This is a genomic window from Streptomyces sp. bgisy130 (assembly GCF_057708345.1).
The window spans coordinates 226812-283528 of sequence record NZ_JBYISA010000001.1 but is presented as its reverse complement, the minus strand read 5'-3'; the positions used below and the strand labels follow the sequence as shown (position 1 = coordinate 283528).

The following is a 56717-nucleotide window of genomic DNA, read 5'->3' as shown; positions in this document are numbered from 1 at the left end:
AACCACCCGAACCGGTGAGCGTGACGGCATGCATGCCGGGTGACGGAAGTGACTGCCGCTCACTTCTCCACGTGGGCCGCGAGGTTGGCCAGCAGGGTGTCGTAGATCCGGCCGAGGCCCTTGGGGGCGAAGGTCCGCTCGAAGAAGCCGCCGATACCGCCGGCGCCCTGCCAGGTGGTGGTGACGACGACCTTGGCGCGCCGCTCACCGGCCGGGGTGACGACCCAGGTGGTCACCATCGAGGAGTTGCGGTCCTTCTCCACGAGCTGGCCGTCGGTCGGCTCGTCGATCTCCAGCAGACAGTCGCGCACCCGCTTGCTCGTGGCCTGGAGCTTCCAGTGGACCAGGGTGCCCTTGCCGTCGCCGCCCTCGCGGACCTCGTACTCGCTGAAGTGCTCGGGCAGCAGCTGCGGACGCGTGCCGGAGTAGTCGGCGAGCGCGTCGAACACGTCCTCCGGGTCCGCCGCGATCTCGCGCTGCGTGGTGGCCTCGACCTGCCCCATGTGTGTCTTCCTCCAGTACTCGGCTGCCGGTCCTGCGATGCGCCGCCAAGCCAACCACCCCTCGGCGACGCGCCCAAATTCAGGGCCGCCGAGCCGGAAGGGAACATGTGTTCTATTATGGCGAACGGGGGGCTCGGCAGGATCCAGAAGGAGGCCCGATGCGCTGGGACAATCTCGGCGAAAGCCCATCCGCGCTGTTCGGCGCGGATGTCGTCAGCCGGACGATCGACACCCCCGAGTTCCGCGGGATCACCTTCCACGAGGTGCGCGCCCGCTCGATCGTGAACCGTGTCCCGGGCGCCTCCCGGATGCCGTTCGAATGGACGGTGAACCCCTACCGGGGCTGTAGCCACGCCTGCGTCTACTGCTTCGCCCGCAAGACGCACAGCTACCTCGACCTGGACACCGGGCAGGGCTTCGACTCGCAGATCGTGGTGAAGGTCAACGCCCCCGAGCTGCTGCGCCGCGAGCTGGCCGGGCGCCGCTGGCGCGGTGACCACATAGCGATGGGCACCAACGTCGACTGCTATCAGCGCGCCGAGGGCCGCTACCGCCTGATGCCCGGCATCATCGAGGCCCTGCGCGATCACGCCAACCCGTTCTCGATCCTCACCAAGGGCACGCTCATCCTGCGCGATCTGCCGCTGCTCCGGCAGGCCGCCGAGGTCACCGACGTCGGCATCTCGGTCTCCGTCGGCTTCCTGGACCGCGAGCTGTGGCGCACGGTCGAGCCCGGCACCCCCGCCCCGGACCGCCGGCTGGACGTGGTGCGCACGCTCACCGCGCACGGCATCCCGTGCGGTGTGCTGATGGCGCCGGTGATCCCGTTCCTCGGGGACGCACCGGACCAGCTGCGGGCCACGGTCCGGGCCATCGCGGAGGCCGGCGCCGGGTCCGTGACCCCGCTGGTGCTGCATCTGCGGCCCGGCGCCCGCGAATGGTTCATGGCGTGGCTGGGGCAGCACCACCCGCATCTGGTGCGGCGCTACACCACCATGTACGCGGACGGCGCCTACGCCCCCAAGTGGTACCAGCGCCGGATCACCCGCCAGGTCCATGAACTCGCCGCGGAGTACGGCATCGGGCCCGCCCGGCCCGGCGAGGCCCGCCGGATCCCGCCGCAGGACACCGCTCCCGCACCGGCCGGAAGCCCCGGCGACGAGGCCCACCACCCCGCGGAACCCACCCAGTTGACCCTGATATGACCCCGCCGCAGCGCTCAGGCGGGGGCGACCGGCGCCGACTCCAGGGCCCGCGCCAGCCGGTCGCGGACCGCGGTCTGGGCGGCGATCCGCTCCTCGACGACGGCGAGCCGTGCACGGGCGATGCGCAGCCCCTCGGGTGACGGCGCGGCGGTGGTCATATCGCCGTCCAGACAGGGCGAGAAGCAGCGGACATCGGCGAGCGTGAGCCCGGCCGCCAGGAGGTGGAGGATATTGCGGACCCGTACGGCCGCGCGCTCGTCGTAGACGCGATAGCCGTTCGCCCTCCGCTCCGAGGCGATCAGCCCCTCGCGCTCGTAGTTGCGCAGCGCCCGCGGCGACGCCCCCGTGGTCTGCGCCAGCTCCCCGATCCGCACCGGCCCACCTCCCCGTCCGGCACCGTTTCTACCAGGGCGGGGCCGGGCCGCCCGGCCCACCCCGGACGCCACCTCGCCCGTCGGCCGACCGCCCCTCAGCCGACCACCGCTCCCCCGTCGACCGGCAGGACCACCCCGGTCACGAACGACGCCTCCGGCGCGGCGAGCCGGGTGACGGCCCAGGCCACCTCCTCCGGACTGCCCACCCGCCCCAGGGGCGTGTGCGCGATCTGCCACTCCCGTAGGGCCGCCCGCTGCTCCGGGGACCATCCCTGATGCCGCGCGATCGGGGTCTCGATCGCCCCGGGCGCGACCGCGACGACCCGTACGCCGCGCGGGGCCAGCTCCACCGCCCAACTACGGGTGAGGAGTTCGAGGCCGGTCTTCGTCGCGGCGTAGACCGCATTGCCCGGCCAGCCCCGCTGACCGACCGAGGTGCTGACGTTGACGACCACCCCGCCGGTCCGCTCCAGATGGGGAACGGCCGCCTGGCTCAGCAGTACCGGCGCGACAAGGTTCGTCGCCAGCAGCGGAGCCATCCCCTCCTTGGTGAAGCTGCCGAGCGCCCCGCTGCCCACCACCGCGGCATTGTTGACCAGCGCATCCAGCCGGCCGAACGTCTCGACGGCGTGACGGACGAGCTCCTCGGGCACCCCGTCCGCGGTGATGTCGGCCGCGTACGGCACGATCTCGCCGCCCCCGGAGTCGGCCCCGGAGCCGGCGCCCGCCGCCGTCTCCGCCAGCGGGCCGGGCCGGCGCCCCACCGCCAGCACCCGCGCACCTTCCGCCGCGAAGGCGTGGGCGGTGGCCCGCCCGATGCCGGTCCCCGCGCCGGTGACGATCACCGCCCTGCGGGGCGTTCCGGACCTGTGCGTTCCGGACCTCTGCGGCCCGGAGTTCGTTGCCTGTTCCATGCCGCGAGTCTCGAACCCTGACGCCTGGGACAAGGTCAAGCGGCTCCCCGCCTCCCGTCCGCGGAATTCCCCTTGAGAGCCCTCGGGGGCCAGGCCCTAACCTCTCCGGCATGGACCGGACCGAGAGGACTTCCGAACGCACCCCCACACAGCCGCCCCGCCCCGTACGGATACGGGAGATGACCGAAGCCGATATCGACGCGGTCTCCGCGGTGCGGGTCCACGGCTGGCAGACGGCCTACCGCGGGCTGATGCCGCAGGCTTATCTGGACGCGATGAGCGTGGCGGAGGATGCCGAGCGGCGGCGCTCGTGGTTCGCGCGCCGGTCGCCGGAGGTCTCGGACCTGGTGGCCGAGCGGAACGGCGAGGTCGTCGGCTGGGCGTGCGTCGGCCCGGCCCGCGACCCTGATATCGCCCCAGGAGCCGCGGAGTTGCCCGCCCCCCGCCCGGCCGCCGGCGAACTGCTTGCCCTCTACGTCACCCCCACCCTGATCGGCACCGGCATCGGCCGCACCTTGCTGACCGCCGGCATCACCCGCGCCCGGTCCCACGGCTTCCACACGCTGTACCTCTGGGTCGTCCGCGGCAACACCCGCGCCCAGCGCTTCTACGAACGGGCCGGTTTCACCCCGGACGGCGCCGAGGAGTCCTCCGACGTGGGCGGCAGCAGCGTCCCGGAACTGCGCTATCGGCGGTCGCTGGCGAACGGGGCAGCGAGCCGCCCTACGGGCGAACGACGGGACTCTGAAGACCTGCCCTAGTGCACGCAGAACTCGTTGCCCTCCGGGTCTGTCATGATCACCCACTCGCCGCCCGGTTCCTTGATGTGGCTCTCCACCCGGGCGCCGAGGGCGCGGAGGCGTTCGACCTCGGTGTCCCGCTCGCCCGTGGGGCCGTGGAGGTCGATATGGAGGCGATTCTTGGCCGCCTTCTTCTCCGCGCGCGGGACGCGGTTGAAGAGCAGCCGGCGCCCCAGGCCCGTGCCGCTCGCGTCGTCGTACGGGTCGTCGGGGTGGCGTACGGCCGCCGCGTCCCGCCAGGCGCGTCGGTCGTGGTGGTCGAGGAGGATCTCGGGCGGGATGGCGCCGAGGTCGAGGAGCTTGGCGATGAGCGCGCTGTGGTCCTCGACCTCGTAATGGAGGGCGGCCGCCCAGAAGTCGGCCTGGGCGTGCGGGTCGTGGGCATCGATGACGAGCTTCCAGTGCAGCGGAGTGGCAGTCATGGTCACCACTTATAGCCCCCGGCACTGACAATCAGCGGCCGCCGCACGCCTGCACGACCGCATCAGCTGCCCCCTTGACCCCCTAGGCCCCGCCCTCCTCCACCTCTCCCCCACCCGAGGCCGCTCCCTCGGACGCCGCCCCCTCCCCCGCCATCACGTCCTCATGCACCCCGAGCCGCGCCAGGGACGCCGCCGCGGCGGCCGCCAGGCGGGGGTGGGTGACGGCGGCGGTGAGGGCGGGGACGGCGCGGCGGTCGCCGAGGGCACCGAGGCCCTCCACACAGGCGAGGGCCACCCGCCAGTAGGGGTTGTGCGGGGTGAGCAGCCGCTCCAGGGTCGCGATCAGCGCGGGGACGGACTGCGGGGCGCGGAGCTCGGCGAGCAGCCGGACCGGGTGCAGGGCGTAGGCGGTGCGCAGCGGGTTGGTGGCGAGCGCGGCCGCGGCGCGGGCGGTGCGGGGGTCGCCGAGCCGGCCCAGCGCATGCGCGGCAGTGGCGCAGCGCACCGGTTCGCGGTAGTTCAGTAACAGCACGAGCGTCTCGAAGGCCCGCTTGTCGCCGACGCAGCCGAGGACGAAGGCGGCGATCTCCCGGGCCCACAGCGGACGTTCGACGGCGACCAGCATCCGGGCCAGTTCCTCGCGTCCGGCCGGGGTGTTCTTGCGGGCCAGCCCGAGCAACCGCTCGTAGGCGACCAGATCCTGTGGGGAGCGGAGTTCGGCCCGCACCCGGTCGGTCAACTCGTGGAATTCCTCTTCCATTTGCCGTTCCCCTCCCGCCGGGCCGCCCGGGTTCCCGCGACGTGGCCTGCGCCACAGCCTAGTGACCCCCGCTACCCCTGGCGCTCTGGTTACTCACCGGTTAACCTGCTGGAACGAGCAGCACCACTGCTCGGGCGGCCTGGTGACGCAGCCGCCACAGAGTGAAGTCGGTTCGGCACAGCACGACACAGTACGGAGCACACGGCAAGGCCCCGGGACAGGGCTCTCGCCGCGTCTCCCGCACCGCCGGCGCTGCCATGGCGCTGCGGCTCCTCGCGGCTCTTCGCCGCTGTTCTGCCGCGGTGATCACAGGCCCCGCGTCCGCGGATACCCCTCAGTCGTCACTTCTCCCCTGCCTTCAGGGGAACACCCTCAGGAGTCTCGCGATGGGCCCTCAGTCCACCCCTGATCTCTCAACTCAAGCCTCTTCGCCGTCCCTTTCCACCGTCGCCATCGTCGGTCTGGGCACCATGGGCACCGGTATCGCCGAGGTGCTGACCCGGGCCGGCCGCGAGGTCATCGGTATCGACACCGACGAAGCCGCGGCCCGCCGTGCCGTCTCCGCCCTCGAAGCCGCGACCGCCCGCGCCGTGCAGCGCGAGCGGCTCACGGAGCGCGAGCGCCAGGACGCCCTGGCCCGGTTCCGTACCTTCACCGATCTCCAGGCCGCCGCGGACGCCGACCTCGTCATCGAGGTCGTGCCCGAGGACTACGAGCTCAAGCGGCAGGTCTTCGCCGAGCTGGACGCGGTGGTCCGGCCGGACACCATCCTGGCCACCGGCACCAACGCGCTGTCCGTGACCCGGCTGGCCGCGGATTCGCAGCGCCCCGAGCGGGTGCTGGGTGTGCACTTCTTCAACCCCGCGCCGGCCATGAAGCTGGTCGAGGTGGTCTCCTCGGTGCTCACCGCGCCGACCGCGATCGCGGCCGTCACGGAGCTCGCCCGCGACCTGGGCAAGGACCCGATCGCGGTGGGTGACCGCCCCGGCTTCGTCGCGGACGGCCTGCTGTTCGGCTATCTGAACCAGGCCGCGGCGATGTACGAGTCCAAGTACGCCACCCGCGAGGACATCGACGCCGCGATGCGGCTCGGCTGCGGGCTGCCGATGGGCCCGCTGGCACTGCTCGACCTGATCGGCGTGGACACCGCGCGTACGGTCCTGGAGGCGATGTACGCCGAGTCCCAGGACCGGCTGCACGCGCCCGCGCCGATCCTCGGCCAGCTGGCCGAGGCGGGGCTGACCGGCCGCAAGGCGGGCCGCGGGTTCTACACCTACGACGCGCCGGGCTGGGGGCACCTCCCAGCGGTAGCTGGGGGAGCCACGGTCGTGCCGGACGCGGAGAGCCCGGCGGCCGCCGATGAGCTCGCCGGCGGGCGTCCGGTCTCCGGCGTCGGCGTGGCCGGTTCCGGGACGATGGCAAGCGGTATCGCCGAGGTCTTCGCCAAGGCGGGCTACAAGGTCGTGCTGGCCGCCCGCAGCCTGGAGAAGGCCGAGAAGGCCAAGGCCCGGATCGCCAAGTCGCTGGGCCGCTCGGTGGACAAGGGCCGGATGACCGCCGAGGCCCGGGATGCCGCGCTGGCGGCGATCACCCCGGCCGGGTCGCTGGACGCGTTCGCCGATGTGGACCTCGCGGTCGAGGCGGTGGCCGAGGATCTGGCGGTCAAGCAGGAGCTGTTCACGACGCTGGACAAGGTCTGCAAGCCGGGTGCCGTCCTGGCCACCACCACCTCGTCGCTGCCGGTCGTGGCCTGCGCCCGCGCCACCTCGCGCCCGCAGGACGTCATCGGGATGCACTTCTTCAACCCGGCGCCCGCCATGAAGCTGGTCGAGGTGGTCCGTACGGTCCTGACGGCCGACGATGTGCACGCCACTGTGCGGGCGGTCTGCGCCAAGGTCCGCAAGCACCCCGTGGACTGCGGCGACCGGGCCGGATTCATCGTGAACGCGCTGCTGTTCCCGTACTTGAACAACGCGATCAAGATGGTCGAGGAGCACTACGCGACCCTGGACGACATCGACGCCGCCATGAAGCTCGGCGGCGGCTACCCGATGGGCCCGTTCGAACTCCTCGACGTGGTCGGCCTGGACGTGTCCCTGGCCATCGAGAAGGTGCTGCACGCCGAGTTCCGCGACCCCGGGCTGGCCCCGGCGCCGCTGCTGGAGCACCTCGTCGCCGCGGGCTGCCTCGGCCGCAAGACCGGCCGCGGCTTCCGTGAGTACGCCGCCCGGCGCTGACGCGTGGCGGCACCCCCGCACGGCGGGGGGAGGGTGGGGTGGACTGCTGGAACCCGACGGCGGTCCACCCCCGCTCACCGGGGCGGAGGTGGCACCTCATGCCGCAGGTCGCGTAAATATGCAGTACCGTCCCCACATGTCCCAGCCCGCTCGTACGCAGCCCTCCGACCCCGACGCCGCCACTCCCGGAACCCGCCGAGCGGCCGCGCAACGGCTCAAGATGCGCCGTGAATTGTCGGCTGCGGCGATGGAGCTGTTCGCGACCAAGGGCTATGAGGCGACGACGGTCGACGAGATCGCGGCCGCTGCGGGCGTCGCCCGGCGCACCTTCTTCCGCCACTTCCGGTCCAAGGAAGAGGCGATCTTCCCCGACCACGACGACACCCTGGTCCGCGCGGAGGCCGTCCTGGACGCCGCCCCGCCGCACGAGAACCCGCTCGACACGGTCTGCCGCGGCATCAAGGAGGTCATGCGGATGTACGCGGCCTCCCCGGCCGTGTCGGTGGCCCGTTACCGCCTGACCCGTGAGGTCCCGACGCTGCGCGAGGCCGAGATCGCCTCGGTGGCCCGCTACGAGCGGCTGTTCACCCGCTACCTCCTGGGCCACTTCGACGAGGGCGCACATCGCGAGGGCGACGACGATCCGCTGCTCGCCGAGGTCGCGGCCTCCGCCGTCGTCACCGCGCACAACCATGTGCTGCGGCGCTGGCTGCGGGCCGACGCCCAGGGCGATGTCGAGGCCCAGCTCGACCATGCCTTCGAGATCGTCCGGGAGACCTTCGGCGCCGGTATCGGCGCGGGCCGCCCCGGCGGCGAGGAGACCCCGCCGGCGTCCGTCTCCCGGGAGGGTGAGGTGCTGGTCGCGGTGGCCCGTACGGACGCCCCGCTGGACGAGGTCATGCGCACCATCCGCAAGGCGATCAAAGAGCGCAAGTAAGCGCAAGTAACGGCCTTCCGGCCGGAGCAGGACCCGAGCGCGGCCCGGCGCCCATGAGCTGACCGGGCCGCGACCCGGATGGCGTAACGCCCCGGGTGCACACGCTCCGCACATTTCCCCTTTCTTTGCGTCACCTCCAGGCTTCCCATCGGCCGTCTTTTGCTCATGCGTGCCGACGAGATGACATCTGAGAGAAATTCTTGGCACTCAGTGTCTTGTCGACTGGCACGCGGTGTCATACGTTGAGGGTGTCCGGGCGGCCGGCGTGCTGCGAACCCACGCACGCCGGCTGTCCCACCAGCCCTATGTGGCTGTCCGCCCGGATGCCTGCGTCACAGGCACTTCCCAGCTGCCGCTGGGCACCGCGCTCACCCAGCGCTGCCAGGCACCGCGGCCGACGGCTCTGCGACCCCCGCAGAGGCGACGGCAACGGCGCCACCCCGGCCGAACCGACGGCACCACCTCCCGCACCACCCCGACGTTCCCTCAAGCCGTTTCCCCGACGCGCTTCGCCGGAGGCACCCCGTGAACGAAATCCTGGACGCAATCCTCGCGCCTGACACCACCAGCGCCGACTTCGCCGGCCTGACCATCCCCGAGTCCTACCGCGCGGTGACCGTGCACAAGGACGAGGCCGAGATGTTCGCCGGCCTCGAAAGCAAGGTGAAGGACCCCCGCAAGTCACTGCACGTCGACGAGGTGCCGGTGCCCGAGCTGGGCCCGGGCGAGGCGCTGGTGGCCGTCATGGCCTCCTCCGTGAACTACAACTCCGTGTGGACCTCGATCTTCGAGCCGGTGTCGACGTTCGGGTTCCTGGAGCGCTACGGCAGGCTCTCCCCGCTCACCAAGCGGCACGACCTGCCGTACCACGTCATCGGCTCCGACCTGGCCGGCGTGGTCCTGCGCACCGGCCCCGGTGTCAACGCCTGGGGCCCCGGTGACGAGGTCGTCGCGCACTGCCTGTCCGTCGAGCTGGAGTCCTCCGACGGCCACAACGACACCATGCTCGACCCCGAGCAGCGGATCTGGGGCTTCGAGACCAACTTCGGCGGCCTGGCCGAGATCGCGCTGGTCAAGTCCAACCAGCTGATGCCCAAGCCGAAGCACCTGAGCTGGGAGGAGGCGGCGTCGCCCGGTCTGGTCAACTCCACCGCCTACCGCCAGCTCGTCTCGCAGAACGGCGCGGCGATGAAGCAGGGCGACAACGTCCTGATCTGGGGCGCCAGCGGCGGACTCGGCTCGTACGCCACCCAGTTCGCGCTGGCCGGCGGCGCCAACCCGATCTGCGTGGTCTCCTCCGACCAGAAGGCGGAGATCTGCCGGAAGATGGGCGCCGAGGCGATCATCGACCGCAACGCCGAGGGCTACAAGTTCTGGAAGGACGAGCAGACCCAGGACCCCAAGGAGTGGAAGCGCTTCGGCAAGCGCATCCGCGAGCTGACCGGCGGCGAGGACGTGGACATCGTCTTCGAGCACCCCGGCCGGGAGACCTTCGGCGCCTCGGTGTACGTCACGCGCAAGGGCGGCACCATCGTCACCTGCGCCTCCACCTCGGGCTACAACCACGAGTACGACAACCGCTACCTGTGGATGTCGCTGAAGCGGATCGTCGGCTCGCACTTCGCCAACTACCGCGAGGCGTGGGAGGCCAACCGCCTGATCGCCAAGGGCAAGATCCACCCGACCCTGTCGAAGACGTACACCCTCGAAGAGACCGGACAGGCGGCGTACGACGTGCACCGCAACCTCCACCAGGGCAAGGTCGGCGTGCTGGCACTGGCCCCCGAGGAGGGGATGGGCGTGCGCGACGAAGAAATGCGCGCCAAGCACCTCGACGCCATCAACCGGTTCCGGAACGTCTGAGGCAACTCGGACTGCGGACCACGAAGATACGGGCCTGATATGACTGAGCGTCAGAAGGATCGTCCGTGGCTGATGCGGACGTACGCCGGCCACTCCACCGCCGAGGCGTCCAACGAGCTGTACCGTCGCAACCTCGCCAAGGGCCAGACCGGCCTGTCGGTCGCGTTCGACCTCCCGACGCAGACCGGTTACGACCCCGACCACGTCCTCGCCCGCGGCGAGGTCGGCCGGGTCGGGGTCCCCGTGTCCCACCTCGGTGACATGCGACGGCTGTTCCAGGACATCCCGCTGGACCAGATGAACACCTCGATGACCATCAACGCGACGGCCATGTGGCTGCTGGCGCTGTACGAGGTGGTCGCCGAGGAGCAGGGCGCCGACATCTCCAAGCTGTCGGGGACGACGCAGAACGACATCGTCAAGGAGTACCTCTCGCGCGGGACGCATGTCTTCCCGCCGGGCCCCTCGCTCCGGCTGACCACCGACATGATCACGTACACGGTGGCGCACATCCCCAAGTGGAACCCGATCAACATCTGTAGCTACCACCTACAGGAGGCGGGCGCCACACCGGTCCAGGAGATCGCCTATGCGATGTCCACCGCGATCGCGGTGCTGGACGCGGTGCGGGACTCCGGGCAGGTGCCGCCGGAGAAGTTCGGTGATGTCGTGGCCCGTATCTCGTTCTTCGTGAACGCCGGCGTCCGGTTCATCGAGGAGATGTGCAAGATGCGCGCCTTCGGCCGCATCTGGGACAAGATCACCCGTGAGCGCTACGGCATCGAGAACGAGAAGCAGCGCCGGTTCCGCTACGGCGTCCAGGTCAACTCGCTCGGTCTGACCGAGGCGCAGCCGGAGAACAACGTCCAGCGGATCGTCCTGGAGATGCTGGCCGTCACGCTCTCCAAGGACGCCCGCGCCCGCGCGGTGCAACTCCCGGCCTGGAACGAGGCGTTGGGGCTGCCGCGCCCCTGGGACCAGCAGTGGTCGCTGCGCATCCAGCAGGTCCTCGCCCACGAGAGCGACCTCCTCGAATACGAGGACATCTTCGCCGGCTCGCACGTCATCGAGGCCAAGGTGGACGCCCTGGTCACCGACTGCCTCGCGGAGATCGAGCGGATCCAGGAAATGGGCGGCGCGATGGCCGCGGTGGAGTCCGGCTACCTCAAGTCGCAGCTGGTCTCCGCGCACGCCGAGCGGCGGGCCCGGATCGAGGCCGGCGAGGAGAAGATCGTCGGCGTCAACTGCTTCGAGGGCACCGAGCCCAACCCGCTCACCGCGGACCTCGACACGGCCATCATGACCGTCGACCCGGCCAACGAGGCGCGCGTCGTCCAGGCGCTGCACGAGTGGCGGGACAACCGCGACGAGGGCCGCGCCCAGGACGCGCTGTCGGGCCTGAAGAAGACCGCGGCCGGTGACGGCAACCTCTTCGCGGCGACCCTGGAGTGCGCACGCGCCGGCGTGACGACCGGTGAGTGGGCCTGGGCGCTGCGGGACGTCTTCGGCGAGTTCCGGGCTCCTACGGGCGTCTCCAGCGCTCCCCTGGCGGTCGCCGCCGAGGAGGGCAGCCCGCTCGCCGAGGTCCGCGAGAAGGTCGCCAAGACCGCGGCCGAGCTCGGCAGCGGCAAGCTGCGGCTGCTGGTCGGCAAGCCCGGTCTGGACGGGCACAGCAACGGCGCCGAGCAGATCGCCGTACGGGCCCGGGACGCCGGCTTCGAGGTGATCTACCAGGGCATCCGGCTCACCCCGGAGCAGATCGTCTCGGCCGCGGTCGCCGAGGACGTGCACTGCGTCGGGCTGTCGATCCTGTCCGGCTCGCACGCCGAGCTGGTGCCGGACGTGCTGGCCCGGCTGCGGCGCACCGGCGTCGACGACATGCCGGTCATCGTCGGCGGCATCATCCCGTCCGCCGATGCGGCAGCGCTCCGGGAAGCCGGAGTGGCGGCCGTCTTCACCCCCAAGGATTTCGGTATTACGGAGATCATCGGCCGTATCGTCGACGAAATCCGGAAAGCGAACCAGCTCGACCCTCTGGAGGTCCCCGCATGACCCAGGCGAACCGCCCGCCCGGCGGCCGGCCGCGCCGCTCCTGCCTCGCGGTCCCCGGCAGCAACCCGCGCTTTCTGGAGAAGGCCCAGGGCCTCCCGGCCGACCAGGTCTTCCTGGACCTGGAGGACGCCTGCGCCCCGCTCGCCAAGGAAGGCGCCCGGCACCACATCGTCGAGGCGCTGAACGAGGGCGACTGGACCGGCAAGACACGGGTCGTGCGGGTCAACGACTGGACCACGCACTGGACGTACCGGGACGTCATCACGGTCGTCGAGGGCGCGGGGCAGAACCTCGACTGCATCATGCTGCCGAAGGTGCAGGACGCCCAGCAGATCGTGGCGCTGGACCTGCTGCTGACGCAGATCGAGAAGACCATGGGCTTCGAGGTCGGCCGGATCGGCATCGAGGCGCAGATCGAGAACGCCAAGGGCCTGGTGAACGTCGATGAGATCGCCGGTGCCTCGCCGCGCCTGGAGACCATCATCTTCGGCCCGGCCGACTTCATGGCGTCCATCAACATGAAGTCCCTGGTGGTCGGCGAGCAGCCGCCCGGCTATGGGGCGGATGCGTACCACTACATTCTGATGCGCATCCTGATGGCCGCACGCACCTACGATCTCCAGGCCATCGACGGTCCGTACCTTCAGATCAAGAATGTTGACGGCTATCGCGAGGTAGCCGGCCGCGCCGCCGCCCTCGGCTTCGACGGCAAATGGGTGCTGCACCCGGGTCAGGTCGAGGCCGCCAACGAGGTGTTCTCGCCCTCCCAGGAGGACTATGACCACGCGGAGCTGATTCTGGACGCCTACGAGTGGCACACCTCGGCGGCGGGCGGAGCCAAGGGTTCCGCGATGCTCGGCGACGAAATGATCGACGAGGCGAGCCGGAAGATGGCGCTGGTCATCGCCGGCAAGGGCCGGGCCGCCGGCATGATCCGCACATCCAAGTTCGAGGCCCCGGAGGCTTAAGCGCGATGCAGTTCGGCCGCACCTATGAAGAGTTCACCGTCGGCGATGTGTACAAGCACTGGCCGGGGAAAACCGTCACGGAATACGACGACCACCTCTTCTGTCTGCTCACCATGAATCATCACCCGCTGCACATGGACAGCAACTACGCCGAGCAGACCACCGACTTCGGAAAGAACGTCGTCGTCGGTAACTACATCTACTCGCTGCTGCTGGGCATGTCGGTGCCCGACGTCTCCGGAAAGGCCATCGCCAATCTGGAGATCGAGTCGCTGAAGCACGTGGCGCCGACCTTCCACGGCGACACCCTCTACGGCGAGACGACCGTGCTCGACAAGACCCCGTCCCGCTCCAAGTCGGACCGCGGCATCGTGCACGTCGAGACCAAGGGATACAAGCAGGACGGCACCCTGGTCTGCGTCTTCCGGCGCAAGGTCATGGTCCCCACGGCCACGTACATCAAGGAGCGCGGCGGCGAGCAGCCGGGCCGCCCGGAGCTTGTGGCCCCGGCCAAGAAGGAGAAGTAGCCATGACCCGTCTCGCGCAGACCGAGGGCCTGACCGACATTCAGCGGGAAATCCTCTCCACCGTCCGCGATTTCGTGGACAAGGAGATCCTGCCGGTCGCCACCGAGCTGGAGCACCGCGACGAATACCCGTCGCAGATCGTCGAGGGCCTCAAGGAACTCGGCGTGTTCGGCCTGATGATCCCCGAGGAGTACGGCGGTCTGGGTGAGTCCCTTCTCACCTATGCGCTGACCGTGGAGGAGATCGCCCGCGGCTGGATGAGTGTCTCGGGCATCATCAACACGCACTTCATCGTGGCGTACATGCTCAAGCAGCACGGCACGCAGGAGCAGAAGGACTACTTCCTCCCGAAGATGGCGGCCGGTGAGATCCGGGGCGCCTTCTCGATGTCGGAGCCCGCACTGGGCTCGGACGTTTCGGCCATTTCCTCCAAGGGCGTGCGGGACGGTGACGACTACGTCCTCAACGGCCAGAAGATGTGGCTCACCAACGGCGGTTCGTCCACGCTCGTCGCGGTGCTCTGCCGTACGGACGAGGGCCACCCGGAGGGCACCGCGCCGCACAAGTCGATGACGACCTTCCTCGTGGAGAAGGAGGCCGGCTTCGGTGAGGTGCGCCCCGGCCTGACGATTCCGGGCAAGATCGACAAGATGGGCTACAAGGGTGTCGACACCACCGAGCTGATCATGGACGGGCTGCGGATCCCGGCCGATCGGGTGCTCGGCGGCGAGACCGGACGTGGCTTCTATCACATGATGGACGGCGTCGAGGTCGGCCGGGTCAATGTGGCCGCGCGCGGCTGCGGGGTCGCCCAGCGCGCCTTCGAGCTGGGTGTTTCGTACGCGCAGCAGCGACACACCTTCGGCAAGCCGATCGCGCAGCACCAGGCTATCCAGTTCAAACTGGCGGAAATGGCGACAAAGGTCGAAGCCGCCCATGCCATGATGGTTAACGCCGCTCGCAAAAAGGACTCGGGCCAGCGAAACGACCTCGAAGCGGGTATGGCGAAGTACCTGGCCTCCGAGTACTGCAAGGAGGTGGTGGAAGACGCGTTCCGTATCCACGGTGGCTACGGCTTCTCGAAGGAGTACGAGATCGAGCGCCTCTACCGCGAAGCCCCCATGCTTCTGATCGGCGAAGGTACCGCCGAGATCCAGAAAATGATCATTGGGCGACGACTACTGGAGGAGTACCGGATCCAGGGGTGAACATCCCGTTTGCGCCACTTTGGCCTAGACGAAGATCACACCCCGTCATCGTTCTTCGGCCACGGATTGGCTCTGGCTCTTGGCCAGTTGCCGCTCGTAACCGATAGCATCCATGGAAAGCCGCCGTCCCCCGTGTCCATAAGCGGCATCCTCCGCTACGAAGGTCATCCATGCCCCACAGCCAATCCTCTGCACAACGCGGTCGCGTCCGCCTCGCGCGCGGAGCGTCGCCGTGGCTCCTGCCGACCGTTGCCACGGCAGCGGTCAGCCTCGCCCGGTCTCGCCGGTCGGGTCGCTGGGCCGCCGTTGCCGTGCCCACCACCGCACTGGCGGCGGGCATGCTGTGGTTCTTCCGCGACCCCGAGCGGGAGATCGCTCAGGGCCGGGTCATCTCTCCGGCCGACGGCGTGGTGCAGAGCATCATGCCGTGGAAGGACGGACGCACCCGCGTCGCGATCTTCATGAGCCCGCTGAACGTCCACGTCAACCGTGCGCCGCTGGCCGGCACGGTGACCTCCGTGGAGCACATCCCCGGCGGATTCGTTCCGGCGTTCAACAAGGAGAGCGAGAACAACGAGCGGGTGGTCTGGCACTTCGACACCGAGCTCGGCGACATCGAGATGGTGCAGATCGCCGGCGCGGTGGCCCGCCGTATCGTCCCCTACGTGCCCCAGGGCACCAAGGTGGAACAGGGTGAACGGATCGGTCTGATCCGCTTCGGCTCGCGGGTCGACGTCTACCTCCCGGAGGGCGTGGAGGCGGCGGTCGAGGTCGGCCAGGCCACCACCGCGGGGGTGACTCGCCTTGACCGTGATTGATCCCGAAACACAGGCCGGCTGGGCGCCCGAGACCGATGAGGACGAGGACGACATGCCGCTGTCCACGCGGCTGTCAATAGCGGACACCCTCACCCTCGGCAACGCGATCTGCGGCTTCATGGCCGTGTACTTCACGACCACCGGCGTCCTCATCCCGCATCTGACGGGCAACGAGGACGGCGGGATGGCCCGGCACAGTGCCGCGATGGCCGTGATCCTGATGCTGCTCGCGTCGGTCTTCGACCTCTTCGACGGGCTGGTGGCACGCAAGCTGCGGGCCTCGGCGATGGGGGCCGAGCTCGACAACCTCTCCGACCTGATCAGCTTCGGACTGGCGCCCGCGTACTTCGTCGTGACCTGGGGCATGGTCGCCCTCCAGAGCGCGCACCAGCGGGTGTCCCTGGTGGCCGCGGTCGTGGTGCTGCTGGCGGTGGTGCTCCGGCTTGCGCGGTTCTCCTGTGTCACGCTGCGTGATGGCATCTTCCAGGGCATGCCGAGCCCGTTCGGCGCCCTGACCGTCGTCGCCATCGTGCTGCTGGAGCTGCCGTTCCTGCCGACGCTGCTGGCGATCATCGGGGTGGCCTGGCTGATGGTGAGCCGGGTCGAGTACCCCAAGCCGCGGGGCCGCCTCGCGGTGGCGATGCTCAGCTGGATCGTGCTCAGCATGGGCATGCTCGCCGCCTGGGCCCTGGACGCCCCCGGCGGGCAGCTGCTGCTCCAGACCGGCTGCTCCCTTCAGGTGGTCCTGGGCGCGATGATCCCGCTGTTCGCGACGGCCCGGAGGGTCAACACCTTCCGCGACAACCGCCGTGAGTCGCGCGCGGAGTCCCGCGCCGCACAGCTTCCCTAACGCAGAACACGCCGCGGGCCCCGAGCGAATCATTCGCTCGGGGCCCGCGGCGTTTGTGGTGGGTGCGGCCCGCCGGGGGCCGCACCGGGCCTCAGACCAGGAAGTCCCGCGCCAGCCGCTCCGCCGCCCGCTCCAGCAGCGGGCCCGCCTCCGCCATACAGCGGGCCGGGTCGGACTCCAGGTCCGTCAGGGCGTAGGCCCGCCGGATGCCGGCGGCGGCGAGCGCCTCCTGCGGCAGCTGGAGCCGGCCGCAGACCGCGACCACGTCCAGACCGGCCGCACGGGCCGCGGCGGCGACCCCGGCCGGCGCCTTGCCGTGCAGGGTCTGCGCGTCGAGCGAGCCCTCGCCGGTGATGACGAAGGTGGCCTTCGCCAGCGCCGGGGCGAAGCCCAGGACGTCCAGCATCACGTCGATGCCCGGCCGGAAGGCGGCGTCCAGGCCGACCAGCGCGCCGTAGCCAATACCGCCCGCGGCGCCCGCGCCGGGCGCCAGGGCGGCTTCCGCGGCCTTCGGGCCCACCGCACCCGCCAGCACCTCGGCATAGTGCGCCAGGGCCGCGTCCAGGGTGGCCACGTCTTCCTGGCTCGCGCCCTTCTGCGGGCCGTAGACCGCCGGGGCGCCCTTCGGGCCCGTGAGCGGGTTGTCGACGTCGCTGGCGAGCACGATCTCCGTCTTGGCCAGCCGGGGGTCCAGCCCCGACAGATCAACGGTGGCCAGGTCGCGCAGCGGGCCGCCGCCGGGGGCGACCGGCTCGCCGTGCGCGTCCAGGAACCGTGCGCCGAGTGCCGCGAGCATCCCCGCCCCGCCGTCGGTCGTGGCGCTGCCGCCGACGCCGAAGACGATCGAGGTCGCGCCCGCGTCGAGGGCGGCGAGCAGCAGCTCACCGGTGCCGTACGTGGTGGCCGTCAGGGGTGCGAAGACGCCCCCGGGGAGGTGCTGGAGTCCGGACGCCTCCGCCATCTCCACCACGGCGGTGCCATCGGCCCGCAGCGCGAAGGTGGCCGTGACCGGCACGCCGGTGGGACCGGTCACCTGCACCCTCTGGGGCGCGAATCCAGCGGCGAGCGCCGCCTGTGTCGTGCCGTCGCCGCCGTCCGCGACCGGGACGGCCGAGACCGTCAGCCCGGGGACCGCGCGCCGCAGACCGGCCGTGACATGCTCGGCGACCTCGACGGCCGTGAGCGAGCCCTTGAATTTGTCCGCGGCGATCAGCACATGTGCTGTGGATGTCCTTGATGCGTCCGCCACCGTGTTTCCCCTTGCTTTCGAACTGGCAGTCGCGCCGCTGTGACCTTATCCGGCACGCGCCACGGCGAACAGGGCACACCGGTCAGCGGTGCCGCCGAGCGCCCCCGGTGTGCGCCCCTCGAAGATCAGCCGGGCGGGCGCGGCCCCGGACCCGCGCCGTCTAGGCTCGCGCCGTGACGACCATGGACTACGCCGCCTATATCGCCGGTCTGCCCCGTGTGCTCGCGGGCGCGGGCACCCTCTTCCGCGACGCGGAGGGACGCCTGCTGCTCGTGGAGCCCAACTACCGCGACACCTGGATCCTGCCCGGCGGCACCGTCGAGTCGGACGCCGGCGAGTCGCCCCGCCAGGCCGCCCGCCGCGAGACCGCCGAGGAGATCGGCCTGGACATCGAGCCGGGCGCGCTGCTCGCCGTCGACTGGGTACGCAGCAGGCACCGGCCGCCGCTGGTGTTCTACCTGTACGACGGCGGGGTGCTGGACGCGGCCCGGCTGGCCGCGATCCGGCTCCAGGAGGAGGAGCTGCTCTCCTGGCGGCTGGTCCACTGGGACGAGGCCCGGACCCTGGTGAGCCACGAGATGGCGCTGCGGCTCGACGCCGCGCTGAAGGCCCTCGCGGCCGGCCGCGGCCCGGCAGAGCTGGAGGACGGAATTCCGCAGGGCGGGGCTGACGGTCCGTCGAAATGAAGTGGACACCGGGGCGGCCATGCTCCCTGGGCTGACCGCCATGGACGCCATCGCAGCCGAGGTCGCACAGGTGCCGGGGATCGTCGGGGTGATGCTCGGCGGAAGCCGGGCCCGGGGCACCCACCGGCCGGACTCCGACTGGGATCTGGGGGTCTATTACCGGGGTGAGCCGGACCTGGCGGCGCTGGAGACGCTGGCCGCGAAGGTGACCGGTGGTCCCGTCGAGGTGTACGGGCCGGGGTCCTGGGGCGCATGGGTCAACGGCGGGGCCTGGCTGGTGCTGCCCGACGGCCGTCAGGTGGACTGGATCCTGCGGGACGTCGACCGGGTGCGGCGGGTGTGGGAGGAGTGCCGCGCGGGCCGCTTCGAGATCGGCGTCCAGGCGGGCCACCCGCTCGGCTTCTGGTCCCCCGCCTACCCGGGCGAGGCGGCACTGGGCCGGGTCCTCGCCGACACCGACGGCGAACTGGCCCGCCTCCGCCACGAGACCCAGGACTACCCGGAGGCGCTCCGCAAGGCGCTGACCCGCGACGCGGTCTGGGACGCCGGGTTCTCGGTGGCGATGGCGGGCAAGTCGTACACGGCCCGGGACGTGCTGCATGCGGCCCTGTGTCTGTCCCGCGCCGTCGGCGGCCTCGTCCAGGCCCTGCACGCCCACCACCGCGTCTGGTGCCTCAACGAGAAGGGCGCCCTCGCGGCGGCCGCGGCGATGCCGGAGACGCCGCCCGGCTTCGGTGCCCGTGCGGCTGCCCTGCTCGGCGAACTCGGCCACACGGAAGAGGAGTTGGGCCGGTCGTTGACGGCGGCTGAGGAGTTGGTGGCGGAGGTGCGGGGGGGGTGACGGGGGGCTAGGGGGTGTCCGCGGAGCGAGGGCCCCGTCCCGGCGGAGGTCGCGTCGAGCGGGGCCCTGCGGCGTGCCGTCACCCGCACGCCTCCGCCGGGAACAGGCCGTCCTCCGTCCGTTCGAAGGCGAGCAGCCGGCGCTTGCGGTCGAGGCCGCCGCCGTAGCCGGTGAGGCTGCCGTTGGCGCCCACGACGCGATGGCAGGGGACGATGATGCCGACCGGGTTGCGGCCGTTGGCCAGGCCGACCGCGCGGGACGCCGACGGGGTGCCGAGCCGCTCGGCGAGCTGTCCGTAGGAGACGGTCTCGCCGTACGGGATGGTGCACAGCGCCGCCCACACGCGCCGCTGGAAGGGCGTGCCGCGCAGGGCGAGCGGCAGGTCGAAGGTGGTCAACTCGCCGCGGAAATAGGCCCGGAGCTGGGCGATGGTGGCGGCGAACGGGGGCTCGCCGGGGTCCGCCGGGACGCCGAAGGTCTCCTGGGGCGGGCGGTGGCGCTGGTCGGTCATGTAGAGACCGCTGAGGGACTCTCCGGTGGCGACGAGGGTGAGCGGCCCCACCGGGGTGTCGTCCAGAACGGTTTGGGTGACGGGGGCGGCCGGTTCGGGTGCGTGCACGGTCATGGCGGTGGGCTCAGTTCGTCGGGAGGTGGTTGATGGGGTGGTCGTCGGTCGCCCAGAGGTACTGGACGGCGTAGGCGCGCCAGGGGCGCCAGAGCGCGGAGTGCCGGATGAGGGCCGCCGGGGTGTGCGGCAGGCCGAGGCCGGCGGCCGCGCGGCGCAGACCGAGGTCGGTGGGGGTGAAGGCGTCCGGGTCGCCGAGCGCGCGCATGGCGATGCACTCGACGGTCCAGGGGCCGATGCCGGGCAGCGCCGCTAGCTGCGCCCGGGCGGCGTCCCGGTCGCTGCCGACGCCCAGTTGCAGCGCACCGGAGCCGAGGGCGGCGATGACGCCGGTGAGGGTGGCCCGGCGGGTACGGGGCATCGCCAGCTGTTCCGGGTCCAGCCCGGCGAGCGCGGCGGCGGACGGGAAGAGATGGCTGAGGCCGCCGTCCGGGTCGTCGACCGGTTCGCCGTGCGCACGGACCAGCCGCCCGGCGTGGGTGCGGGCCGCCGCCGTCGAGACCTGCTGGCCGAGGACGGCGCGGACCGCGAACTCCTCCGCGTCGACCGTCCGCGGGACCCGGCGGCCGGGCGCCTTGTCGACGAGCGGGGCCAGCCGCGGGTCCTCGCGCAGCAGCCCGTCGACGGCTTCCGGGTCCGCGTCGAGGTCGAGCATCCGGCGGCAGCGGGCGATGGCACCGGCCAGATCGCGCAGATCGGTGAGGGAGAGGCGGCAGTCGATGTGGTCGGGGCGGGGGGAGAGCGCCACGATGCCGTGCCCGTAGGGGAGGTTCAGGGTCCGGCGGTAGGCGCCGTCCCGCCACTCCTCGACGCCGGGGACCGCGGTGGCGGCGAGGTGCCCGAAGAGGTTGTCGGGGTTCAGCGGCTGCCGGAAGGGCAGCCGCAGCGCGAGCGAACCGGGCACCGTCGCCCTCGGGCCCGGCCGGGCGCGCTGCCGCAGTTCCGTCGGGGACAGCGCGAAGACCTCCCGTACCGTCTCGTTGAAGGTGCGGATGCTGGCGAACCCGGCGGCGAAGGCGACGTCGGCCATCGGCAGTGCGGTGGTCTCCACCAGGAGCCGGGCGGTCTGCGCCCGCTGGGCCCGGGCCAGGGCGAGCGGCCCCGCCCCCAGCTCGGCCAGCAGCTGCCGCTCGGTCTGCCGGGTGCTGTAACCGAGCCGGGCCGCGAGTCCGGGGACGCCCTCACGGTCGACGATGCCATCGGCGATCAGCCGCATGGCGCGGGCGACGAGGTCGGCCCGCTCGTTCCACTCCGGCGACCCCGGGCTGGCGTCCGGCCGGCACCGCTTGCAGGCCCGGAAACCGGCCTGCTGGGCGGCGGCCGCGCTCGGGTAGAAGCGTATGTTCTCCGGCTTGGGAGGCACCACGGGGCAGCTGGGACGGCAGTAGATACGGGTCGTGAGCACGGCCGTGAAGAACCAGCCGTCGAAGCGGGCATCCTTGGACTGCACGGCGCGCAGACAGCGCTCGGTGTCGGTGTGCATGCCCTCAGGATTCCCCAGCCGGGGCCCTTCGGCTGGCGAGAATCCGACATCAACGTGGGGTGACCAGGGAGGGCGGCGCGGTCCTCCGGCAACGACTGAGCCTGCGTTTGCGCAGGTCAGCCCCCGTACCTTCTGCCATAATCAGCCGACAAGCGCCGCGAAAACCGTGTACGCCTGCTCGTCGAAGAGGACGAATCGCACCTCTTCCACCGCCGTCTCCGTAGCCCGCACGGTCTCCACCGCGATGCGGGCGGCTTCCTCCATCGGCCACCTGTAGACGCCGGTGGAGATGGCCGGGAACGCGACCGTGCGCGCGCCCAGGTCGTCGGCGACCCGCAGGGACTCGCGGTAGCAGGAGGCGAGGAGCTCGGAGCGGTCCTCGCTCTTCGCCCACACCGGGCCGACGGTGTGGATGACCCAGCGGGCCGGCAGCCGGCCGGCGGTGGTGGCGACGGCCTGGCCGGTGGGCAGGCCGCGGCCGTACCGGTCGGCGCGCAGATCACGGCACGCGTCGAGGATCTCGGGGCCGCCGCGCCGGTGGATCGCGCCGTCCACTCCCCCGCCGCCGAGGAGCGACGAGTTGGCGGCGTTGACCACGGCGTCCACGGCTTGTTCGGTGATGTCGCCCTGGATGAGGGTGAGGGAGGTGCTCATGGGGGCTGAGCCTAGGCGGTGGCCCGCGCATCCGCGGGGAACGACGGGCGAGGCGGGGTACGGGTCACCCGCCCGCGCGGGCCGAACTGCCCGTTGTTCAGCGGTGGTTGGCGCGCAGGCGGCGCCAGACCGTCTTGGCGGCGTAGTGGCCGGACATGCCATGGACGCCGGGGCCGGGCGGGGTGGCCTGGGAGCAGAGGTAGATGGCGGGGTGGGCGGTCTCGTACGGGACCCGGGCGAGCTTGGGGCGGATGAGCAGGCGCAGGCCGGCCGCGGAGCCGGTGGCGGTGTCGCCGCCGACGTAATTGGCGTTGCGGGCGGCGATTTGGGGCGGGCCGGCGACCGCGCGGGCCAGCACGAGGTCGCGGAAGCCGGGGGCGAAGCGCTCGATCTGCCGCTCGACGACCTCGGTGGCGTCGCCCTCCCAGCCGTTGGGGACATGCCCGTACGCCCAGAAGGTGTGCTTGCCCTCGGGGGCGCGGGTGGGGTCGATCAGGCTGGGCTGAGCGGTGATCAGGAAGGGGACGGCGGGGTCCTGGCCATGGGTGGCGGCGTTGAGCGAGGCGCCGATCTCGCCGCTGGTGGGGCCGATGTGGACGGTGCCGGCGCGGTGCGCCTCCTTGGCCGTCCACGGCACCGGGGCCGACAGCGCGTAGTCGATCTTGAAGACGCTGGGGCCGTACTTCACCTCGCGGTAGGCGTTGCCCAATCCGGCGATCCGGGCGAGCGCGGTCGGTGAGGTGTCGAAGACGTACGCGCGGGCCGGCGGCAGGTCGTCCAGGCGCTTGACCTCGAAGTCGGTGTGCACCACCCCGCCATGGGCGCGCAGCAGACCGGCGAGCGCGTCGGAGATCGCCTGGGAGCCGCCGCGCGGTACCGGCCAGCCCTTGTGGTGCGCGGCGAGCGCGAACATCAGGGCCATGCCGGAGGTGCCGATGCCGCTGAGCGGGGCGTTGGCGTGCGCCCCGAGTCCGGCGAGCAGTGCGCGGGCCTTCGCGCCCTGGAAGCGGCGGTTGAGGAGGCTGACCGGCTGGATCCCGACCAGGCCGAAGCGGGCGTAGGTCACCGGGTCCTGCGGCAGGCCGAGCCACTGGGTGCGCAGGAAGTCGTGGGCCATGGTGTCCCACTTGCCGACGAAGGGGGCCACCAGCCTGCGGTAGGCGCCGGCGTCCCGCGGCCCGAAGGACATGGCCGTCTCGCCGACGGAGTGGGCGAGCACCGCGGCCGTGCCGTCCGGGAAGGGGTGCGCCATCGGGAGCTCGGGGTGCAGCCACTCGAGGCCGTAGCGGTCCAGCGGCATGGCGGAGAAGGCGGGCGAGCCGACGCCGGTGGGGTGCACCGCCGAGCAGGGGTCGTGGCGGAAGCCGGGAAGGGTCAGCTCCTCGGTGCGGGCGCCGCCGCCGATGGTGTCGCGGGCCTCGAAGACCTCCACGGACATACCGCGGCGGGCCAGTTCGGCGGCCGCCGTCAGGCCGTTGGGCCCCGCTCCGATCACCACGGCATCGAGCATCCTCGGCACCTGCGCCACTCCCCTCAATTCCGACCCTCGTCGGTGAGGGTCAGTTGGCGGCTGCCAGCAGTCCGAGGATACGCCGCGCCGTTTCGGCGTCCCGCGCCGCGGTGAAGGGCAGCGCATTGCCGCCTTCGATACGGAACGGCTGCCCGGCGACCGTGCCGCTGGCGCCGCCCGCCTCATGGACCAGCAGCAGCCCGGCCGCGTGGTCCCAGGCGTTCTCCCAGCTGAAGGCCGTGGCGTCGATCTCGCCGCGGGCTATGTGCAGGTACTCCAGGCCCGCCGAGCCACAGGGGCGCGGGGCGATCCCGCCGGTGTCCAGGTTGGCGAGCACCCGCTTCTGGTCGTCGTCGGTGAAGTCGTAGTGGGAGGTGGCGACATCGAGGACCGCACCGGAGGACGGGCTGCCGGCCTGGAGCGGTACGCCGTTCAGCCAGGCGCCGGCGCCGCGGCGGGCGATGGCCATCAGGCCCAGTGCGGGGGCGTACGTCCAAGAGGCCAGCACCTCGCCGCGGTGGGCGAGTGCCACGAGCGTGCAGAAGCCCGGGTCGCCGTGCACGAACTGGCGGGTGCCGTCGACCGGGTCGACGATCCAGACGGGGGCGTCGCCACGCAGCGCGTCCAGCACACCCGGGTCGGCGTGCACCGCTTCCTCGCCGACCACCCGGGAGCCGGGCAGCAGGGCCGTGAGCGAAGCGGTGAGGTGCTCCTCGGCGAGCCGGTCGGCGACCGTGACGAGGTCGTGCGGCCCGTTCTTCTCGACGATGTCCTCGGCGGCGAGCTGCCGGAAGCGGGGCATGATCTCGTCGGCCGCGGCGCGGCGGACGGCGGCCTCGACGGCGGCCAGGTCCAGGGCCGAGAGGTCGAGCGACGGACCGTCCGGGGCGGTGGCCGGGGTCGCGGCGGGCGGGGTGGCGGCAATCGGGGTAATCGCGGTCTCTCCTGCATCTTGGGTACGAAGTGCTTCGATCATGCGTCCATCGAAACACGAGCCACTGACACGAGGACTGGACTCCAGGTGAATTCCGGATGCCGCGGCGGGCACGGGCCGGGGGCCGGGGGCCGGGCCGCTCGGTGAACACCGGACGCGCACCCGTCCCCGGCCCGGTACAGCCAGGGCCTCAGCGCCTCAGCGCCCGACCGCGTACCCCTGCATCCCCCGCGGATTCGCCGCCGCGGACAGCACCCCGGACTCCGGGTCCCGCGCCACCGCGCACAGCCGCCCCTCGGACCAGGCATCACCCACCGTGACCTGATGACCACGACGGCGCAGTTCATCGATGACCCGCTGGCCGATCCGGGACTCCACCGTCACGCTCCCCGGCCGCATCCCGCGCGGGAAGAAGGACCCGGGGAAGGAGTCCTGGTGCCAGTTCGGGGCGTCGATGGCGCCCTGGAGGTCGAGGCCGCCGCGGACCGCCCCGCGCAGCGCCACGGCCAGGAAGAAGTGCACCTGCCACTGGTCCTGCTGGTCGCCGCCCGGTGTCCCGAAAGCCATGACCGGGACCCCGTCGCGCAGCGCGAGGGACGGGGTGAGGGTGGTGCGGGGGCGGCGCCCCGGGGTGAGCGAGTTGGGCAGGCCCTCCTCCAGCCAGGCCATCTGGAGCCGGGTGCCGAGCGGGAAGCCGAGCTCCGGGACGACGGGGTTGGACTGGAGCCAGCCGCCGGACGGGGTGGCGGAGACCAGGTTGCCCCAGCGGTCGACGACATCGATATGGCAGGTGTCGCCGCGGGTGGCGCCGTTCCGGTCGATCTCGGGGGCGACATCCGCCGGTACGCCTTCGGCACCGGCCGCTCCCGGCACCCCGTGCGCGACGGTCGGCTCGCCCGCCCCGCGCCCGGCGGCACTCCGCGCCGCAAAGCCGTCCGTGCCCGCCGCGGCCGCCACCGCGTGCTTGCTCAGCCGCGGGGCGCGGCCGTCCGGGCTGCCGGGGCGCAGCTCGTACGAGGCACGCGCGCCGATGAGGGCCCGGCGGTCGGCGTTGTAGCCGTCGCTCAGCAGGGCGTCGAGCGGGACCTCGGCGGCGTCGCCGTACCAGGCCTCGCGGTCGGCCATCGCCAGCTTGCCGCCCTCGATGAGCAGATGGACGTACTCCGGGCTGCCGTACGCGGGCAACTCCGGCGGCAGCAGCGCGAGTTGCTGGAGGAAGGCGGGGCCCTGGGACCAGCCGCCGGCCTTGGCGACGGTCCAGCCGTTCCAGTCGTAGGTGACGGGCGCCTCGTAGGTGGCGGCGAAGGCGGCCAGGTCGTCGCCCGTGAGGGTGCCCGCGTGGCGTTCGCCGGAGGTGTCCATGGCGGGGCGGGCCGCGAAGCCGGCGAGCGCCTCGCCGATGAAGCCTTCGCGCCAGATACGGCGGGCGGCCTCGATCTGCGCTTCACGGCCGGTCGCCGCGGTCTCCGCCTCGGCGATCAGCCGGCGCCACGTGGCGGCCAGCGGCCGGTTCCTGAGCAGTCCTCCGGGGGCGACGGGCCGGCCGTCGGGGAGGTAGATCTCGGCGGAGGAGGTCCACTCCGTCTCGAAGAGTTCACGGACCGTCGCGACGGTCGCGCCGATCCGCTCCACGGCGGGATGGCCGTGCTCGGCGTAGCCGATGGCGTACCGCAGCACCTCGGCCAGGGACTTGCTGCCGTGGTCGCGCAGCAGCAGCATCCAGGCGTCGAAGGCACCCGGGACCGCGGCGGCGAGCGGTCCGGTGCCGGGCACCAGGTCGAGACCCAGCGAGGTGTAGTGCGCCACGCTCGCACCGGCCGGTGCCGGGCCCTGGCCGCACAGCACCCGCACCGGCCCGTCCACGGGAGCCAGGATGATCGGCACCTCACCCGCCGGACCGTTCAGATGCGGCTCCACGACATGCAGCACGAACCCGGCGGCCACCGCTGCGTCATAGGCGTTTCCGTCGTCCTCCAGGACGGCCATCGCGGACTGGGACGCCAGCCAGTGCGTGGTGGAGGCCATACCGAAGGTGCCTTGGAGGGTCGGGCGGGTGGTGAACACGGTGACTCCTCTGTGCTGCGGTGAGAGCGGTGCGGGGCGGGCCGCCGGGCCGGTCGGCGGCCGGCCCTTCGCGATCGTACGTAGGAGCCACGGAGACGGCGCACGCCATACGGGAACCGGTGCGTTCCACCGCGGACCGGCCGGCGGGCGACCCCGGGGCGTGGCCGTAGGCTCGGGCGCGGGGTCAGGCAGCCCCGCCACCGATAACTGACAAGACGCCCGGCCCACGGACTGCATACGCTCACCCCATGACCGGTACCGCCCCCTCCCCCGACCAGCCGCCGCACCGCCCCCTCGTCGCGATCCTCACCGGAGCGGGTATCTCCACCGACTCCGGGATTCCCGATTACCGCGGGCCGAACGGGCTGTGGCGGCGGGACCCGGAGGCGGAGAAGCTGGTCACGTACGACGCGTACATGAGTGATCCGGAGATCCGGCGGCGGTCGTGGCGGATGCGACAGGAGAGCCCGGCGTTCCGGGCCCGGCCGAATGCCGCGCACGAGGCGGTGGCCAGGCTGGAGCGCTCCGGGACCCCGGTGCGGGTGATCACGCAGAACGTCGACGGACTGCATCAGCGCGCCGGGATGCCCGACCGCAAGGTGCTCGAACTGCACGGCACGGTACGCGCGGTGACCTGCACCCGCTGTCATGCCCGGTCCTCGATGGAGGAGGCGCTGGCGCGGGTGGCCGCGGGCGAACCGGATCCGGCGTGTCTGGTGTGCGGCGGGATTCTGAAGTCGGCGACGGTGATGTTCGGCGAGCGGCTCGATCCGCAGGTGCTGGGTACGGCACTGGGCGTGGCGAAGGCGGCGGAGGTCTTCCTCGCGGTCGGCACGACGCTTCAGGTGCAGCCGGCGGCCTCGCTCGCGGGGGTGGCCGCGGAGCACGGCGCACGGCTGATCATCGTCAACGCCGAGCCGACCCCGTACGACGAGCTCGCCGCCGAGGTCATCCGCGAGCCGATCGGCAGTGCGCTGCCCCGGCTGCTGGCGGGGCTGACGAAGGGCCCATGAGCGAAGGCCCCGCCCATGCGCCACGGGGGCAACGCACGGACAGGGCCGGTCTCAAAGGGCCCAGGAGTCGGCCGGGTCGTCCAGCCACACCCTTTCGCCCTTGGCGGTCACGGTCAGGCCGAACCGGGTGTGCTCAGGCTTTCCGCGGTGGACCCACCCTTGGGGAACGCGGAGGCCCATGGCGAACCGCTCCGGGCCGATACGCTTCCTCCAGTGTGCTCTCACGCGCCCGCCTCTACGGGTACGCCGTCGTGTTGGGGGTGGCGCCGGAGCAACACACGACAGTCCACGGCACGGGTCTGGTCCCGAGCCCTTTCGGCTGCCTCCAACTCCCGTTGCAGGGCAATGCACTTCGTGCAGCTCACGGCATACCCCGCGGGCGTTGCCTCCGTCGCGCTCACCCCCGCACCTCCCTTCCGTGCGGGTGACCCGCGATCACCCCGTTCAGGCTCCGGACCTCCAGCGAACGGCCCGCCCGCCGGGCCACCTCCCGCTCCCGGCCGCAGGGGTCGCACACGTTGCACCCCTGAACCGGGACGGGCTCCACCGTCGGTCCGGCCAACGCTGGTCCGAGGTCCGCGACATCGTCGGGGGACGCTGAAGCAGTTCGCTCAGTCATCCGAACCCCTCACTCTCTGCGGCTGGTTGGTGACAAGAGTGGGGTAAAAATCGCTAGTGTGAGAGGGATTCAGCGCCCAACCTGGGCGTTGGTCAGGCTGGCATGTGCGTACGCCGTTGACCGGCTCAAACACCGCCACCACCGCGAGTGACCAGGTCAATGGTCAGGGGGAGTTATGGGCTCTCATGGAGATGAAGCAGGCGGCGCAGAGGGCGCATACGACCCGCGCCGACAGTTCGCCGAGGAGTGCCGGAGCGCAAGGGAGCTGTACCCGGACGCGCCGCTGAACCAGACGCAACTGGCGAAGCTGGTCCGCACGTCGAAGAGCACCATCAGCCGCGTGGAGACATGCGTGGGGCCGATCCCAGCAGACCTCCCAGCCCGGCTGGACCAGGTCTTTTCGACAGACGGATTGTTCAAGCGCCTGTACGAGGAGATCACCGCCCAATCGTTCCCGGTGCATTCCCGAAGGCGGATCGAGCTGGAGCCAAAGGCGGTCAGCATCTCCGCCTGGTCGCCCACGGTGGTGCCTGGACTCCTTCAGACGGCGTCGTACGCACGGGTCCTTCTCCGGGAGGGCGACCCACGGGCCAGTGACGCAGAAGTGGCCACGCTTGTCCGGGCGCGAATGGCGAGACAGGAAGTATTGAAGGGCACTTCCCCGCCGGACTTCTCCGTGGTCATCTGTGAGTCCGTGCTTCGGCGGAACGTCGGAGGCCCGGACGTGATGCGGGAACAGCTCTCCGCGTTGCTCGCCCACGGCTCCCAGCGAACCACCGTGCTACAGGTGATGCCGCTGTCTGCGGAAACGCACGGGCTCATGGACGGTTCCATGTCCATTCTGACCACCCCGGACGACCCGCCCGTGATCTACACGGAGGGCGTCAGATCGGGGAACATCATCGATGATCCCTCCACGGTGCGGCTCCTCTCCCGGTCTTACGATGTACTCACCGCTTCGGCCCTCTCGCGTGACGCGTCAGCCCGGATGATCCAACAGCTTATGGAGGCATCGTGACCCCCCTGATACACCGATGGGTCAAGTCCAGCTACAGCAGCCAAGACGGTGGCGACTGCGTGGAGTGGTCCCCGGCTCATGCAGATGCCCACGGCACCGTTCCCGTCCGGGACAGCAAAGACCCCAACGGACCGGCCCTGATGTTCGCGCCGGCAGCGTGGTCAGCGTTCGTCGCCGGCGTACAGGCTGGGGACTTCCCCGCGTAAGCGCGTACGCCGGCACACATAGGCTCCCTCCCGGATGCCCGGGAGGGAGCCTATGTGTGCCTTGTGGAGTGGCCGGGTGTAGTGGCCGGCATCTGGGGTCCCCTTGTAGCCGACAACTGCCCTGTGTCGAGGGGTATTCCCACGTTGCCCGAACCGGGCGGGGCGGGGGCTGCCAGTACACGGGGCCGGGCCCCCGGTTGTTGGGCGGGTTCAGACCGCGCGGCTTCCGCGCCCGGACGCCATAGTCATGAGCAAGGTGTAGAGCGCCAGCGCGACGCACAGGCCCACCGCCCAGCCGTAGTCGGCGAGTGGTTGGAGGAACGGGATCAGACCGTCGGCCGGGAACGGCCCCTTGCCCGGCTGCGAGTACGAGCCGCCCACCGCCAGCAGTCCGCCGACGACGAAGGCGAGGACGGCCCGCCAGTTCCAGCCGGCCGTGTACCAGTAGCGGCCGTCGGGGCGGTAGAGCTCGGCGAGGTCGAGGACGGTACGGCGGATGATCCAGTAGTCGGCGATGAGGATGCCGGCGACGGTGCCGAGCAGTCCGCCGACCACCCCGAGCCAGGTGAAGATGTACAGCTCGGGGGTGGCGGTGAGCTTCCACGGCAGGATGATCACGCCGACCACACCGGTGATCAGCGCGCCCGTACGGAAGCTGATGAATTTCGGCGCCAGATGGGCCAGGTCGTAGGCGGGCGAGACGACATTGGCCGCGATATTGACGGAGATGGTCGCGATCAGGACGGTGACCAGCGCGAAGAGCAGGCCAAAGACACTGTCGGCCTTGCCGGCCAGCGCGACCGGGTCCCAGATCGGCGCCCCGTACACCGCCTGCGAACCGGAGGTGACCAGTACGGAGAGCAGGGCGAACGCCGTCATGGTGGTCGGCAGCCCCAGGGACTGCCCCCATACCTGGGCCCGTTGACCGGCGCCGAAGCGGGTGAAGTCGGGGATGTTCAGCGACAGGGTCGCCCAGAAACCAATCATCCCCATGAGGGACGGGAAGAAGACCGGCCAGAAGTCCTCGCCCCAGCCCAGGGCGCTCGGCTGGTCCAGCAGCGGGCCGAACCCGCCCGCCTTGGCGGCCATCCATCCGAGCAGCGCCAGCGCGCCGACGAGGACGAAGGGCGCGGCCCAGTTCTCGAAGCGGCGCAGGGTCTCCATGCCCCGGAGGATGATGGCGAGTTCGACGGCCCAGAAGACCAGGAAGCAGAGCCAGAGCGTCCAGGGGTAGCCGGCGATCTCCGTCGCCCCGGCCCAGTCGCCGCCGAAGATCTTGCCCAGCAGGATGTAGATGCCCTGGCCGCCGATCCAGGTCTGGATGCCGAACCAGCAGCAGGCCACGGCGGCCCGCACCAGCGCCGGCAGATTGGCGCCGCGCAGCCCGAACGACGCCCGCGCGAGGACCGGGAAGGGGATCCCGTACTTGGGGCCGGCATGCCCGGTGAGCAGCATCGGGACCAGCACGACGAGGTTCGCCAGCGCGATGGTGAAGACGGCCTGCTGCCAGTCCATACCGAGGGCGACCAGGCCGGAGGCGAGGGTCCAGGAGGGGATGTTGTGGGCCATGCCGACCCACAGGGCGGCGAAGTTGTAGGTGGTCCAGCGGCGTTCGGCCAGCGGCACGGGGTACAGATCGGCGTTGACGAACCGGCCGTGCGGGGCGATGGCGCCCGGCGCCGGTTCGACGCGGCCGTCCGGGGCGGTGATCTGGTCCGTGGGCGTTATGGGGAGTTCCGGCGGCAGGGGTGCGGGCATGCGGGGACCTTTCGTCCGGGTGCGGGCCGCCGGTCGCCGGGCGGCGCGGCGCGGGCACGGTCGCCGCGCCCGGCCGACGGGCCGGGGCGGCGCGCGCGGGGCCGCAACGCGCCTGCGCCCGGGGCCCGTTCAGTCGGCGAACGCGGGAAGGATCTCTGCTCCGTAGGCGTCGATGGTGGATTCCTTGGCGTCGTGCATGGCGTAGAGCGCGAACTGGTCCACGCCCAGGGCCTGGAGCTGCCGCAGCTTTTCGAGGTGTGCGGCGACCGGGCCGAGCAGGCAGAAGCGGTCGATGACCGCGTCCGACACAAAGCCCGCGTCGGGGTTGCCCGACCGGCCGTGGTGGGCGTAGTCGTAGCTCTCCCGGGATGCGATGTACGCGGTCAGCTCGTCCGGCACCATGCCGGAGTGCTCGCCGTAGCGTGCGACGAGGTCGGCGACGTGGTTGCCGACCATGCCGCCGAACCAGCGGCACTGCTCGCGGGCGTGGGCCAGGTCGTCGCCCACGTAGGCCGGTGCGGCGACACAGATGGTCACCTCGGCCGGGTCGCGGCCGGCGTCCACCGCGGCCTTCCGTACCGCCTTGATCATCCATTCGGTGAGGAAGGGGTCGGCCAGCTGGAGGATGAAGCCGTCGGCCAGCTCGCCGGCCATGGCGAGGGCCTTGGGCCCGTAGGCGGCCATCCACACCGGGAGTTTGCCGTCCTTGATCCAGGGGATCTTGATCCGGTGGTCGCCGACGTACGCCTCCCGGCCCTCGGCCAGATCGCGGATCACGCCGATCGCCTCGCCCAGCCGGGCCAGGGTGTTGGGCGGGCGCCCGGCCACCCGCATTGCGGAGTCGCCGCGCCCGATGCCGCAGACGGTGCGGTTGCCGTACATCTCATTGAGGGTGGCGAAGGTGGAGGCGGTGACCTCGGGGGTGCGGGTGGAGGGGTTGGTGACCATCGGGCCGACGATCAGCCGCTCGGTGTGTTCCAGCACCCGGCTGTAGATGACGAACGGTTCCTGCCACAGGACGGCCGAGTCGAAGGTCCAGCCGTAGCGGAAACCGTTGCGCTCGGCGCGGCGCATCAGGGACACAACGGCGGAAGCGGGCGGGTCGGCCTGAAGGACAACTCCGAAGTCCACAGCGGCACTCCTTAGATGAGGTACTGGCAGGTGCCGCGCGGGATGTACTGGCCGTGTCCCGCGCGTCCGGTGAACTCCCGCCGGTCGAGCACGAGTTCACCCCGCGAAAGCACGGTTTCGACCTGCCCGGTGAGGCGTTTGCCCTCGTACGGCGAGTAGTCGACGTTCATGTGGTGGGTCTCGGCGGAGACGGTCTGCTGGGCGGTGGGGTCGTAGATGACGAGGTCGGCGTCGGAGCCGGGGGCGAGGGTGCCCTTCTTCGGGTAGAGGCCGAACATCCGGGCCGGGGTGGCGCAGGCGATCTCGATCCAGCGGCGGCGGCTGATCCGGCCCTCCACGACGCCCTGGTGGAGGAGGTCCATCCGGTTCTCCACGCCCGGCATCCCGTTGGGGATCTTGGAGAAGTCACCGCGGCCGAGCTCCTTCTGCCCCTGGAAGCAGAACGGGCAGTGGTCGGTCGAGACCACCTGGAGGTCGTTGGTGCGCAGCCCGCGCCAGAGCGCCGCCTGGTGCTCCCGCGGCCGCAGAGGCGTGGAGCACACGTACTTGGCGCCCTCGAAGTCCGGCTCGGCGAGATTGTCGGTGGACAGGAACAGATACTGCGGGCAGGTCTCACCGAAGACGTTCAGCCCCTTGTCGCGCGCCTGGGCGATCTCGGCGAGGGCTTCCTCGGCGGAGACATGGACGACATAGAGCGGGGCGCCGGCCACCCGCGCCAGCTGGATGGTGCGGTGGGTGGCCTCGGCCTCCAGGAGGACCCGGCGGACCTCGCCGTGGTAGCGCGGGTCGGTCCGGCCCTCGGCCAGCGCCTGTTCGACGAGGACATCGATGGCGATGCCGTTCTCGGCGTGCATCATGATCAGCCCGCCGTTGCCGGCGGACTGCTGCATGGCGCGCAGGATCTGCCCGTCGTCGCTGTAGAAGACGCCGGGATAGGCGGTGAAGAGCTTGAACGAGGTGACGCCCTCCGCCACCAGGAGGTCCATCTCCTTGAGGGTGTGCTCGTTGACGTCCGAGAGGATCATGTGGAACGCGTAGTCGATGGCGCACTGGGCGTCGGACTTGGCGTGCCAGGCGTCCAGGCCGGCGCGGAGCGACTTGCCGCGGGACTGGACCGCGAAGTCGATGAGGGTGGTGGTGCCGCCCCAGGCCGCGGCGCGGGTGCCGGTCTCGAAGTTGTCGGAGGAGAAGGTCCCGCCGAAGGGGAAGTCCAGATGGGTGTGTGCGTCGACGCCCCCTGGGATGACGTATTTCCCGGTGGCGTCGAGAACGCGGTCCGCCGCCCCGGCCCAGCCCTCCGCGGTGTGGCTGCCGTGTGCCGCGAGGGCGGCGACCCGGCCGTCCTCCACCAGGACATCGGCGTGGATCTCATCGGCGGCGGTGATCACCAGTCCGCCCTGCACGACCGTACGGCTCACAATCTGCTCCCTTCCACACCAGCGACATCGGCGGCACGGGAAGGCGGAGCTCGACGCGCACCATCCCCTGGCAGGTCTGCTCCGCTGACGCCACGCCACAACCGGTCTACACCCGTAGATCACGGTCGAGAAGGAGACCGTAGAAGCATGTCACCCACGGTGGCAATACCGTGACCGTTAATCAGCGGAGACGCTCGTGTTGCGCCGACGATCAGCTGGACGGTTCAACGCGGGGCAGGGATGAGGGGGGTGTAGTACCCGCGGGAGGGGTGCGGGAGTGACGCGATGGGCAGGTATGCGCCGAACCGGCGGGCGGATCCGGCGGGCGAACCTGGCGGGCGGCCCGGCATTCTGACGGACGATCGGAAAGGCGGCGGGGGCATGGAGCAGAGCACACCGTGGGAGTTCTCCGACGACCGGGGGCGCCTGGTGGTGGCCGGCGACCGGCCGATTCGGATCGTGGCGTATATACAGGCGGGGGCGACGCTGTGGGACCACGGCATACGCCCCGTGGGGCTCTTCGGGTCCCAGCACGACGACGCCGCCCCGGACCCCGCCAAGGCCGGTGAGCTGCCGCTCGCGGAGATTCCCTACCTCGGTTCGGGCGGCGCGCTGCACCCGGACACCCTGCTGGAGGCGGAGCCGGACCTCGTGGTGGCCGTGACCTATGACGGCGAGCAGGTCTACGGGCTGCAGCAGAAGACCGCCCTGGAGCTGGAGACGCATGTCCCGGTCGCCACCGTCGCGGTGGGCCCCGGCCGGAGCCTGGCCGGGGTGCGCGAGCGGTTCGCGGCGCTGGCCGGGTCGCTCGGCCGCGGCGAACCCCTGGTCCGGGCACGGGAGTTGGACGCCGCGGAGGACGCGCTGCGGCAGGCGACCGGCGGGGCCGTACGGCCGCGGGTGCTGGCGCTGTCGCCCGCGGGCCCGGAGCGGGTGCATCTGGCCCGGCCGAGCTCCTGGCCGGATCTGCGGGCGCTGACCGAACACGGGGTGGGCCTGCTGGAGCCGGCCGCGGGCGCCGGGGTGAACTGGTCCACCGTCGGCTGGGCGGACGCCGCGGCGATGGTGCCGGACATCGTGCTGATGGACGTACGGGCCAATGCCGCCCGGCCCGAACAGCTCCGGTCCGACGCCCACTGGCGCGCGATCGAGGCCCGGTCCCGGCTGCTGCCGTGGAATCCGGAGGACCCGTGCAGCCGGCGCGCCCACACCCGCTTCTTCACCCTGGTGGCCGACACGGTGCGGGAGACCGCCGGGACCGCGTGAGGTGTTGCGGGCCTGACGTGTCATGCGCTGCGGTCCGGGGCCGCGTCATCCGGCCCGGCACTCCTGCGCGGACGCCGACCGGGGGCCGGGGCCTCGCACCTGACGAAACCCCGGCCACGGCCGTGTCCCCTACGCCGGAGCCAGCTGCCCCTGCGCCGCCCGCAGTGCGTCCGCCAGCAGATCCGCGCCTTCTTCCGCTTCGGCGATGGTCAGCGTCATCGGGGGTGCGATGCGCAGGGAGGCGCCGCCCTGGCCGCCCTTGCCGATCAGCAGCCCTCGCTCGCGGGCGGCTTCCAGGACCAGGGAGGCGGCCTCCGGCGAGCGCTCGTCGGTGCCGGGGCGGACCAGTTCGATGCCGATCATCAGGCCGCGGCCGCGTACTTCCCGGACGACATCGAGGCCGGCCGCGACCGCCCGCAGCCGCTCGATGAGCAGGCCGCCGACCCGCCGGGCGTTGCCCTGGAGGTCGTGTTCCAGGAGGTAGCCGAGGTTGGCCAGGCCCGCGGCCATGGTGACCGGGCTGCCGCCGAAGGTGGAGATGGAGTTCGCGGAGAGCGAGTCCATCACCTCGGCACGGGCCACCACCCCGCCGATGGACATCCCGTTGCCGATGCCCTTGGCAAAGGTCAGCATGTCGGGCGGGCCGTTGCCGGCATGCGCCTGCCAGCCCCAGAAGTGGTCGCCGGTACGGCCCCAGCCGGTCTGCACCTCGTCGCTGATCCAGAGGATGCCGTGCCGGGCGAGCACCTCGCGGAACGCGGCGTAGAGGCCGTCCGGCGGCATGGTGAATCCGCCGACGCCCTGCACCGGTTCGGCGATCAGCGCGGCGACGCCGCCCGCGGTCTGCTGGAGCATGTCCTCCAGGTCGGCGACGCAGGCCTCGGTGTACGCATCGTCGCTCAGCCCGGCGTACGGGCCGCGGCTGCGCACCCCGCCGTGGACGTACAGCGTCTGGAGCGGCGAGAGGCTGGTGGGTGACCAGCTCTGGTTGCCGGTGATGCCGACGGTGGAGAAGGACCGGCCGTGGTAGCTGTTGCGCATCGCCAGGATCTGGTTGGAGCGGCGGTACGTGGTGGCCAGGAGGAGCGCGGCGTCGTTGGCTTCCGTACCGGACGTGGTGAAGAAGACCCGGGCGTCGGGGATGCCGGAGAGCGCCGCGATCCGCTCCGCCAGCTCGACCATGGGGCGCGAGAGGTAGAGCGTCGAGGTGTGGATGATCCGGCCGGCCTGTTCGGCGACGGCCTTGGTGACCTCGGGCAGCGCATGCGCCGTCATGGTGGTGAGGATGCCGCCGAAGAAGTCGAGATAGCGGTTGCCCTCGGCGTCCCAGACGTGGCGGCCCTCGCCATGGGTGAGTTCGAGGGGCCGCTCGTAGTAGAGGCTCAGCCAGGCGGGGAGGACGGAGCGGTGGCGGGCGTGCAGGCTCGCGGGGTCGTGGGTCACGGCTGCACCAGCCCCTCGTACGCGTCGGGCCGTCGGTCGCGGTAGAAGGCCCACTGCTGCCGGACCTCGTCGATCATGCCGAAGTCGAGGTCGCGGATGACCAGTTCCTCCTTGGAGTCGCTGGCGACCTCGCCGACGAACTGGCCCCGGGGGTCGACGAAGTAGCTGGTGCCATAGAAGTCGTTGTCGCCGTACTCCTCGACGCCGACCCGGTTGATCGCCGCGATGAAGTACTCGTTGGCGACCGCGGCCGCGGGCTGCTCCAGCTGCCAGAGGTAGGCGGACAGGCCGCGGGAGGTGGCGGAGGGGTTGTAGACCAGCTGGGCGCCGTTGAGGCCCAACTGCCGCCAGCCCTCGGGGAAGTGGCGGTCGTAGCAGATATAGACGCCGACCTTGCCGACGGCGGTGTCGAAGACCGGCCAGCCGGCGTTCCCCGGCTTGAAGTAGTACTTCTCCCAGAAGCCCTTGACCTGCGGGATGTGGTGCTTGCGGTAGGTGCCCAGGACCGTGCCGTCGGCGTCGATGACGGCGGCGGTGTTGTAGTAGAAGCCGGACTGTTCGACCTCGAAGACGGGGACGACGATGACCATGCCGGTCTCGCGGGCCAGATCCTGCATCCGCCGGACGGTCGGCCCGTCGGGCACCGGCTCTGCCCAGCGGTAGTGCTCGGGATCCTGGACCTGGCAGAAGTACGGGGCGTTGAAGACTTCCTGGAAGCCGATCACCTTCGCGCCCTGCGCGGCGGCCGTCCGGGCGTACTCCTCATGCTTCGCGATCATCGATTCGGTGTCGCCGGTCCAGGTCGCCTGAACCAGTGCGGCACGCACAACATCGGCCATGAGCTGCTCCTTTGTCGATGCGTCAGCCTGCGCCCGCGCATGATCTACGCCGCGATCTACGCGTGTGGAGGTGACCGTAAGCCCCGTCACGAACCGTGGCAAGACCATCTCCACCGTGGCGCGTCCGGCGGCGCAGCGCCAGAATCGACAGGGAAACTTGTAAGTTTGCCTGTCGATCTCGTACGCTGGACAGATGCCGGAAAAGAACGTGGAACGCCTGGCGACGGACCTGAGTGCGACCGTCGCGCAGCTCATGCGGCATCTGCGCGCCGCCTCACCGCAGGGCGAGCTCACCCCGACCCAGCGTGCGGTGGTCTCCCGGATCGACACCGGCGGCCCGGCCGCCATCGCGGCGCTGGCCCGCGCCGAGCTGGTGCGTCCGCAGTCCATGCGGCTGACCGTCGGGGCGCTGGAGGAGCGCGGCATCCTCGCCCGCAATCCGCATCCGACGGACGGGCGGCAGGTGGTCTTCTCCCTCACCGAAGAGGGCCGCCGGGTGCTCGGCGCCGTGCGCCGGGCCAAGCAGAACTGGCTGGCGGAGGCCCTCACCGACCGGCTGACCGCGGAGGAGCGGCAGACCCTGGAGGCGGCGGCCGGACTGATACGGCGGCTGATGCCGGAATGAGCGAGGCCGTCGCCGGTGCGGGTGCCACGGCCGCCACGAGGGGCGGGCCGGGCGGTTCCGGTGCGTCCGCCACCGGCTCCGGCCACGCCTTCGGCGCCCGGCTGATGACGCCGCTGCTGCTCGGCTCGCTGCTGAACCCCCTCAACTCGACGATGATCGCCACCGCCCTGGTGGCCATCGGCCAGGACTTCCACGTCGGCGCGGCCGGCACCGCCTGGCTCGTCTCCGCGATGTATCTGTCCAGCGCGGTGGGCCAGCCGTCGCTGGGGCGGCTCGCCGACCGCATCGGACCGCGCCGGGTGTTCACCGCCGGTGCGCTGACCGTCTGCGCGGCGGGCCTCATCGGGGCGCTCGCGCCCACCTTCACGCTGCTGATCGTCTCCCGGGTCGTGCTCGGGATCGGCACCGCGGCCGCCTACCCCGCGGCGATGGCGCTGTTGCGCGCGGAGTCGCAGCGGGTGGGCCGGCCCACTCCCCGGTACGTCCTCGGGCGGCTCTCGCTCGCCGCGCTGGGCAGTGCGGCCCTCGGTCCCGCCCTCGGCGGGCTGCTCGCCGCGACCGCGGGCTGGCGCGCGGTGTTCGCGGTGAACCTCCCGCTCGCGCTGCTCGCCCTGTTCGGTGCGCTCGCCTGGCTCCCGGCCGACCGGAAGGACAGGGGGCATCCGAAAGGCGCTCCCGCCGGTGGGCTCGACCCCGTGGGCATGCTGCTGTTCGCCGCCGTGCTGACCTGCGCGATGTTCTTCCTGCTGGATCTCGCGCACCCGCTGTGGCCGCTGCCGGTGGCGGCCGTCGGGTTGGCGGGCGTCCTGGTGTGGTGGCAGCTGCGCCGTCCGGAGCCGTTCCTCGATCTGCGGATGCTCGCCCGCAACGGCCCGCTGGTCCGCACCTACCTCCGGCACGGTCTGGCCTATCTCGTCATCTACTGCGTGCTCTACGGCTTCAGTCAGTGGCTGGAGGAGGGACACGGCTTCTCGTCGTTCCAGGCCGGTCTGATCATGCTGCCGATGTCCGCCGCGGCGGCGGGCTGCTCGCTCGTGGGCGCCCGCACCAAGGGCATCCGCGCCCCGCTGACCGTCGCCGCCGGCGCTCTCGCCGTCGGCAGCGCGGTCTTCCTCCTGCTCCAGGGCAGCAGCCCGCTGTTCGCGCTGCTGTGCGCCGGGGCGCTCCTCGGCATCCCGCAGGGGCTGGCCGCCACCGGCAATCAGGCCGCCGTCTACGCCCAGGCCCCGGCCGACGGCGTGGGCGCGGCCGCCGGGCTCCAGCGCACCGCCCAGTACCTGGGCGCGATCACCGCGGCCGGTCTCATCGGGCTGCTGTACGGGGCGCGCGCCTCGGACGCCGGGCTGCACGGGATCGCCGTGACCGGCGTCGTCCTCGGTCTGCTGCTGCTCGCCCTGACCCTCGCCGACCGCAGCCTGCGGCCCGGCGCCACCCGGACCGGCGGCTGAAACCGGCCACCGGCACCGGGCCGCGGCGGCCGCCCCTCCCGGCTCGGCGCCGCCCCTCCGGCTAGACGCCGTCCGCCCCCGCGGCTCAGGGGCGGACGCCGTCGTACGGCACCGGGTGGCCGGCCGGCCGCCGCTCGTGCCAGCGCAGATCGTCCTGGAGCTGGGCGGCCAGCGAAATCAGCTGCGGCTCGCCGTGCGCCGGGCCGAGCAGCTGGGCGCCCAGCGGCAGGCCGTCGGTGCTGAACCCGGCGGGCACACTCACGCCCGGCCAGCCGAGGACGTTCCACGGCCAGGCGTACGGGCAGGCGGCGATCATGGCCTGATCCGTACGCCAGCCGCTGAGTTTGGCGAGGGTGCCGATACGGGGCGGCGGGGTGGCCGTGGTAGGCGTCAGCAGGACGTCGTAGGGGCCGAACAGTGCGCCGATCCGCCGCTGTTGGCGCCGCTCGACGGCGCGCGCCCGGCGCAGGACGGGCCCGCCGAGCAGCCGGCCCATCCGCGCCGCCTCCCGCGTACGGCGGTCCAGCAGCGAGCGGTCGGGGACCCGGTCCGCCCACTCCCCCACCCCGGCCGTGGCGCGCGGGACGAAGGCCAGCCCGACCAGCCCGTAGTCCGGCTCCGCCTCCTCGACGAAGTGCCCGAGGCGGGCCAGCGTGCGGGCCACACCGGTCACCGCGGCCCGCACGTCGGGGTGCAGCGGCTTGGGCGTGAAGGTGAAGGCCGCCTTCCAGGACAGCGCGATCCGCAGCCGTCCCGGGTCGCGGCCGGCGGCCTCGCGGGCCGCGATGGCGGGCGGCCGGTGCAGATCGCCGTCGTGGTTGCCGCTGGCCACGTCCAGCAGCAAGGCCGCGTCCTCGACCGTACGGGCCAGCGGTCCGATGCCGGTGATCCCCTGGAAGGACTCGGGGTCCGGCCAGGTGGAGATGCGGCCGCGCTGGGGTTTGATGCCGACGAGGTGGGACCAGGCGGCGGGGATACGGACCGAGCCGGCGCCGTCGGTGCCGAGGGCGGCGGGGACCAGCCCGGCCGCGACCGCGGCGGCCGAACCGCCGGACGAGCCGCCCGGGGTGTGGGCGAGGTTCCACGGGTTGCAGGTGTTGCCGAAGGCCGGGCCCTCGGTGAACGGCCACTGGCCCAGTTCGCAGGCGTTGGTCTTGCCGACGATGATGGCACCGGCCGCCCGCAGCCGCCGGACGACCTCGGCGTCGCGTTCCTTGGGCGGGAATTCCCCGGCACAGCCGAACGCGGTCGGCTCGCCCGCCACATCGGTGTCGTCCTTGACCGCGACCGGCACCCCGAGCAGCGGCAGCCGCTCCCCGGCCGCGAGCCTGCGGTCGGCCTCCGCGGCCTCCGCCAACGCCGCCTCGGCCCGTACCCGCCGAAAGGCGTTGACGGTGCCCTGGGTGGCCTCGATGCGCTCCAGCGACCGCCGTACCAGCGCGGTCGAGGTCACCCGGCCCTCGGCGAGCGCCCGCGCCTGCTCGGCGAGACCTTCCAACTCGCCCGCCGTGGCACCGATGTGCCGGACCGGGACCTGCCCGGTCTCGCTGTCCTGGCTCTCGTCAACGCTCACGCTGCGTGCCCTCCCTGGGACCGCTCATTCGAACGAACGGTCCCAGGAGGCTAATCGCCGCCGCCGTGACCATCAACGACGCCGCGCGGGGCGGTACATCGACGACACACGGACGGCACACAGCGGTCCGTGCGTGTCGGCGGTGTGACATCCGGCTCCCGTACGGCGGGCGTTACTGGGGCGTGTCCTAGCGGTGCACGACCCTCGCCGAGCCGCCGCCGCGCCGTACCTTTTCGGCCGCGGCCAGCCAGCGGCCGTCCGGCAGCCGCTGGACGCCGGTCGCCGCGCCGATCTCCGGGTTCTCCTTGAAGGCATGGCCGAGCGCTTCGAGTTGCCGGCGGACCGGGCTGTTCCACAGGCCGGGTTCGAGCTCGGTCCGGGCCGCGTTGCGCTGGCTGGCCCGCGGCGCCGCGATGGCGTCCACCAGCGGCATTCCGCGGTCGAGGTGGTTGACCAGGGTCTGGAGCACGGTGGTGATGATGGTCGCGCCGCCGGGCGAGCCGAGGGCGACCGCCGGCCGGCCGTGCCGCAGCACGATTGTCGGCGACATCGACGAGCGCGGCCGCTTGCCGGGGCCGGGCAGATTCGGGTCTTGTACGGCCGGGTCGGCGGGCGCGAAGGAGAAGTCCGTTAGCTCGTTGTTGAGCAGGAAGCCGCGGTGCGGGACGACGATGCCGCTGCCGCCGGTCTGTTCGATGGTCAGGGTGTAGGCGACGACATTGCCCCACTTGTCGGCGACGGTCAGATGGGTGGTGTTCTCCCCCTCGTACGTCGTCGGCGCGGCCCGGCCGGCAGCGGCGCAGGGCGCCGGACGGCGCGGGTCGCCGGGCGCGAGCGGGCTGGTCAGCGCCTTGTCGTCGTGGATGAGGCAGGCGCGGGCGTCGGCGAACCGCTGGGAGGTCAGGCCCTTGGTCGGGACGTCCTCCTGGGCCGGGTCGCCGACCCAGCGGCCGCGGTCGGCGAAGGCGATCCGGGCCGCCTCGATGTAGCGGTGCAGGAACCGCTGCTCGCTCAGCCGGGAGAGATCGCTCTTCTCCAGGATGTTGAGCGCCTCGGCGACGCTGGTGCCGCCGGAGGAGGACGGCGCCATGCCGTAGACGTCCAGGCCGCGGTAGCCGGCGCGGGTCGGCGCCTGGCTCAGGACCCGGTAGGCGCGCAGATCGCCCGCGGTCAGATCGCCGGGCCGTACCGTGCGCGGGGAGCCGGCGCGCACCGGCGGCGTGCGGACCGTGCGGACGATGTCCCGGGCCAGCGCACCGTCGTAGAGCGCGCCGGCGCCCTTCTGTGCCAACTCCCGGTACGTACGGGCCAGATCGGGGTTCCTCAGCGTCGAGCCGACCACCGGGAGCTTGCCGCCGGGCAGGTAGAGGCGGGCGGTCGCCGGGAAGTCACGGAAGCGGGCCTCGTTGTCCGCGGTCTGTTGCCGGAAGGTCTCGTCGACCGTGAAGCCGCCCGCGGCCAGCCGCTGGGCGGGCCGCAGTACCTGGCGCAGGGACCGGCTGCCCCACTTGCGCAGGGCGGTGTCCCAGGTCGCGGCGGTGCCTGGGGTGCCGACGCTCAGCCCGCTGGTGACGACGTCGTCGAACGGGAGGGGCTTGCCGTTCTCCAGGAAGAGGTCCCTGCCGGCGGAGCGCGGGGCGGTCTCCCGGCCGTCGAGGGTGCGTACGGTCCGGGTCCGGGCGTCGTAGGAGACGAAGTAGCCGCCGCCTCCGATGCCCGCGGAGTAGGGCTCGGTGACGCCGAGGGCGGCGGCGGTGGCGACTGCCGCGTCGACGGCGTTGCCGCCCTTCCTGAGGACCGCGATACCGGCGGCCGAGGCATCCGGGTCGACGCTGGAGACGGCCCCGCCGTGGCCGACGGCGACCGGAGTCTTCTCCGGTGTGGCGGTGTCGGCACCGGCGGGCGGCGCGGGCGCGGTGCTTCCGGCGGCGGCCGGGGCCGCCAGCAGGGAACCGGCCAGCGCGGCGGCCGCTCCCAGAACGGTGAGGCGTCGGACTCTGGTCATACCGGGGTTTCCTCCCAGTGGCTGCGCGGGGGGTCGGCAGGGGCCCGGAGCCTACTCGCGGCAACAGCCCGCCGACAGAGGGCATTTCGGGCCCGGGGGCCTTCGCGGGAGCAGGGATCAGCTGCGCCTTTCCGTACGGATCAGGTATGCCCGTACGGACCGGGACAAGCCGTCCCAGCTGCCCGCCCCGCCCTCGAACGGACAACCGGAATGCCGCTACGCTCCCCGCCCATGGACGACACCCTGCTGCTCCTGACCCTGACGGCCGCGGCCCTGATCGTGGGCCTGGCGGCCGGCTGGGCCGGGCACACCGCGATGACCCGCCGGAAGCTCGCCCGCGAGCAAGGCTTCTTCGGGCTGCCGGACGGTTCGGAGTGTGTGCTGGTCACCCACCGCGACAGTGCCGCGGCCCACTGGAGCATCCCGCGCCATGACACGCTGGCCCTGCTGGGGCTGGCCGGGGTGATCGAGACCTGCGGTGCGCACCCCGAGGTCGCGCCGCACGACACCGGCCTCCAGGGCTTCGGGGCGCGTACCGAGTTCTGTGTCGGCGACCCCACCGCGCACCGCCGTCTGGCGGCCCACCTGGCCAATCTGCTGCCGGGGGTGGCGGTGCACCCCGGCGACGAGTCCGGCGCGGGCCGCGGCAATTTCACGGTCGGCGGCTCGACCTACCGGGTGGAGCCCGGCGCCGTGGAGTACGTCCTGCTGGCCCGGCTGACCGCCGGTGAGGGAGACCGCCCGGTGTTCCTGGCGGCCGGCCAGCGCCCCGTCACCCACCGGGCGGCGGTCCGCCATCTCGTCCGCAACCGGGCCAAACTGACCCGTAAGCACGGCGCCGACGGCCAGTTCTGTCTGCTGCTGAAGGTGGTCAACTCGCAGGCGTACGGACCCGACGTGGTCGAGCTGGTCGCGGATGTCACCAAGGCCGCGCTCACGGCCGCGGAGCCGAAGGGGCACCGGGCGACGGCCTGAGCCCTGGGGCACGGCGGTCGGAGCCGCGCGCCCTCGCCCGGCCCGTGAGGCACCGGCCCCCGCTACGTCTCCTCCGGCTCCTTGCCGGTCGGCAGCCGGTAGGGCACATTGACCACCGTCACACCCGGCGTGAACAGCAGCCGGGCCTTCAGCCGCAGTGCGCTCTGGTTGTGCAGCGGCTGCTCCCACCAGTGGCCGACCAGGTATTCCGGGATGACGACCGTGACGGCACCGTCCGGATACCGCGCACAGACCTCCAGGACGGCGTCGATCACCGGCCCGGTGAAGTCCCGGTAGGGCGAGCTGAGCACCTGGAGCGGTACGTCGATGTCATGGGCGTCCCACTGCTCGCGCAGCTCCCGCACATCGGCGGGGTCCACGGCGACGGTCAGCGCCGCCAGCGAGGCGGGACGCATCGCGCGGGCATAGCCGAGGGCCTTGAGGGTGGGCGCGTGCAGCGAGCTGACCAGCACCCGCACATGGTTTCCGGCCGGCTCCCAGGGCCGGGCGCCGGGGGCGACCGCCAACTCCCGTTCGAGCCGACGGTAGTGCTGGTGGATGCCGCGCATCCCCAGGAACAGCAGCGGCATGGCGATCACCACGATCCAGGCGCCGTGCAGGAATTTGGTGATCAGGACGATGATCAGGACCACCCCGGTGAGCACCGCGCCGACCGCGTTGATCGCCTGCGAGCGCCGGTGCCGGGCCCGATCCCGAGACGGCAGCGCGGGTCCGGCGAGGACGGTCCCCCAGTGCCGGACCATGCCCGTCTGGGAGAGCGTGAAGGAGACGAAGACGCCGATGATGTAGAGCTGGATGAGGCGGGTGAGCTCCGCGTCGAACAGGATGATCAGCCCGATGGCGGCCAGCGCGAGCAGGATGATGCCGTTGGAGAAGACCAGCCGGTCCCCGCGGTTGTGCAGCTGCCGGGGCACGAACCCGTCCTCGGCGAGGATCGAGGCCAGCATCGGGAAGCCGTTGAAGGCGGTGTTGGCGGCGAGGATCAGCACCCCGGCCGTGAATGCCTGGAGCAGGTAGAAGAGCATGTCGAGGTCGCCGAAGGTGGCGCGGGCGATCTGGGCGAGCGCGGTGGAGGTCGGCGTGTCCGGCGGCAGCCCGAGTTCGGTGGGCTGCACCGCGACATGCACGTCGTAGAGCATCGCCAGGATCGTGATCCCGCCGAACATGGTCACCGAGAAGAACCCCATGACCAGCAGCGTGTTGGCGGCATTGCGGCTCTTCGGCCGGCGGAAGGCGGGCACACCGTTGCTGATCGCCTCGACACCGGTCAGCGCGGTGCAGCCGGACGCGAAGGCGCGCATCCCCAGCAGCACCAGCGCCAGGCCCGTGTAGGGCGAGACGGCATGCAGCGGCAGGTCCGCGGACTCGGCGCGGATGCTCGCGCCGCCGGCCATCCGTACGGCCGCGACCAGGAACATCAGGTAGATGAAGAAGACGAAGCCATAGGTGGGCACGGCGAAGACCCGGCCCGATTCCCGTACCCCGCGCAGATTCATCAGGGCCAGCAGCGCCACGAACCCGACGGACAGCGCCACATCATGGCCGCCGAGGGACGGAATCGCGGAGGTGATCGCGGCGACGCCGGACACCACGGACACCGCGACGGTCAGCACATAGTCCACCAGCAGCGCGCTGGCCGCGGTGAGCGCCGCGTTCCGCCCGAGGTTCTGCGCGCTGACGCGGTACGCCCCGCCGCCGCCGGGATACGCGTAACAGGTCTGCCGGTAGGACGCCACGACCACGACCAGTACGAGCACGATGGCGGCCGCGGCGTACCAGGTCAGATGGAGCAGGGCGACCCCGCCGAGGCCGACGACCAGCAGGATCTCCTCGGTGGCATAGGCGACCGAGGACAGCGGGTCGCTACAGAAGATCGGCAGCGCCAGTCGTTTCGGCAGCAGCGTCTCACCGAGCCGCGCACTGTCCAGCGGACGGCCCACCATCATCCGCTTCGGCCTGAGGAATGGGCTCACAGTCGGACAAACTAGGGGCTGCCCGGCGGCGGGAGAGGGAGGCTCGCGGGTCCGCGCCGCACCGCGGCCGGTGCGCCCGGCGGCGGTCCGGTCCGTATCGAGCCCTGACGGGGCTCGCGCGGGGCGGCGGGTCCGGCCACGGGTGAGAGCGGTCACCCGATGCGCCGGAAGCCGGCGCAATGGTTTATCGTTCAATTTGGAAGCGCGTGCCGTCCCGACGGCGCCGCAGGGCCCGCGGCCGGGAAACCCGGCCACCGCCGCTACGGCAGCAGGCCCGGAGGCCACCCCGTCGCCGCCCGCGCCCCCCAAGACCGCCCCGGCCGAATTCCCCCGTTCGGCCGGGGCTTCCCCTTTCCGGGCGCGGACCTCTCCCGGCGCAGGCTTCCCTGCGCTGACTTCGCAGCGCAGACTTCTGGGCTGCTCAGCGCAGATGCGACGCCCCGTTGACGTCCAGTACCGCGCCGGAGGACCAGAGCGCCTCGGGTGAGGCGAGATAGTGGACGGCGGACGCCACGTCCCCGGGCACCGCGACCCGGCCGAACGGGCTCTGCTGCCGCACGTCCTCCGTGAGACGGTCCGCGACCCGCTCGGTCTCCACGAATCCCGGGGCCACGGTGGCCACGCCGATGCCGTACGGCGCCAGGTGGACCGCCAGCGACTGCCCCATCGCGTGCAGCGCCGCCTTGGCCGCGCCGTACGCCGGGTGATCCGGCTCGCCGCGGAACGCCCCGCGCGAGCCGATGTTGATGATCCGCCCCGCCGCCTCCCGCTCGATCATGTTCCGCGCCGCGCAGTAGCTGACATGCGCCGCACCCAGCAGGTTCACGTCCACGACCTGCCGCCAGGCGTTCTGCCAGTCCTCGAACGAGGTGCGGTCCAAGGGGTGGGCCACATTCGCGGCGGCGTTGTTGACCAGCACATCGACACCGCCCAGCCCGTCCACCGCCGCGTCCACCAGCGCCGCGGCCCCCTCGGGCGTACTCACATCCCCCTGCACCAGCACATGCCCGCTCCCGGCGAGCCCCGCGTACGCCTCCTCCGCGGCCGCCCGCCGCGACGCGTAATGCAGCGCGACCCGGTCCCCGTGCGCGGCGAAGACCTCGGCCACCGCCCGCCCGATCCCCCGCGACGCGCCGGTCACCAGCACCGCCCGGCTCATCGGACGCCCTCCGCCCCGGCACCCGTACGACGGCAACAGCCGGAACACTCAAGGGACATACCGGGCTCCACAGGCGCCCAGAGATGGTTCATCAACGGATCGGTCCTTACCTCGTGCCGTACCACAAACGGTCGAGAGGAATCGTAAGGAGCCGTACGGGAAGCAGGAACGGCCGGGCGAGGACGGCGAAGGCGCCTACGGAGTGCTCAGGGCTTCAGTGGAAAGAGCTGCCTCAGGCGTGCCTGAATCAGCGGCAGGCCGACCGTGGGCACGTCATAGTGGCCGGCCCCCTCGAAAACGGCGAGGTTGATGTTGTTGGCGTTGGCCAGCATCTTGTTGACGATGCGGTAAGTGACGGAGCCCGGGCTGGTGATGTCATCGGTCCCATAGAGCCAGAGGACCGACCCCGGCAGTGTCGAGTTCTCCAGCCTTCCTTGGTTCCGTTCGAAGAATCGCCTGTTCTCCGGCAGCAGGTTCGGACCGTTTCCGCGGATTCCCGGATATGAGTCCAAGCGGTGGGAAGGCGAGGAATTCAGGTAGCTTTTGATGTCACCCTTGACCATTGCATTCAGATCGTCCAGGCACGTCCGCCAGTTCTGCCGATAGAATTTCAGCATGTGCTGGCCGTAGATCCTTTCGGGGGAGACCCGATAACCCGCATAGCGTTGGGTTTTCGTGAAATAGATGGTTTCCGCGTTGGCGAAGACCAGCTGGTCGATCTGACGCTCGGTGGGCGTCGTCCCGGGTTTGGAGGCGTTGGCGATGTCCCGCCACAGGAGCTTGTTCATGGCGGGGACGTCCGGGACGGGGGCGAGGGAAATCGTGCCCCGGTAGTCCAGAGCGGGCTCCGCCTTCTTGGACAGCCGGGAGTAGTATGCGGCGGCGAGCGCAGCGAATCCGCCTTCGGACCAACCCGCCGGCACCCATTCCCCGGACGCCTTTCCGCCGAGATACCGTTTCGCGGCAACGGCGGCGAAGATCATGGACTTGCCCTCGCTCGAAAGATCGTAATAGCCGTGCCCGGTCGGAATGCCGGCGGCCGCCGGGCCCAATCCCTCGTAGTCCGGCGCCACGACGGCCATACCCATCTTCAGGACGGCCGCCAACAACGCGGCGTTGGGCCCGTCAGCCCATTTCTTGTGTTCCTGGAGCTGGACGCTCGGTGCGCACTCCGGGGCCCATCCGACGGTGCCGTGACCCCATACGAAGAGCGGCCAGCCACCGGCCGGCGGAGATTTTCTGGGAGTGAACAGCATGGCGGTCGCATTGATCCGTTTTCCTTGAATGCCCGGCATGCGGTAGACGACCAGTTTCCCGTCGGCCAGGGTAGACAGTTCGCGGGGCACGTTGCGCAGCGGTGTGGGAGTGCCCACCACATCGCCGTTGCCCGCACTTTCCCCGGAGCCGTCGGATTCTCCCGAGGGTGCGCCGAACCCGCACCCGGTGAGGACCATCGCCAGCAGCAGAGCAGCCGCCGCTTTGCCCGACCGCTTGATGCGTCCCACGGCGGCTTCGCTCATTGCTGATGACCGCACCTGTGCCTTCTTCCTGTCGTCCTTCCCCGGCAGATATCCAGGAATGCTCAATGCCGGGAGCCGTGCTCCGTGACGCTAGGCGCTGCGGGTCGGTCGCGCCTGCTCAGCGCCGATCTGACGGTCCGTTGGGGCGGCGTGACCACGTATGCCACCGCCATCAAGGGGATATCCGAAAACAGTCGGCTGGGGCGGGTGATGACATCGCGTCAGTCGCTGCTCTGCCCTCGCCGGTCGGGCCGATCCACCGGACGGCGTCTCCAGCAGGCGGCGGCCGACCGTAGCGCTTAACGTCACCGGCACACGCAGGTCTCCCGGCTTTGGTCTTGGTGACGGACATTCCCGGGCGGCTCAGGAATCTGACACATCGCGACGGAGAAATGATGGCAGAGGGAAAGCCGTGGGCTCTCAGGGCCAGGCGGATGAGCCGTATCCCAGGGACCTGCTCACTGGCCGCGGGGTTGGCCTTCGCCAGCTGTGTGGTGCCCGCCGAGGCGAGTTCGCAACCAAGGCCCCGCTTGTGTGCGACCAGGCCGGCGCCTCCGTCGGGGAGTCCCGCTGCGCCGGAGCTGGTCACTTCGGGCAGCGGCGTGTGGAGCTTCGTCTCCGCGCCACGGCTTCACCCCATGCGGGTCAGCGTGACCGCACAGCGCCCGGGAACGGCACCCGGGAAAATCTTCACCGGCCCGTACACCATCAGCAGCCCGATGATCGGCCAGACCGGAGCGCTGATTTCCGACAACTCCGGTGCGCCGGTCTGGTTCCGGCCGCTGCCCTCGACGAGCCTTCAGAACGCCGACTTCAAGGTGCAGACCTATCACAACCCCCGGAACGGCACGGCAAAGCCCGTGCTGACCTGGTGGCAGGGGTCCATCGCGATCCCGCCCGCATATACGAACCTGCCGGGCGGCGCCCCCGAACCGGGCGGGTGCTACTACATCTACGACAGCCACTACCGCCTGGTCAGAACGGTTTTCGCCCGTCACGGCTTCCATCCCGACGAGCACGAATTCCTCCTGACCCGCAGAGGAACCGCGCTGTTCATCGCGACCAAGCCGGTCCCCATGGACCTCAGCCCCTACGGCGGTCCGGAGGACGGCGCCATCCTGGACAGCGAAGTGCAGGAAGTCGACCTCGCCACGGGGAAACTCGTCTTCTCGTGGGACATTCTCCAACACGTCAATCCGGCCGAGTCCGAGGTGCCCGCCTCCGATGCGTCGTCATCCGGAGGGGTGTGGGACGCCTATCACCTGAACTCGATCGACGAGGGACCCCATGGTGAGCTGCTGATCTCGGCACGCAACATGTGGGCGGCCTATGACATCTCCAGAAGGACCGGCCGGATCCGCTGGCAACTCGGCGGAAAGAAGAGCGACTTCACCTTCGGCCCGAACGCGGACTTCTTCTGGCAGCACGACGTCAGGTTCCGGCCGGAAGGCCGGATCAGCATGTTCGACGACGGCTGCTGTAGCCAGCCGGACGGCACACCCGAGCAGCAGTCACACGGCCTGATCCTCAACCTCAACTTCGCGCGCCGCCGTGCGACCGTCCACAAGACCTACTACCACGACCCGTCCCTGTACTCCGCCTCCCAGGGGAACACCCAGGCCCTGCCCAACGGGAACCAGTTCATCGGGTGGGGCCAGAATTCCTACTACTCGGAGTACGCATATCCGGGAAACTCCCAGAACAACGGTTTGCAGAACCTGCTCTACGACGCGAAGATGCCGGGCTCCGACATCTCGTACCGTGCCTTCCGCAACCGATGGGTCGGCCGCCCGTACTACCCGCCGAGTGCGGCGGCACGGATCGCGCGAGGACGCAGCGTCGTCTACGCCTCGTGGAACGGATCCACGGAGACCAGAGGGTGGCAACTGCTCGCCGGCCCCCGCCCCCACTCCCTGTGGGTCGTCCGCGGACGCGTCCCCCGCACCGGCTTCGAGACCGCCCTCGCGACCGCGAACCGGGGCCCGTACTTCCAGGTCAGGGCGCTTGACGCGCACGGGCGGGTGCTCGGAACCTCGAAAGTCGTGACGCTGACCAGGTGACGGCGGCGAGCACGGCGCCACGTGAGCGGATCATCCCGGCGGGGCGGCTGATCCCGGCCCGGCCCTAGGGTCGGTGGATGCCTTTCGACCACAACGACCACTACCACCGTCTGCTGTTACGGCAGCTGCCGCGGGACTGCCGCACCGCGCTCGACGTCGGGTGCGGGACCGGCCGGTTCGCGCGGCGGCTGGCCGGGCTGGGGATCGATGTCCATGCCGTCGATCCCTCGGCCGAAGTCCTCGCGCAGGCCCGGGCCGCAGCCGGGAACGCTGCGGACGGTGGCGGGCCGCCCCGTTATGAGCACGCGGACATCGCCCAGCTGAAACTGCCCGACCGGCACTACGGGTTCATCTCCTGCCTGGCGAGCCTGCACCACATGCCCTTCGACACGGTCACCGCACTGCGCCGGGCCCTCGCTCCGGGCGGTGTGCTGGTCATCCTGGGCTGCTATGCCGAGACCTCGCCGGCCGACTGGTGCTGGGGCCTGGCCGCGTCGCCGGTGAACGCGGTGGTCCGGCTCGCCGTCGCCGCCTCGGAACGGCTCCGGCCGGCCGCCACCACGCCGCCGAAGCCGCCCGTCGCGCCGCCGGGCATGCCGCTGCCCCGCATCCGCCGGGAGGCCGCCACACTGCTTCCCGGGTGCCGGATCCGGCGGCTGCTCTTCTGGCGCTATCTGCTGGTGTTCCACAACGACGCCTCCCCCGCGGGCGCTTGACGCCGGGGCGCACCCGTTCGGCCGACACCCGTATCCCCCCGTGGGCATGCCACGGCGGCGGAACCGGCGTTGACTGCTGCTTGTCCGTATGTGCCAGGAGCGCCGGCCCGCATCGGGAGCACCTATGTCGTTGCCGAGGAAACCGAGCGGGGCGACCGCGCCCGGCGCGTCCGGCGACAACGGGGCGCTGCGCCGGATCGGCGAGTGGTGTGCCCGGCACTGCGTCGTCGTCCTCGTGCTGTGGCTGGTCGCCCTGGCCGGGCTGCAAGTTCTCCAGCGTGCGTACGGCGGGGAGTACTCCGACGACTTCGCGCTGCCCGGCGTCCAGTCGGCGCAGGGCCGTGAGGTGCTCCAGAAACACGAGCCGAAGGCCGGGGGCTACAGCAGCCAGGTGGTGCTGCACGACGCGGCCAAGCCGCTGACGGACTTCCGCGGCGATATCGACAGCGCCGTCACCGCGCTCGGCAAGCTGCCGGACGTGCTGTCCGCGCAGAACCCGCTGCCGCCGCCCGGCGCACCGCCCGCCAAGCCGCCGCCCGGGACGCCGAACGTCGGCCCGCTCTCCACCGACGGCCGGACGGCGTACATCACGATGCGGTTCAGCGTGCAGCCGTCCACCCTGAAGCCGGACTATCTGGACGGGGTCGACGCGGCCGTGCGGCCGCTGCGGTCCGCGGGCGTGGAGGTGGAGTACGGCGGGCCGCTGGGTGAGCTGGCCCGGCCGGAGCCCGACGACCGGACCAGCGAGGTGATCGGCTTCGGGGTGGCGATCCTGGTACTGCTGATCGGCTTCGGGAGTGTCCTGGCGGCCGGGGTGCCGCTGCTGACCGCACTGATCGGTGTTCTCTGCGGGCTGGCCTGTCTGGGGCTGATCGCCGCCGTCTTCGTCTTCGCCACCGTCTCCCCCACCCTGGCCACGATGATCGGCCTCGGCGTCGGCATCGACTACGCGCTCTTTCTGATCACCCGGCACCGGCAGAACCTGATGGACGGGGCGGACCCGGTCACCGGCGCGGGCCGGGCCGTGGCCACCAGCGGCCGGGCGGTGCTGGTGTCCGGCTGCACGGTCATCATCGCGCTGATGGGGCTGTGGGTCTCGGGCGTCTCCTTCATCGGCAAACTGGGCGTGGCGGCCGCCATCACCGTGGTCTCGGCGGTGCTCGGCGCGCTCACCCTCGTCCCGGCGCTGCTCGGGCTGATCGGCCGCCGGATCGACCGGCTGCGGGTGCGCCGCCCGATCGCCGAGACGGACGCCGGACCGGGCGAGCAGGCCCAGGGCAGCTGGCACCGGTACGCGCAGCGGGTGGAGCGCCGCCCGTGGTGGTATCTGGCGGGCGGGGTCTTCATCGTGGTCGTGCTGGCCATTCCGGTCTTCTCGATGCAGCTCGGGCACATCGGCGACGGCGCGGACCCGAAGTCGTTCACCGACCGGCGCGCCTTCGATCTGATGTCCTCGGCGTTCGGCCCCGGCTCCAACGGCCCGCTGACCCTCGTCATCGACGAATCCGGGGTCCCGCAGGCGGACCGCCCGATGCTGGCGAAGCAGGCCCAGACGGTGCTCACGGATGTCCCGGGCGCGGCCTTCATCACGCCGCTGAAGGCCACCCCGGACGGCGCGGTGCTGACCGGCACCGCGTACTCCACCCAGTCCCCGCAGAACGCGGACACCACGGATCTGGTCAACCGCCTCAAGCACGATCTGCTGCCGGCGGCCGTGAAGGGGACCGACGCGCACGGCTATGTGACGGGCACGACCGCCGGCCAGGTGGACTTCCTGGACATCGTCGCCGGCCGGCTGCCGCTGATCATCGCCGTGGTCGTCGCGCTCGCCTTCCTCATCATCCTGACCGTCTTCCGTGGCGTGCTGGTCGCGGTGAAGGCGGCGGTGCTCAACGTGCTGTCGATCGCCGCCTCGTACGGGGTGGTGGTGGCGGTCTTCCAGTGGGGCTGGGGCGGGCCGGCGCTCGGGGTCTCGGGGACGGTGCCGATCGAGAGCTATGTCCCGATGATGATGTTCGCGATCGTCTTCGGGCTGAGCATGGACTACGAGATCTTCCTGCTGTCGCGGGTGCACGAGGCGTGGCTGCGCACGGCTGACGCGAAGGCGAGCGTGGCGCACGCGCTGGAGATCACCGCCCGGGTGATCACCTGCGCCGCGCTGATCATGGTGAGCGTGTTCGCCGCGTTCATCATCAGCGACAACATCGTGGTGAAGATGCTGGGCCTCGGGCTGGCCGTGAGCGTCCTGATCGACGCCACCGTGGTCCGACTGCTGCTGGTCCCCGCGGTGATGACGCTGCTGGGCCCGGCGGCCTGGTGGACGCCCCGGTGGCTGGACCGGATCCTGCCGCATGTCCGTACGGAGGGCGAGGAGCAGCTTGCCGCGCCGGGGCCGCCGCGTGGGGGCGCCGCGCGGAGCGGGACCCGGCCGGGCGGCGGCACCTGAGCTCCCGGGGCGTGGCCGCCCGGCCCGGCGGCCCGCCGATCTGCGGCCGTCCCCGTCTCGCCCGATGATCGAACCATGGCCCCGTCCGCCGAGCGTGGCTCGGCCTCGTACCCCGTGATCCGGCCGATGCTGGCCACGGTCGGCCCGCTGCCTGCCGAGCACGAGGAGGCGGCCTGGGCCTTCGAGGCCAAATGGGACGGTGCGCGCTGCATCGTCAACACCTCCGGCGACGGCACCGTCCGGCTGGTCACCCGGGCCGGCAACGACGCCACCGGCACCTACCCAGAGCTGGCGCCGCTGGGTGAGCAGCTGCGTGGCCGGCCGGCGGTGCTCGACGGCGAGGTGGTGGTGCTGGACGCGCGCGGCCGGCCGGACTTCGGGCTGCTTCAGCGCCGGATGGGCGTGGTGAACCCGCGCCGCACGGCCCGGCTGGCCATGGAGCACCCCGTACACCTCGTCCTCTTCGATCTGATGTATCTGGGCGGCTCACTGCTCGGCTCGCCGTATTACGAGCGCCGGTCCCTGCTGGCCGGGCTGGGGCTCCGGGGCAAGAACTGGTCGGCGCCCGGCTATGTGGAGGGCCATGGGCAACAGGCGTGGGAGGCCTCGCTGCAGGCCGGTCTGGAAGGGGTGGTGGCGAAGCGGCTGAGCTCGGCGTATCTGCCGGGTGTGCGGTCACCCGAGTGGCGCAAGACGAAACATCTGCTGACCCTCGACGTGATCATCGGGGGCTGGACGGAAGGCCATGGCGGGCTGTCCGGACTGCCCGGTTCCGTGCTGGCGGGCGTGCCGGAACCCGCGGGGCTGCGCTACGTCGGCTCGGTGGGCTCGGGGCTGTCCGACCGGGAGCGCCATGAGCTGGCGCGGTATCTGGGGGTGATCCCGCTGGACCGGTCCCCGTTCCTCAACGCGGTGGACGTGGCGGGGGCGCACTGGGCCGAGCCCCGGCTCGTCGCCGAGATCACGCTCACCGGCTGGACCTCGGCCGGCCGGCTGCGGCATCCGATCTGGCACCGGCTGCGGCCCGACCTCACCCACCTCGGCTGAGCCGGGCCGCCCGGTCGCCCGGCCGCGGCGCGAAGCCGGGTGCGCCGGGTGCGCCGGGTGCGCCGGGCGGCTGACGCGGGGGGATACCCGCCCCCGGCCGGGAAGGCTCGCCCTGAGCACCCGGAGCACACCGCAGACGGAAGGAGTCGGCGATGCCCCACCCCGACGCCGGCAACAACGGCGGCACCACGGACGGCACCTCGGACGCCCCCACCGAAGGCAACGTCGCGTACGGCAGGAAGCCCTTCAAGCGCTCCAAGAGCCACTTCGCGGACCGCATCACGGCGGACGGCCGCGACGGCTGGCCGGCCGAGGCCGGCCGCTACCGGCTGGTGGCCAGCCGCGCCTGCCCCTGGGCGAGCCGCGCCGTCATCTCCCGGCGGCTGCTCGGCCTGGAGGACGCCATCTCCCTCGCCATCACCGACCCGATCCAGGACGACCGCAGCTGGCGCTTCACCCTGGACCCCGGCGGCCGCGACCCCGTCCTCGGCATCCGCTTCCTCAGCGAGGCCTACAACGCCCGCGAGACGGACTACCCCGGCGGAGTCAGCGTCCCCGCCATCGTCGACGTACCCAGCAGGCAGCTCGTCACCAACGACTTCCAGCAGATCACCCTGGACTTCGCGACGGAGTGGACGGCGCTGCACCGGCCCGGCGCCCCCGATCTGTATCCGGAGCCGCTGCGCGAGGAGATCGATATCGTCATGGCGGGCGTCTACCGGGATGTCAACAACGGGGTGTACCGGGCGGGTTTCGCCACCGGGCAGAGCGAGTACGACGCCGCGTTCCGCGATCTGTTCCGGCGCCTGGACCTGCTGTCCGAGCGCCTCCTCGACCGCCGCTACCTCGTCGGCGACACCCTCACCGAGGCCGACATCCGGCTGTTCACCACGCTGGTCCGCTTCGACGCCGTCTACCACGGGCACTTCAAGTGCAACCGCTTCAAGCTGGCCGAGGACCCGGTGCTGTGGGCCTACGCCAAGGACCTCTTCCAGACGCCCGGCTTTGGCGACACCGTCGACTTCCATCACATCAAGCACCACTACTACCGGGTACACACCGGCATCAATCCGACCGGCATCGTCCCGGCCGGTCCGGACCTCTCCGGCTGGCTGACCCCGCACCACCGCGAGGAGTTGGGCGGCCGGCCGTTCGGCGACGGCACCCCGCCGGGCCCGGTGCCGCCGGCCGAGGAGGTGCCGCCCAGCGGGCGCCCCGAGCATCTGCTGACCGGCTCCTGACCGCCCCCGCACCCCGGCCGCCGGAGCCCGGCCGCGGCGCCCGGGCCGTGAGATCCTGAAAACACAGGGACAGACACACCAGCGGTGCACCGGAGCCACCCGCGAACGCGCCGAGCACCCGGGCTCCCGGTTCGCCGCCGCGCGCCACCCGCCCCACGCCCTCCACGCGAGGAGTGAGCCCGATGAGGATGGTCCTGACGGCCCGGATACCGACCGAGACCGGCAACGAAGTCATCCAGAACGGCAGTCTGCCGAAGATCATGGAGACCGCCATCGCCGCCCTCCAGCCGGAGGCGGCCTACTTCACCCTCGACGGCGGTGAGCGCACCGCCTACTTCTACTTCGACATGAAGGAGTCGTCGCAGATGCCGACGCTCCTGGAATCCTTCTTCATGGATCTGCACGCGAAGGTCTCGCTCCAGCCGGTGATGAACACGGCGGAACTGCGCACCGGTCTCGGACACCTGATGAGCGGCACCTGAGGAGTGGTATCCAGGGCCTGTCGTTTGGATCAGGCCCTGGCCGCCCGGCCCGGCGCGCCGCTCACTCCGCCCCGGTGTCCTCCGGTGCCCCCTGCGCCAGCCCGGCCAGGACGCCGAGCGCCTCGGCCAGGACGTCGACGGGCGGCGAGGCAAGCGCCAGACGTACGGCGTTGGGTGCGTGGCCCGAGCCGATGGCGAAGGCTCCGGACGGGGTGACGGCGATCCCGCGGC

Annotated in this window: 50 protein-coding genes (1 of these 50 only partly in view); 26 read left to right on the top strand and 24 right to left on the bottom strand. The window is 71.5% G+C overall.

Going from position 1 to position 56717, the window contains the following annotated elements; genetic code table 11:
• Positions 1-59 precede the first annotated feature (59 nt).
• Positions 60-503: an SRPBCC family protein gene (locus tag AC3EUV_RS01380; RefSeq protein WP_435601919.1), complete on the bottom strand. Its 444-nt coding sequence runs from the start codon at positions 501-503 to the stop codon at positions 60-62.
• A gap of 158 nt (positions 504-661) precedes the next feature.
• On the opposite strand from AC3EUV_RS01380, the gene AC3EUV_RS01375 reads away from it, so the two are divergent.
• Complete coding sequence (locus AC3EUV_RS01375; protein WP_432140489.1) at positions 662-1708, top strand: Rv2578c family radical SAM protein; 1047 nt, start codon at positions 662-664, stop codon at positions 1706-1708.
• A gap of 14 nt (positions 1709-1722) precedes the next feature.
• Here AC3EUV_RS01375 and AC3EUV_RS01370 read toward each other — a convergent pair whose 3' ends face one another.
• Complete coding sequence (locus tag AC3EUV_RS01370; protein WP_435601918.1) at positions 1723-2082, bottom strand: MerR family transcriptional regulator; 360 nt, start codon at positions 2080-2082, stop codon at positions 1723-1725.
• A 95-nt stretch (positions 2083-2177) separates the two neighbouring features.
• Positions 2178-2996: an SDR family NAD(P)-dependent oxidoreductase gene (locus AC3EUV_RS01365; protein WP_432140487.1), complete on the bottom strand. Its 819-nt coding sequence runs from the start codon at positions 2994-2996 to the stop codon at positions 2178-2180.
• 179 nt (positions 2997-3175) lie between these two features.
• On the opposite strand from AC3EUV_RS01365, the gene AC3EUV_RS01360 reads away from it, so the two are divergent.
• Entirely contained in the window at positions 3176-3757 is a 582-nt protein-coding gene (locus AC3EUV_RS01360) for a GNAT family N-acetyltransferase (RefSeq protein WP_432140725.1), read from the top strand.
• Here the strand turns inward: AC3EUV_RS01360 and AC3EUV_RS01355 are convergent.
• Together AC3EUV_RS01355 and AC3EUV_RS01350 are read right to left on the bottom strand one after the other, a co-directional pair.
• The gene (locus tag AC3EUV_RS01355; protein WP_432140486.1) at positions 3754-4218 is read right to left on the bottom strand and encodes a VOC family protein; all 465 of its coding nucleotides are present in this window, start codon (positions 4216-4218) and stop codon (positions 3754-3756) included. The genes AC3EUV_RS01360 and AC3EUV_RS01355 overlap by 4 nt on opposite strands.
• A gap of 82 nt (positions 4219-4300) precedes the next feature.
• Entirely contained in the window at positions 4301-4978 is a 678-nt protein-coding gene (locus AC3EUV_RS01350; RefSeq protein ID WP_432140485.1) for a HEAT repeat domain-containing protein, read from the bottom strand.
• A gap of 386 nt (positions 4979-5364) precedes the next feature.
• On the opposite strand from AC3EUV_RS01350, the gene AC3EUV_RS01345 reads away from it, so the two are divergent.
• The 9 genes from AC3EUV_RS01345 to pssA all read left to right on the top strand — a co-directional run bounded on the left by AC3EUV_RS01345 (position 5365) and on the right by pssA (position 16438).
• On the top strand, positions 5365-7215 hold the full coding sequence (locus tag AC3EUV_RS01345; protein ID WP_435601917.1) for a 3-hydroxyacyl-CoA dehydrogenase family protein: 1851 nt from the start codon (positions 5365-5367) through the stop codon (positions 7213-7215).
• 136 nt (positions 7216-7351) lie between these two features.
• The gene (locus AC3EUV_RS01340) at positions 7352-8152 is read left to right on the top strand and encodes a TetR family transcriptional regulator (RefSeq protein ID WP_387238577.1); all 801 of its coding nucleotides are present in this window, start codon (positions 7352-7354) and stop codon (positions 8150-8152) included.
• Positions 8153-8677: 525 nt separating this feature from the next.
• Positions 8678-10015, top strand: a complete 1338-nt coding sequence (gene ccrA, locus AC3EUV_RS01335) for a crotonyl-CoA carboxylase/reductase (RefSeq protein WP_386431615.1) — start codon at positions 8678-8680, stop codon at positions 10013-10015.
• A gap of 39 nt (positions 10016-10054) precedes the next feature.
• On the top strand, positions 10055-12067 hold the full coding sequence (locus AC3EUV_RS01330) for a protein meaA (RefSeq protein WP_435601916.1): 2013 nt from the start codon (positions 10055-10057) through the stop codon (positions 12065-12067).
• Positions 12064-13035: an HpcH/HpaI aldolase/citrate lyase family protein gene (locus AC3EUV_RS01325; protein ID WP_432140482.1), complete on the top strand. Its 972-nt coding sequence runs from the start codon at positions 12064-12066 to the stop codon at positions 13033-13035. The genes AC3EUV_RS01330 and AC3EUV_RS01325 overlap by 4 nt, the downstream gene beginning before the upstream one ends.
• Before the next feature lie 5 nt (positions 13036-13040).
• On the top strand, positions 13041-13562 hold the full coding sequence (locus AC3EUV_RS01320; RefSeq protein WP_432140481.1) for a MaoC family dehydratase: 522 nt from the start codon (positions 13041-13043) through the stop codon (positions 13560-13562).
• A gap of 2 nt (positions 13563-13564) precedes the next feature.
• Positions 13565-14770 (top strand): acyl-CoA dehydrogenase family protein, encoded by a 1206-nt coding sequence (locus AC3EUV_RS01315; RefSeq protein WP_042161274.1) that lies wholly within the window; start codon positions 13565-13567, stop codon positions 14768-14770.
• 170 nt (positions 14771-14940) lie between these two features.
• A complete protein-coding gene (locus AC3EUV_RS01310) occupies positions 14941-15588 on the top strand; it encodes a phosphatidylserine decarboxylase (protein ID WP_042161276.1) in 648 nt (215 codons plus the stop codon).
• On the top strand, positions 15575-16438 hold the full coding sequence (gene pssA / locus AC3EUV_RS01305) for a CDP-diacylglycerol--serine O-phosphatidyltransferase (RefSeq protein ID WP_432140480.1): 864 nt from the start codon (positions 15575-15577) through the stop codon (positions 16436-16438). Before AC3EUV_RS01310 ends, pssA begins: the two co-directional genes overlap by 14 nt.
• 91 nt (positions 16439-16529) lie before the next feature.
• On the opposite strand, the gene AC3EUV_RS01300 is transcribed toward pssA, so the two are convergent.
• Positions 16530-17654 (bottom strand): glycerate kinase, encoded by a 1125-nt coding sequence (locus AC3EUV_RS01300; protein ID WP_435602045.1) that lies wholly within the window; start codon positions 17652-17654, stop codon positions 16530-16532.
• Positions 17655-17869: 215 nt separating this feature from the next.
• Between AC3EUV_RS01300 and AC3EUV_RS01295 the strand changes: the two genes are divergently transcribed.
• Both AC3EUV_RS01295 and AC3EUV_RS01290 read left to right on the top strand, forming a co-directional pair.
• Positions 17870-18373 carry an NUDIX domain-containing protein gene (locus tag AC3EUV_RS01295; RefSeq protein WP_432140723.1) on the top strand — a complete coding sequence of 168 codons (504 nt, stop codon included), beginning with the start codon at positions 17870-17872 and terminating at the stop codon, positions 18371-18373.
• 40 nt (positions 18374-18413) lie between these two features.
• Positions 18414-19214, top strand: coding sequence for a nucleotidyltransferase domain-containing protein (locus AC3EUV_RS01290; protein ID WP_435601915.1), 801 nt, complete (start codon positions 18414-18416; stop codon positions 19212-19214).
• Between the two features lie 79 nt (positions 19215-19293).
• Here the strand turns inward: AC3EUV_RS01290 and AC3EUV_RS01285 are convergent, their stop codons facing one another.
• The 6 genes from AC3EUV_RS01285 to AC3EUV_RS01260 form a co-directional block, all read right to left on the bottom strand.
• Positions 19294-19839 carry a methylated-DNA--[protein]-cysteine S-methyltransferase gene (locus tag AC3EUV_RS01285; protein ID WP_435601914.1) on the bottom strand — a complete coding sequence of 182 codons (546 nt, stop codon included), beginning with the start codon at positions 19837-19839 and terminating at the stop codon, positions 19294-19296.
• Between the two features lie 10 nt (positions 19840-19849).
• Positions 19850-21322 carry an AlkA N-terminal domain-containing protein gene (locus AC3EUV_RS01280; RefSeq protein ID WP_432141191.1) on the bottom strand — a complete coding sequence of 491 codons (1473 nt, stop codon included), beginning with the start codon at positions 21320-21322 and terminating at the stop codon, positions 19850-19852.
• 141 nt (positions 21323-21463) lie between these two features.
• The gene (locus AC3EUV_RS01275) at positions 21464-21976 is read right to left on the bottom strand and encodes an O-acetyl-ADP-ribose deacetylase (RefSeq protein ID WP_432141190.1); all 513 of its coding nucleotides are present in this window, start codon (positions 21974-21976) and stop codon (positions 21464-21466) included.
• A 97-nt stretch (positions 21977-22073) separates the two neighbouring features.
• Positions 22074-23486, bottom strand: a complete 1413-nt coding sequence (locus tag AC3EUV_RS01270; protein ID WP_435601913.1) for a phytoene desaturase family protein — start codon at positions 23484-23486, stop codon at positions 22074-22076.
• Between the two features lie 49 nt (positions 23487-23535).
• On the bottom strand, positions 23536-24462 hold the full coding sequence (locus tag AC3EUV_RS01265; protein WP_432141188.1) for an inositol monophosphatase family protein: 927 nt from the start codon (positions 24460-24462) through the stop codon (positions 23536-23538).
• Positions 24463-24618: 156 nt separating this feature from the next.
• Positions 24619-26484 (bottom strand): gamma-glutamyltransferase family protein, encoded by a 1866-nt coding sequence (locus AC3EUV_RS01260; RefSeq protein WP_435601912.1) that lies wholly within the window; start codon positions 26482-26484, stop codon positions 24619-24621.
• A 248-nt stretch (positions 26485-26732) separates the two neighbouring features.
• Here AC3EUV_RS01260 and AC3EUV_RS01255 point away from each other — a divergent pair, with 248 nt between their 5' ends.
• Positions 26733-27497, top strand: a complete 765-nt coding sequence (locus tag AC3EUV_RS01255; RefSeq protein WP_432141185.1) for an SIR2 family NAD-dependent protein deacylase — start codon at positions 26733-26735, stop codon at positions 27495-27497.
• A gap of 51 nt (positions 27498-27548) precedes the next feature.
• Here the strand turns inward: AC3EUV_RS01255 and AC3EUV_RS01250 are convergent, their stop codons facing one another.
• Positions 27549-27722: a hypothetical protein gene (locus AC3EUV_RS01250; protein ID WP_432141209.1), complete on the bottom strand. Its 174-nt coding sequence runs from the start codon at positions 27720-27722 to the stop codon at positions 27549-27551.
• Between the two features lie 569 nt (positions 27723-28291).
• Between AC3EUV_RS01250 and AC3EUV_RS01245 the strand changes: the two genes are divergently transcribed.
• Together AC3EUV_RS01245 and AC3EUV_RS01240 are read left to right on the top strand one after the other, a co-directional pair.
• Positions 28292-29134, top strand: coding sequence for a helix-turn-helix domain-containing protein (locus tag AC3EUV_RS01245; RefSeq protein WP_435601911.1), 843 nt, complete (start codon positions 28292-28294; stop codon positions 29132-29134).
• Positions 29131-29340, top strand: coding sequence for a DUF397 domain-containing protein (locus AC3EUV_RS01240; protein WP_435601910.1), 210 nt, complete (start codon positions 29131-29133; stop codon positions 29338-29340). The genes AC3EUV_RS01245 and AC3EUV_RS01240 overlap by 4 nt, the downstream gene beginning before the upstream one ends.
• A 210-nt stretch (positions 29341-29550) precedes the next feature.
• On the opposite strand, the gene AC3EUV_RS01235 is transcribed toward AC3EUV_RS01240, so the two are convergent.
• The 3 genes from AC3EUV_RS01235 to hydA form a co-directional block, all read right to left on the bottom strand.
• Positions 29551-31098, bottom strand: a complete 1548-nt coding sequence (locus tag AC3EUV_RS01235; protein WP_435601909.1) for an NCS1 family nucleobase:cation symporter-1 — start codon at positions 31096-31098, stop codon at positions 29551-29553.
• Between the two features lie 129 nt (positions 31099-31227).
• Positions 31228-32229, bottom strand: a complete 1002-nt coding sequence (locus tag AC3EUV_RS01230; RefSeq protein WP_432141181.1) for a TIGR03842 family LLM class F420-dependent oxidoreductase — start codon at positions 32227-32229, stop codon at positions 31228-31230.
• A gap of 11 nt (positions 32230-32240) precedes the next feature.
• Positions 32241-33647, bottom strand: coding sequence for a dihydropyrimidinase (hydA, locus tag AC3EUV_RS01225; RefSeq protein WP_432141180.1), 1407 nt, complete (start codon positions 33645-33647; stop codon positions 32241-32243).
• 381 nt (positions 33648-34028) lie between these two features.
• Here hydA and AC3EUV_RS01220 point away from each other — a divergent pair, with 381 nt between their 5' ends.
• Positions 34029-34913 carry an ABC transporter substrate-binding protein gene (locus tag AC3EUV_RS01220; RefSeq protein WP_435601908.1) on the top strand — a complete coding sequence of 295 codons (885 nt, stop codon included), beginning with the start codon at positions 34029-34031 and terminating at the stop codon, positions 34911-34913.
• Between the two features lie 129 nt (positions 34914-35042).
• On the opposite strand, the gene AC3EUV_RS01215 is transcribed toward AC3EUV_RS01220, so the two are convergent.
• Positions 35043-36356, bottom strand: a complete 1314-nt coding sequence (locus AC3EUV_RS01215; protein WP_435601907.1) for an aspartate aminotransferase family protein — start codon at positions 36354-36356, stop codon at positions 35043-35045.
• The gene (locus AC3EUV_RS01210) at positions 36353-37195 is read right to left on the bottom strand and encodes a nitrilase-related carbon-nitrogen hydrolase (RefSeq protein WP_432141177.1); all 843 of its coding nucleotides are present in this window, start codon (positions 37193-37195) and stop codon (positions 36353-36355) included. The genes AC3EUV_RS01215 and AC3EUV_RS01210 overlap by 4 nt, the downstream gene beginning before the upstream one ends.
• Positions 37196-37388: 193 nt before the next feature.
• Here AC3EUV_RS01210 and AC3EUV_RS01205 point away from each other — a divergent pair, with 193 nt between their 5' ends.
• Together AC3EUV_RS01205 and AC3EUV_RS01200 are read left to right on the top strand one after the other, a co-directional pair.
• Positions 37389-37820, top strand: a complete 432-nt coding sequence (locus AC3EUV_RS01205) for a MarR family winged helix-turn-helix transcriptional regulator (protein WP_432141176.1) — start codon at positions 37389-37391, stop codon at positions 37818-37820.
• On the top strand, positions 37817-39268 hold the full coding sequence (locus tag AC3EUV_RS01200) for an MFS transporter (RefSeq protein ID WP_435601906.1): 1452 nt from the start codon (positions 37817-37819) through the stop codon (positions 39266-39268). The genes AC3EUV_RS01205 and AC3EUV_RS01200 overlap by 4 nt, the downstream gene beginning before the upstream one ends.
• An 85-nt stretch (positions 39269-39353) precedes the next feature.
• On the opposite strand, the gene AC3EUV_RS01195 is transcribed toward AC3EUV_RS01200, so the two are convergent.
• A complete protein-coding gene (locus AC3EUV_RS01195) occupies positions 39354-40841 on the bottom strand; it encodes an amidase (RefSeq protein ID WP_042161315.1) in 1488 nt (495 codons plus the stop codon).
• A 187-nt stretch (positions 40842-41028) separates the two neighbouring features.
• On the bottom strand, positions 41029-42846 hold the full coding sequence (gene ggt / locus AC3EUV_RS01190) for a gamma-glutamyltransferase (protein WP_435601905.1): 1818 nt from the start codon (positions 42844-42846) through the stop codon (positions 41029-41031).
• Between the two features lie 231 nt (positions 42847-43077).
• Here ggt and AC3EUV_RS01185 point away from each other — a divergent pair, with 231 nt between their 5' ends.
• Positions 43078-43821: a hypothetical protein gene (locus AC3EUV_RS01185; protein ID WP_432141172.1), complete on the top strand. Its 744-nt coding sequence runs from the start codon at positions 43078-43080 to the stop codon at positions 43819-43821.
• 62 nt (positions 43822-43883) lie between these two features.
• Here the strand turns inward: AC3EUV_RS01185 and AC3EUV_RS01180 are convergent, their stop codons facing one another.
• The 3 genes from AC3EUV_RS01180 to AC3EUV_RS01170 form a co-directional block, all read right to left on the bottom strand.
• The gene (locus AC3EUV_RS01180) at positions 43884-45815 is read right to left on the bottom strand and encodes an APC family permease (protein ID WP_435601904.1); all 1932 of its coding nucleotides are present in this window, start codon (positions 45813-45815) and stop codon (positions 43884-43886) included.
• A gap of 421 nt (positions 45816-46236) precedes the next feature.
• Positions 46237-46974 carry an SDR family NAD(P)-dependent oxidoreductase gene (locus AC3EUV_RS01175; protein ID WP_432141170.1) on the bottom strand — a complete coding sequence of 246 codons (738 nt, stop codon included), beginning with the start codon at positions 46972-46974 and terminating at the stop codon, positions 46237-46239.
• Positions 46975-47180: 206 nt separating this feature from the next.
• On the bottom strand, positions 47181-48494 hold the full coding sequence (locus AC3EUV_RS01170) for an alpha/beta hydrolase family protein (protein WP_435601903.1): 1314 nt from the start codon (positions 48492-48494) through the stop codon (positions 47181-47183).
• Positions 48495-49144: 650 nt separating this feature from the next.
• Here AC3EUV_RS01170 and AC3EUV_RS01165 point away from each other — a divergent pair.
• The 6 genes from AC3EUV_RS01165 (at position 49145) to AC3EUV_RS01140 (ending at position 56486) form a co-directional block, all read left to right on the top strand.
• Positions 49145-50554 (top strand): arylsulfotransferase family protein, encoded by a 1410-nt coding sequence (locus AC3EUV_RS01165; protein ID WP_432141168.1) that lies wholly within the window; start codon positions 49145-49147, stop codon positions 50552-50554.
• A 77-nt stretch (positions 50555-50631) separates the two neighbouring features.
• The gene (locus AC3EUV_RS01160) at positions 50632-51270 is read left to right on the top strand and encodes a class I SAM-dependent methyltransferase (protein WP_432141167.1); all 639 of its coding nucleotides are present in this window, start codon (positions 50632-50634) and stop codon (positions 51268-51270) included.
• Positions 51271-51394: 124 nt separating this feature from the next.
• On the top strand, positions 51395-53716 hold the full coding sequence (locus AC3EUV_RS01155; protein WP_432141166.1) for an MMPL family transporter: 2322 nt from the start codon (positions 51395-51397) through the stop codon (positions 53714-53716).
• Between the two features lie 75 nt (positions 53717-53791).
• Entirely contained in the window at positions 53792-54763 is a 972-nt protein-coding gene (ligD, locus tag AC3EUV_RS01150) for a non-homologous end-joining DNA ligase (RefSeq protein WP_435601902.1), read from the top strand.
• A gap of 152 nt (positions 54764-54915) precedes the next feature.
• Positions 54916-56004: a glutathione S-transferase family protein gene (locus AC3EUV_RS01145; RefSeq protein ID WP_435601901.1), complete on the top strand. Its 1089-nt coding sequence runs from the start codon at positions 54916-54918 to the stop codon at positions 56002-56004.
• Positions 56005-56186: 182 nt separating this feature from the next.
• Complete coding sequence (locus AC3EUV_RS01140; RefSeq protein WP_432141163.1) at positions 56187-56486, top strand: hypothetical protein; 300 nt, start codon at positions 56187-56189, stop codon at positions 56484-56486.
• Between the two features lie 61 nt (positions 56487-56547).
• Here the strand turns inward: AC3EUV_RS01140 and AC3EUV_RS01135 are convergent, their stop codons facing one another.
• Positions 56548-56717 carry the 3' end of an aminotransferase-like domain-containing protein gene (locus tag AC3EUV_RS01135; protein ID WP_435601900.1) on the bottom strand. It continues 1159 nt past the right edge of the window, so the window shows 170 of its 1329 coding nt (coding positions 1160-1329); the start codon falls outside the window, past its right edge; its stop codon occupies positions 56548-56550.

Coding starts and splice junctions, on each gene's coding strand:
- AC3EUV_RS01380 (WP_435601919.1), bottom strand. CDS start 503: ATGGGGCAGGTCGAGGCCACCACGCAGCGCGAGATCGCGGCGGACCCG.
- AC3EUV_RS01375 (WP_432140489.1), top strand. CDS start 662: ATGCGCTGGGACAATCTCGGCGAAAGCCCATCCGCGCTGTTCGGCGCG.
- AC3EUV_RS01365 (WP_432140487.1), bottom strand. CDS start 2,996: ATGGAACAGGCAACGAACTCCGGGCCGCAGAGGTCCGGAACGCACAGG.
- AC3EUV_RS01360 (WP_432140725.1), top strand. CDS start 3,176: ATGACCGAAGCCGATATCGACGCGGTCTCCGCGGTGCGGGTCCACGGC.
- AC3EUV_RS01355 (WP_432140486.1), bottom strand. CDS start 4,218: ATGACTGCCACTCCGCTGCACTGGAAGCTCGTCATCGATGCCCACGAC.
- AC3EUV_RS01350 (WP_432140485.1), bottom strand. CDS start 4,978: ATGGAAGAGGAATTCCACGAGTTGACCGACCGGGTGCGGGCCGAACTC.
- AC3EUV_RS01345 (WP_435601917.1), top strand. CDS start 5,365: ATGGGCCCTCAGTCCACCCCTGATCTCTCAACTCAAGCCTCTTCGCCG.
- AC3EUV_RS01340 (WP_387238577.1), top strand. CDS start 7,352: ATGTCCCAGCCCGCTCGTACGCAGCCCTCCGACCCCGACGCCGCCACT.
- AC3EUV_RS01330 (WP_435601916.1), top strand. CDS start 10,055: ATGACTGAGCGTCAGAAGGATCGTCCGTGGCTGATGCGGACGTACGCC.
- AC3EUV_RS01325 (WP_432140482.1), top strand. CDS start 12,064: ATGACCCAGGCGAACCGCCCGCCCGGCGGCCGGCCGCGCCGCTCCTGC.
- AC3EUV_RS01320 (WP_432140481.1), top strand. CDS start 13,041: ATGCAGTTCGGCCGCACCTATGAAGAGTTCACCGTCGGCGATGTGTAC.
- AC3EUV_RS01315 (WP_042161274.1), top strand. CDS start 13,565: ATGACCCGTCTCGCGCAGACCGAGGGCCTGACCGACATTCAGCGGGAA.
- AC3EUV_RS01310 (WP_042161276.1), top strand. CDS start 14,941: ATGCCCCACAGCCAATCCTCTGCACAACGCGGTCGCGTCCGCCTCGCG.
- AC3EUV_RS01295 (WP_432140723.1), top strand. CDS start 17,870: ATGGACTACGCCGCCTATATCGCCGGTCTGCCCCGTGTGCTCGCGGGC.
- AC3EUV_RS01290 (WP_435601915.1), top strand. CDS start 18,414: ATGGACGCCATCGCAGCCGAGGTCGCACAGGTGCCGGGGATCGTCGGG.
- AC3EUV_RS01285 (WP_435601914.1), bottom strand. CDS start 19,839: ATGACCGTGCACGCACCCGAACCGGCCGCCCCCGTCACCCAAACCGTT.
- AC3EUV_RS01280 (WP_432141191.1), bottom strand. CDS start 21,322: ATGCACACCGACACCGAGCGCTGTCTGCGCGCCGTGCAGTCCAAGGAT.
- AC3EUV_RS01275 (WP_432141190.1), bottom strand. CDS start 21,976: ATGAGCACCTCCCTCACCCTCATCCAGGGCGACATCACCGAACAAGCC.
- AC3EUV_RS01270 (WP_435601913.1), bottom strand. CDS start 23,486: ATGCTCGATGCCGTGGTGATCGGAGCGGGGCCCAACGGCCTGACGGCG.
- AC3EUV_RS01265 (WP_432141188.1), bottom strand. CDS start 24,462: ATGATCGAAGCACTTCGTACCCAAGATGCAGGAGAGACCGCGATTACC.
- AC3EUV_RS01255 (WP_432141185.1), top strand. CDS start 26,733: ATGACCGGTACCGCCCCCTCCCCCGACCAGCCGCCGCACCGCCCCCTC.
- AC3EUV_RS01245 (WP_435601911.1), top strand. CDS start 28,292: ATGGGCTCTCATGGAGATGAAGCAGGCGGCGCAGAGGGCGCATACGAC.
- AC3EUV_RS01235 (WP_435601909.1), bottom strand. CDS start 31,098: ATGCCCGCACCCCTGCCGCCGGAACTCCCCATAACGCCCACGGACCAG.
- AC3EUV_RS01220 (WP_435601908.1), top strand. CDS start 34,029: ATGGAGCAGAGCACACCGTGGGAGTTCTCCGACGACCGGGGGCGCCTG.
- AC3EUV_RS01210 (WP_432141177.1), bottom strand. CDS start 37,195: ATGGCCGATGTTGTGCGTGCCGCACTGGTTCAGGCGACCTGGACCGGC.
- AC3EUV_RS01205 (WP_432141176.1), top strand. CDS start 37,389: ATGCCGGAAAAGAACGTGGAACGCCTGGCGACGGACCTGAGTGCGACC.
- AC3EUV_RS01200 (WP_435601906.1), top strand. CDS start 37,817: ATGAGCGAGGCCGTCGCCGGTGCGGGTGCCACGGCCGCCACGAGGGGC.
- ggt (WP_435601905.1), bottom strand. CDS start 42,846: ATGACCAGAGTCCGACGCCTCACCGTTCTGGGAGCGGCCGCCGCGCTG.
- AC3EUV_RS01185 (WP_432141172.1), top strand. CDS start 43,078: ATGGACGACACCCTGCTGCTCCTGACCCTGACGGCCGCGGCCCTGATC.
- AC3EUV_RS01175 (WP_432141170.1), bottom strand. CDS start 46,974: ATGAGCCGGGCGGTGCTGGTGACCGGCGCGTCGCGGGGGATCGGGCGG.
- AC3EUV_RS01170 (WP_435601903.1), bottom strand. CDS start 48,494: ATGAGCGAAGCCGCCGTGGGACGCATCAAGCGGTCGGGCAAAGCGGCG.
- AC3EUV_RS01160 (WP_432141167.1), top strand. CDS start 50,632: ATGCCTTTCGACCACAACGACCACTACCACCGTCTGCTGTTACGGCAG.
- AC3EUV_RS01155 (WP_432141166.1), top strand. CDS start 51,395: ATGTCGTTGCCGAGGAAACCGAGCGGGGCGACCGCGCCCGGCGCGTCC.
- ligD (WP_435601902.1), top strand. CDS start 53,792: ATGGCCCCGTCCGCCGAGCGTGGCTCGGCCTCGTACCCCGTGATCCGG.
- AC3EUV_RS01145 (WP_435601901.1), top strand. CDS start 54,916: ATGCCCCACCCCGACGCCGGCAACAACGGCGGCACCACGGACGGCACC.
- AC3EUV_RS01140 (WP_432141163.1), top strand. CDS start 56,187: ATGAGGATGGTCCTGACGGCCCGGATACCGACCGAGACCGGCAACGAA.